The organism is Cardiobacterium sp., assembly GCF_057314735.1.
On sequence record NZ_DBHKZK010000060.1, the window covers coordinates 58,638 to 112,086 of the forward strand.

Sequence of the window (53,449 nt, forward strand, 5' to 3'; positions counted from 1 at the left end):
CGAAGATTTCGTCTTCGCGCAGGTATTCCTGATAACGTGCCCAGTCGGTATTGGTGGGGCTGTTGCTGTAGTTCTTTTCCATCTCCCGCGCGACCGCATCGATGTCATCCGGTACCGCTTCGCGGGTGTTGTAGCGGAGCAGCGGGATGCGCAGCTTGTAGAGGTTGTTGCCGTCGAGCAGGGCGAACGCCTGTCCCTTCGGCAGCTTGGCCAGATCGGAGGTGCGCAGCAGCTCCACCGACTGCGACACTTCACGCGATTGTGTCGAGGCATGGAAACGCACGCTGGAGGTGATGTCCGGGTTGTCGGAGGAGCCGGAGAAGGTGGCAATGTCGCTGACATTGACCTTGTTGGTCTTCTCCACCAGCAGGCGGGCGGTGCTTTCGTTCAACACGCGCAGCATGACCACGGTGTTGAAGTTGCCGAGCATCTGCTCCGCCTTCGATTTGCTGCCGACGCGCGCCTCAATGTCCGGCAGGGTCTGGGTGTAGGCAGTCACCTGCACCCCGGCACCGCCCGCCTTGTTCAGCATCGGCACGAACTCCGGCCCGGCCAGTTCGTTGAACTCGTCCGCGTGCAGGCAGATTTTTGGCTGGTAGCCGGTTTTGGGATAGGCGGGCAGGCCGTGGTCGGCGCCGTGCTTGTAGAGGCGTCCGGCAACCGAGGTAAGGTCGGCGAACATCGAATTGCCGACGGTGGCGGCCACTTCAGCATCCGACAGCGCATCGAGGCCGATATAGACGATGCCGCGCGCCTGGATGATTTGTGACCAGGAAAAGACATCGCGGTTGAGGTCGGTAAAATCCGGGGCAATCAGGCGGGAGACCGCGCCGGTGGTCATTTTTTCGAGGAAGGGATCGAGCGAGGCGACCAGTTTCGCCATGTAGCTGGCATCGGTCTGAAATGCCTTCATCATGGAAAGTGCCACATCGCGCTCGGTCGGTGTCAGCGGCAACTGCTCGCCCACCTCGCGGAAGAGCAGCCAGAACGCCTTGCCGCGCTGACCCCGGTCGTTCATCGCACGCGGGATAACGAAGTTGAAGCCCGCATCACGCCGCTTCTCGGCAGGCATCAGCAGTGCCGCCTCGTACTCGGCAAGACGCGGGCGGTAGTCGTGGTTGTGCCGCTGGTAGAGCAGTTCCATCACGTCAATAAAGAGCGGCTCAACGTCGGCGCTGTACTGCTTCAGCATCGGGTAGCTGGGGGTACGGCCGAGCAGCACCAGTCCCTTGGCAATCTGGTTGACAAATGCCCAGACGAACTCGCGGAATGCCGCCGACTGCCCTTCGCCCGGCATCTGGTTGGCGATGCGGGTTGCCACTTCGGTGACGCGGAGGAAGGAGCCGACCGGGTTGTACTGCGCCGACAGCTCCGGGAAACCCAAATGGAACATATAGAACTGGTCTTCGCGCCCGGCGGCCTTCGCCTCGACGTACATCCGCAGCAGCAGTTCGCGGTCGCCCTTGGGGTCGAAGACGATAACGATGTCGCCGCGATGGATGTCCTGGGTAATCAGCACCTCCGCCATGCGCGTCTTGCCGACGCGGGTGGTGCCGAAAACGATGGTGTGCGAGACCCGCGTCGGGAGCGGCTGGTACACCGGCTGCTCGCCTTCCGGCATACCAACGGTGTGCAGCCAGGTTTTGCCTTCCAGCCCCGGCGCGGGACGCCACGGATTGAGCAGGCTATCGGATTCCAAATAACGGGCGAGCGCACGGGCAAAGAGGCCATGATGCTGGCGGTTGCAGTAGGCGCGGGCACGATAATAACCGTCGCTGAAGCGGGTAAAGCGCTGGTTCTTGTGCAGCTCAATGTCGTAAAGGCGTTGCGCATGGATGGATTCCCAGAGGAAACCCATGCCGAGAAACTGGTTTTTCAGCTGGCGCAGCGCACGGCTCTCCATCCGGTAGGGCGGCAGGCGGGTGAGGTTGCGCTGATAGCTGGCGACGTAATAACCGTGGCAGCCGCGCACCCAGGCGCGGTAGAGAAATACTGCCGAGCCCGCCCAGGCGATGGACGGCACCAGGAGCGCCATTTCGGAGGCGAGAAAGAGGAAGGCGGCGCCGACGAGGTACGCCCAGACGGCGGTGTACTCGTGGATGTCGCGCAACAGTGCCTCTTTCGCATAACGCTTGCGCCCGCCGCGCATATCGGCGACGGTGCGCAGCATCAGACTGCGCAACAGGCGGCGCAGCAGACGAAACGGCAGGGAGAACAACGCACGCATCACGCAACCCTTACGGCGAGACCTGACCCTGGTCGTAGAGTGCCGGGTAGTAGCGGATGCCGATGACGTGCAGCATCAGAATCAGGCGGTTGTCGAGGTCAAAACGCTGTACCTCCAGTGCAGGCCAGGCCTCGCGGAACTGGCGCAGGATGTCGGCGTCGCCGATGAGCAGCACGGTGTAATGCTCCGCCTGCAAACGGTCGTGGTATTTCTTCAGGAACGCGACCGAGAGCGGGTCGGCACCGACCAGTGCCAGCCTGACCGGCACCACCGCCTGCACCCCCGCATCCTTGACGTGATAAGCGTCAAAGACGGCGTTCTGCGGCGCTTTCGCCTGAAGACGCGCCACTTCACCGGCCAGGTCGTCATTGCTCGCCCATTCCTCGGTGGGTACTGTCCCCGGCAGCGGCGCGGGCTGGTCGGCAAACACTGCCCCGGCGACAGCAGCGGCGAACAGGGAAAAAAGCACGGATTTCAGGCTCATTGCAGGCTCCTCAAATAGTTTTTGGCGTACTGGCGCACCGTTTTCACGACGTAGTTGCGCGTCTCGCGGTAGGGCGGGATGCCGCCGTAGCGCTCAACCGCCCTGGGGCCGGCGTTGTAGGCGGCCAGCCCCAAATCCACCCGGCCAAAGGTGCGCAGCTGTATGCCGAGGTAACGGGTACCGGCGTCAATGGCGATCGCCGGTTCAAACATGTCCGCCGGGTCGTAACCCATCGCGCGGGCGGTATCCGGCATCACCTGCATCAGCCCGCGTGCCCCCTTGGGCGACACCGCGCCCTTTTGGCAGGCACTCTCGCTGCCGATGACCGCGCTGATGAGCAGCGGCGAGACGCCGTAACGCGCCGATGCCTGGTTGATGTGTTCGGCATAGCAGGGATGAATGGACGGCCGGGCGACGGCAGCCTTGCCGACGGCGGCAGGTTTGACGGCGGGTGATTGGCGCGCGTGCAGACGGCGCGCGGCGAGCTCCGCCTGTACGCGCGGCAGCGTCGCCTGCGCGAGCGAAAGTTCGCCGGGGAAATCGGCAAGGTGCAGTTGCCACAGGCCGAAAGGAATGGACGGGTCGGCCTGGAGATAGCGGATGAGCGTCTGCTGGTCGCGCAGACGGATGGGCTGGTTGTCGCGCCACACCAGCCACGGCCAGGTATCGCTGCCGTGCCAGAGCGTGGCCGTGTCCAGTTGATAACGGGCGGCCGCTTCGCGGATGTAATTCGGCGTGGTCGCAACGGCGGCGGGTGCGGCAAGTGCGGACGGCAACAGGCAGGCGAGGCAGAGCGGCAACAGGCGGCGCATCAGATCCTCCCCTGCCGGTGGGCGACGGCAGACGGTGCAGGTTCAACCGTTTTGCCAATCAGCTCCGGGTGCTGCTTGTAGGTGAGGTAGTAGCCGAGAACCGAACGGACGTAGTCGAAGGTCTGGCCTTCGCAGTCCGGGGTGGGATGCCAGTTATTGCTGGGACAGCGCGCCCTTTGTTTTGGGGTATAGGCAAAAGAAGCAAGCGGTACACCGTTCGGGGTCTTGATCCCGGAATTTTTCCCTTTGAGGCGTGTCCCGTGCAAATAACTGTCAGCGGTACCTTCGCCTGCGTTGTAACCTGCAGCGATGGTGCGGATATTGCCGTTATAACGGTCAGCCAAAAATCTGAGGTAGCGGTTCCCGGCATTGAGATTGCATTCAGCATCGTAAGGTTGGTAGCACTTCCAGCGGCGCGCGGTATCCGGCATCAGTTGCATCAGTCCCATTGCACCAACGCCATCGGATCTGGCCTTGAGCTTGTAAACAGATTCCTGGGTAATGATGGCGTGCGCCAGCTCCACTTCGACGCCATTGGCATTGGCAACGCGCATGATTTGTCCGGCATAGGACAGGCGTCGCGCTGACATGGCCTTATAAGTGACCGGCTTGAATTTGGGTGGTGGCCAGTTCTCGTCAACCTCCGCCCTGAGCGCCACCGGCGTACTGTCTTGCGGCGGGATCGGCTCATTGCTGCCCATGCCGTCGCCACCCACATCCGCCGCGTCACTGTCATAACTGCTACCCGTCGTGCTTTGTGTCGTGTCGTCATATTTGAGCTTGCCCGACGGTTTGTCGCGGTCGAAACAGCCTGCCAGCAATGCCGACAGGCCGATGAGCAGCAGGGTGTTACGCGCGGCCATCATGGTTGTCCCTTACGGTTTGACCGCCGCTTTGCCGGGAGTAGCCGCTGCCGGGGGCGCGGCTGCGGCATTTTTCGCGTCATCCGCCGCATCCTGGCCGCCGTGTTCGGCGATGTAGGCGTCAATCTTCGCCTGCATCTCGTCGGCTTTGGCCTGTTCCTGTTCGCGTGCAACGGCACGCGCTGCCGCCTGCGCTTCCAGTTCGTTGTAGATTTTGGTTTTTTCTTCAGTGACCATCACCGCGTAGGCGAGTTGCGCCCGTACCGCGCGCATTTCATCGGCGGCTGCCTTTTTCGCGTAGTAGCGCATGGTCTCGTCGTCTGGCGCGCTAATCGCCAGCACTTCCAGCGGCGTCAGCTTCGGGTAGCGGAAGCGGCCCTCGTTCACCATCACTTCCTCGTAGCGTGTCATTTCCTTGTCGCTCAGTTGCCAGTGTTGCTGGAATCCCTGGCGCTGCGCGGTGGTGGTATAGGTGAAGGTGGTCTCGGTGCGGTTTTGCGCCTGGGCGGCAGTCAGAAGCAGGCACAGGGCGGGAAGCAGTAGCGGTTTGCAGATCATTTGCGGTCTCCGGGAATGCACCAGTAGGTGCGCTGGGCGAAATCAACGGTGAGGTCGCGCTCGCGGTAGCGGCAGGCGGTGTCCGCAGAGCGGGTACTGGCGCAGGCGGTGAGCAGGCAGGCGAGGGAAACGAGGGCGAGGAGTCTCATGGTGCGTCCTCCGGGGTGGCAGCAGCGGCAGGGGCGGCAGGCGGGGTCATGCTGGCGGCGGTTTCGCCATGCGCTGCTTTCGCGGCAGGCGGACGCAGGCGCTGTTGCGGCGGCACATGGATGGTGCGTTTGGCAATCAGTGCCGGCGGCGGGCCGGGCAGGTAGCCGGTTTTGACCGGGGTGGTGGCCGGATTTTCAGGCGCGGCGGCGGGTTTTGCCTGCGGCGCAGTGTCCTGCGCTGTGGCAGGTTTGGCGGCAGCTGGTGCCGTACCGTCCGCTTTTGCCGGGTTGGCCAGCACGGGTGCAGGTGCTTCGCTTTTTGCCGGGGCGGGCGCGGCCTTTGCGGGTGCAGCGGGCTGCGTTGCTGCGGGTACCGGTTTTGCCGTGGCGTCTGTGGCAGGCTTTGCCGTGGCGGGGCTGTCCGCCGGGTTGGCTTCCGCCGCCTTTTTGTGCCCGGCTGGTGCAGGCGTTTTTTCTGCTGTTGTGGTCGCGGGCGTGGCAGTTTTGTTGCCCTCCGGGGGCGTCTTGTTCTCTGTCGGGGCAGCAGCCTTTTTGGCCGCCTTGTCCGGTGTGGCAGGGTGTTGCGCCGTTGCGGGGCGTGATCCAAGCGCGGCACCTTTGGCAGCACGTTGTTGCTCGTTTGTCACCTTGTCCGCTGCGGTCGCGCCGGTCTTCGCCGGCGTGGTTTTGGTCGCAGGCGCTGCGGCAGTGGTTGCCGTTTTCTGTGTTGTTGCGACCGCGTGGCGGTTGCTGGCTGCAGTCTGCTGTGGGACTGCGGCGGCAGCGCTGTCATTGCCGGTCGCTGTCACCGCCGGGCGTAATGCCTTGCGTGTTTTGCTGCGGCGCTGCTCACGCGGCGGTTGCGGGGCATGGGCATTGTCGGCGAGGCGCTGCGGCAGGGTGCTTTGCCAGTCCTCACGCACTGGTGCGGGATACGCTGCGGTCGGGGTGCGGTAGGTAGTAGCGCTGTAATCCGGGGCAGTTTGCACCGCCGGGAAACTGCCCTGCGGCGGCAGGTCGGCGTAAACCGGGGTGGCGGCAGGGGCAACATCCGGGGCGTGGCTGGTGGCGGCAGGACGGGAATGGATACCCACGGGCGGACGGCTGTCGTAACGCGCCTCCACCTCAAACGAAACGAGTCGGTTGACGGGATCAACGACGAGCGCCCAGCCGTCACCGGCAATCCAGCCCAGCGCCTGGTCCAGCGGCATCGGGCCAATGCGCAGTTTGTGTTCGGGCAGCGGCTGGTTGTAGAGGCGGTAGATGCGGTCATCGGCGGCATGGCTGTCGGCGAGGCGCCAGCCGGTACCGTCCAGCAACTGCGGCAGCGCCTGCCCGACTGTCCCCGGCGTGAGCTGGCGGTACACGGTTGCCTGCAAATCATCGTTGCCGTGCTCCTGGCTGATGATGGTGTAACCACTACCGTAATACTCGCCCTGCGGCGCGGCTGCGGCAGAGGCAGCCAGCAGCATCAGTGTGGCGGTGAGCAGCCGGTAGCGTCGTCGGGTACGTTGCATATACGGGAGTCCTTTCTGTCCGGGGGTTGCTGCAACGTTAAAACGCCCTGCGTCATAATCCGCCGGGATACGGGAGCTTTTGCGCGGGCATTTGTCCCGTATTCCGCTGGCGCACGGGAGAAAAAAAGGTAAAAGGACAAAGGATGAAAAGGGCCAAGGGGCCTGCCCCGAAAGGAAAAACGCGCCACATGGGGCGCGTTTTCAAGGGGAAAAGGTTCAAGGGCGAATGGTTTTTTAATGGTAAAAGAAAGGATTAAAGGAAATGACCACACCCGCTACGGTGCAATCCCATCCTGTCGAAATCCTGCGGCAACGTTACGCCTGGCACATCCGGCAACTCGATGAAATCTTCTCCGACCCGGCGTTTTTGCAACTGACCCATACCAGCGCAGATGAGCTGCCTGCGGCACAAATCGCGGCGTTTTTTGAAAACGCCGACACCATGCTGCTCAACGCCAACCTCGGCAAATACGAGCGTGCCTTCACCCGCTTCGTCTGCAACCTGTTCTGCTTCAAAATCCAGGTGTTTGACAAGATGCGCCCCACCCGCCTGTGGAATGCGCTGGACGAGCCGTTTACCGCCTTCGCCGCACGGGTGCGACAACCGGCTTTTCAGATCTCGGAAGTGCCGTATCCACCGAGCGAGGTCATTATCAGCTGGCTGGAGTTGCGCGGATGATGGGCAGCGGCCTGCTGCGCAAACTGTTCCAGGGCGGCGCGTCCGCCCCGGCGGCGGCTGCGGATGCGGATGCGGCCAGCGTCTTTCCGGTGCTGGCTGCCGAAGCGCTCTACACCCGCCTCAGCCTGCATAACCGCCTGCGTGGCATCCGGCGCAAGGTCGCCATCGACCCGCAGCGCTTCGAAGCGATGTACGGCAAGCCCATCGCCAAATACTGCGAAACGGTGCAACTGCTGCCTGCCTCGCAGGCGCACCACCACGCCTATCCCGGCGGCCTCATCGTCCACACCCTGAGCGTGATCGAATACGCCATCAACGAGCGGCAAAAATACACGCTGCCGCTGGCCTCCGAGCCGGAGGTGATTGAGGCGCAAAAAAACCTCTGGACCTACGCCGTCTTTGTCGCCGCGCTCCTGCACGACATCGGCAAGGCGCTGACGATGGCCTGGTACATTGACGCGGCGCAGGACAAAATCAGGAACCCCGCCGCCGGCACCCTGCTGCAACAGGGCTGCAAACACTACACCCTCAAATTCCGCCCGACCGCGCATTACCAACTGCACGAACGCCTCGGCCTGCTCTTCCTGCCGCAGCTGCTGGACAGCATCAGCCTCGATTACCTGACGCGCGACCTGGACATCTTCAGCGAAGTACTCGGCTACGTCAGCGCGGACAGGGCATCCTGGGGCAGCATCGGCGCCATTGTCAGCACGGCCGACCAGATGTCGGTCGCCGCCGACCTGCGCATTGCCACACAAACCGGACGGCCGCGCCAGTTCGCCGGTGCCGACATCGAAAACTTCGGCGAGCGCCTGCTGAAAGCATTCCGCCTGCTGATCGAAGAACGCAAACTGGCGGCAAACCGCCCCGGTGCCGTGCTCTACCTCTCCGACGACCAGCGCTACGTCTATGCGGTCGCCAAAACCATCGCGGAAAAACTGCGCGAAAAAATGCAGTCGCTGGGCGCGACCGACGTCCCCGCCGACAACACCCGCATCTTCGACGAACTGCAACAGCACGGGCTGATTGAAGCGACGGCAAACGGACAAGCCGTTTTCACCATCCATGTCTCCATCCCGCACGCCAACTTCGAGCAGGACTTCACCACCCTGAAAATCGACAGCCGCAAACTGTTCACTGTGGCAAGCCTGCCCGCGAAAATGAGCGGCAGCGTCAGCGAAGGCGGCAAAGCTGCAACAGCCAGCGCCCCGGACAATCCCCCTGCAACCGCAGCAGCGGCAGCACAACCCCTGCAACAGCCCGTGCCCACGCCTGCCCTGCAACAGGAAGCGACAGCGCCCGTACTGCCGCAGGGTACGCAGGAAGCAGCCGTACTGGCACAGGAAGCGGTAGCGCCGATCGTGGAAATCCTGCAACAGGACGTCACAGGAGGCCATGCACTGGCGCAGGATGGCCTGCCGCCGGAGCTGCAACTGGCGGCAGCAATAGATGCGCTGCCGGATGACCCGTTCGCTGACCCGCCGGGGGTCGCGTTACCTGTGCCAGCCGTGGCGGATGAAATGACGCCCCCGCCCGTCCTTCCTGTGGCAGATGCGGCCATGCCTGTACCCGCAGACACGCCCGCCCACAAACCGCCGCCGGACCGCGACCCGCAAAGCATCGTGGACGGCTTCTTCGCCTGGCTCTGGCAAAAAATCGCCGCCAAAAACATTATCGTCAACCGCAGCGGCCAACCGGCCTTTGTCCTGGAATACGAAAACCGCAAATGCCTCGCCGTGGTCTCGCCCAAAACCTTCGCCGATTACGCCCGCGATGCCGGCCTGTTTGCCAAAGAAGGGACGATGAGCTTTGACGACATGCGCAAGGCCGCGCAAATCGTGCAATCAGCCATTCACAAACGGCGCAGCAACATTCCCGCAGGCAGCAAACAAATCCATTACCGCCGACCGGTGACCGCACAAGGTGCCAATGCCAAACTCTCCCTGTACTTCTTCGAGGCGGAAAAAATACAGCATCCGCCCGAATTGCAAACATTTCTTGACAAATGCGAGGTGAGCACGATACTAATATAGAAACGTCATAAAAATGTGCCAAAAAATATGACGTTTGGGGGCGATCCTGCTCCACCCGGTCATGGAGACGGGTTTCACGGGTTCTCTGACAATCTGGCTGCTTTTACCGAAAATGCTCTTTATGGAAGAAGCGGATAAAAATTATTGATAAACACCTTTCCCGCCATCCTGTATGTAAAAGGCGCAACCTGCCACGCAATGTCCTAAACTATCCCCAACTCACCACGCCCAACCCAAAGGAATCCACCCCATGCTCTACCTCCTCGCCGACTGGTTCAGCAGCTATTTCACCCCGCTCAACGCCTTTACCTATCTCACCTCGCGCGTCATTTTCGGCGCGCTGACCGCGCTTCTCTTGTCCATCGGCTTTGGCGGGCGGATGATTGCGCTGCTGCGCCGCCTGCAAATGGGGCAGTACGTGCGCGATGACGGCCCGCAGACGCATCTGAAAAAGGCGGGGACGCCGACGATGGGCGGCGCGCTCATCATTTTGAGCGTCTGCACCGCCATGCTCCTCTGGGCGGATTTGCGCGTCAAATACACCTGGATTGCGCTGTTCGTCATGCTCGGTTTCGGTGTGGTCGGCTGGATTGACGATTACCGCAAGCTGATTCTGAAAGACCCGCAGGGGCTGCGCGCCAAGCACAAATACGCGCTGCTGTCGCTCGTCTCGCTCTTTACCTGCATCTGGCTTTATGTGAGCGCCGCTTCGCCGGTGGAAACGACGCTTTATGTGCCGTTTTTCAAGAACCTGTCATGGCAGATGGGCTGGCTGTTCCTGCCGTTTGTCTATTTTGTCCTGACCGGGGCGAGCAACGCGGTCAATCTCACCGACGGCCTTGACGGCCTTGCCATCATGCCCGTCGTTCTCGTCGCGGGCGGGCTCGCGGTGTTCGCCTATATTTCCGGCAGCCCCAATTATGCGAGCTACCTGCACCAGCCGGTGTTGCCCGGCGTGGGCGAAATGGCGGTGTTTTGCGCGGCGATTGCCGGGGCGGGGCTGGGTTTTCTCTGGTACAACGCCCACCCGGCGCTGGTGTTTATGGGCGATGTCGGCGCGCTCTCGCTCGGCGCGGCGCTCGCCACCGTCGCCGTCGCCATCCGTCAGGAACTGGTTTTTGCGCTGATGAGCGGTATTTTTGTCGCCGAAGCGCTTTCCGTGATGATTCAGGTCGTCTCTTACAAAACGCGCGGCAAGCGGGTCTTCCGCATGGCGCCGCTGCACCACCACTTTGAACTCTCCGGCTGGCCGGAATCGCGCGTGACCATCCGCTTCTGGATAATCACCGTGATTTTGGTGCTGATCGGACTCTCTACCCTGAAACTCCGCTGAGGGAACACTATGGATACGCTGACCAGCAAATTGCGGGCGCTTGCGCTCGCCGAACCCGTTTACGTTATCGGCATGGGCGCTTCCGGCCATGTCGCGCTTGACCTGCTGCGCGAGGCGGGCTACGACGCCATCGGCCTCGATGAGCGCCTCGACGAGCGCCGCATCGAAAAGCGCAATTTTGACGACCCGCAGGCGTTCGCCGGTGCGGGCACGCTGGTGGTCAGCCCCGGCGTGGATCGCCGCCGCGCCGCCTTTGCCAACAGCTACGCCTTGCAAATCAACGATGTGGAGCTGTTCGCCCGCTTGAATGACAAGCCGGTGCTGGCCGTCACCGGCAGCAACGGCAAATCCACCGTCGTCACCCTGCTCGCCGCCGCGCTCAACCACGCTGGTTACAAGGCGAAGCTCTGCGGCAACATTGGCCGCCCGGTGCTGGACGCCCTCTTTGACGGCGAAGACGCCGACTGCTACGTCATCGAACTCTCCAGCTACCAGCTTGAGCTCTGCCCGACGCTCTATCCGCGCGTCGCCGCCGTCTTGAACGTCACCCCCGACCATCTCGACCGCTACGACGATTTCGCCGCCTACGCCGCCGCCAAGGCCAATCTGGTGCGCCAGTCCAGCATCTGCATTCTGAACGGCGACGACGAAGCCTGCGTGGCGATGGCCGAGGACGGTCAGAACATCATTTACTACGGCAGCTCCGCCACCCTGCCCAACCGCGTCGAAGGCGGCAAAATCTGGCTGCACGGCCACGCGGTGCTGGACGTGAACCGCCTCCGCCTCGGCGGCGCGCACAACCACGCCAACGTCCTCTGCACCCTGCTCATGCTCGAAGCCTACGGCGTCGCGCCGCAGCAAGTGCTGGCCGCGCTGGAAACCTTCGCCGGACTGCCGCACCGGATGCAGCTTGTTTCCGAAGAAGGCGGGGTGCGCTGGTACGACGATTCCAAGGCGACCAACATCGGCGCTGCCGCAGCCGCCTTGGCCGGGATTGACGGCGCGGTGGTGCTGATAGCGGGCGGGGTCGGCAAAAACCAGGATTTCTCGCTGCTCGCGCGCGAATTACAGACGGCCAACTTGCGCGGCGTGCTGCTGATTGGCGTCGATAACCGCGACATGGCCGCCGCCTTCACCGCCGCCGGTATTGCCTTTGAAGATTGTGGCACGATGGCGAAAGCCGTGGCGCGCGCCCGCGAACTGGCGCAGCCGGGCGACAGCGTGCTGCTCGCGCCCGCCACCGCCAGCTTTGACCAGTACAGCGGCTACGACGCGCGCGGCAACGATTTCGCCTACGAGGTGACGGGCTTATGCCGCTGAAAACGGGGCAACTACTGCCTGCGCCGCGACAAAAACTGATTGCGGCGCAGCACATTGACGCCTTTCACCACAGCCAGAAACAGGCGGACAACCGCTGGCAGGGGCTGGAATTTCCCGACATTTGGCTGCTCTTTGCCTGGCTGGCGCTGATTGCCATCGGCATGGTGATGGTGACTTCGGCTTCCATGAGCGAGGCGGTCGGGCATAACAGCGACCCCTATCACTACACCTTCCGCCAGGGGGCTTATTACGTCATCGGCCTGTTCGGCGGCTGGGTCATCTTCAATATGCCGACGCACCAGCTCTACCAAATCTCCGGCTGGCTGCTGGCGTTCTCCTTCATCCTGCTGCTGATTATCTGCGTGCCGGGAGTCGGTGTTTCCGTCAATGGCGCGCGCCGCTGGCTCAACCTGCCCTTCATCAACCTGCAAGTGGGCGAAATGGTCAAACTGGCGATGACCCTCTACGCCGCCGCCTTCCTCTTTCGCAACACCGCCAAGCTGGACCAGCAGTGGTGGCCGATGGTGCAACTGTTGATTATCACTGGCCTTTTCGCGGTCGTACTGGTGCTCCAGCCGGATTTCGGCACGACGATGGTGATGGTGGCCACCGTCCTCGGCATGATGTTCATGGCGGGGGTAAACCTGTGGCGCTTTGGCATCTTCTTCGCCGTGGTCGCGGCGCTGATGGCGGGCGTGCTCGTCGCCGCGCCGTACCGCGTCAAGCGGCTGCTGACCTTCCTTGACCCGTGGTCGCACCAGTTTGACGAAGGCTACCAGCTGGTGAACTCGCTCATCGCCGTCGGCAGCGGCGGCCTCTTTGGCAGCGGCCTGGGGCAAAGCGTGCAGAAGCACGACTACCTGCCGGAGGCGCATACCGACTTCATCTTTGCCATCATCGCCGAAGAATTTGGCCTCTTCGGCGCGCTGGTGGTGATGGCGCTGTTTGTGCTGCTGGTGTGGCGCGCCTTTCACATCGGCTACCTCGCCGACCGTGTCCGTCGCCGCTTCGCCAGCCTGGTTGCCTATGGCATCGGCCTCATCATCGCCATTCAGGCGCTGGTCAATATCGGCGTCACCACCGGCACCCTGCCGACCAAAGGGCTGACCCTGCCGCTGGTCAGCTACGGCGGCAGCTCGGTGGTGATTGTCTGCATCTCGCTCGGCATCCTCGCCCGCATTGATGCAGAAAGCCGCTATCTGGCGAAACGGGAAGGAATTATCAAATAAAGGAATGCACCATGAGCAAACTACAAGGCAAAACAGTTTTGATGATGGCAGGCGGTACCGGCGGACACGTCTATCCGGCGCTGGCGGTGGCACGCGCGGCAACGGAGGCGGGTGCGACGGTACACTGGCTCGGCAACGCCGCCGGCTTTGAAGGCAAAAAAGTGCCGGAAGCGGGCTACGCCTTCCACGACATCGCCGTCAAGGGCTTGCGCGGCAAGGGGCTCATTGGCTGGCTCAAGGCGCCGTTCATGCTGGCGCGCGCGCTATGGAAGGCAAAAGCGGTGCTGCGCGCGGTCAAGCCGGACGTGGTTATCGGCATGGGCGGTTTTGCCGCCGGGCCGGGCGGGCTGATGGCGGCGCGTACCGGGATTCCGCTGGTCATTCATGAGCAGAATGCGGTCACAGGCCTCACCAACCGCAAGCTGGCAAAACACGCCCGCCGCGTCCTGCTCGCCGACAGTCGTGCCGCCGCCAAAATGGGATTAAGCGAGGGCGAGTACGTTGTCACCGGCAATCCGGTACGCGCCGACATCGCCGCCGTGCCCGCCCCGGCGCAGCGTTTTTTGGGGCGGCTGGATGCCATCCGCCTGCTCGTCCTCGGCGGTTCGCAGGGGGCAAAGGCGCTGAACGAACTCGTGCCGCAGGCGCTGGCGCTGTTGCCGGAAGATACGCGGCCACAGGTAGTACATCAGGTCGGCGAACGCTGGCTGAATGAGACCCGCGCCGCTTATGCGCAGGCGGGTGTTAGCGCCGAAGTCGTCCCCTTTATTGAAGACATGGCGGCCGCCTATGCGCACGCCGACTGGGTGATTGCCCGCTCCGGCGCGCTGACCGTCGCCGAAGTGGCCACCGTTGGCTTGGCCGCGCTGTTCGTGCCGTTCCCCTATGCCGTCGATGACCATCAGACGGCAAACGCGCAGGCGCTGGTTGATGCGGGCGCGGCGACGGTGGTGCAACAGGCGGGTTTGACGCCACAGCGCCTCGCCGAAATCATCGCCGCGCAGCATGAGCGCGGCCTCTTGCTCAAACAGGCGGATCGCGCCCGCAGCCTCTCACACGCGCAGGCGCTCGCCAAAATTATCCAGGAAATTGAGACCTTACTATGAGTGCAGACCTTCATTTTGGCCGCATCGAACGCCGTCAGATGCGGCGGGTGCGCAATGTCTTTTTCGTCGGTATCGGCGGCGTCGGCATGAGCGCGATTGCCGAAGTGCTGATTACGCTGGGCTATACGGTGAGCGGTTCCGACCTGAAACCGTCCGCCAATACCGACCGCCTCGCCGCCAAGGGGGCGAAGCTGTTTTTCGGTCACGCGGCGGAGAATGTGAAAGATGCCTCTGTCGTCGTCACCTCGTCGGCGATTGACCCGGCCAACCCGGAAGTGTTGCGCGCGCGAGAGCTCGGCATTCCGGTCATCCGCCGCGCGGAAATGCTGGCGGAGCTGATGCGCTTCCGTTTCGGCATCGCCGTCGCCGGTACGCATGGCAAAACGACGACCACCAGCCTGATTGCCTCGATTCTCGCCGATGCCGGACTCGACCCGACCTTTGTCATCGGCGGCGTGCTCACCGCCGCAGGCAGCAATGCCCGCCTCGGCGACGGGCAATATCTGGTGGCGGAAGCGGACGAATCCGACGCCTCCTTCCTCCATTTGCAGCCGATGATGTCGGTTGTCACCAATATTGACGCTGACCACCTCGAAAACTACGGCGGCAGCTTCGATAATCTCAAGCAGGGCTTTGTCCGCTTCCTCCACAACCTGCCCTTCTACGGGCTGGCGGTGTTGTGCATCGACGACGAAGGCGTGCAGTCCATTCTCGGTGACGTCGGCCGCCCGGTGCGCACCTACGGCTTTTCCGAGGCGGCGGACGTGCGCGCGGTGAACGTGCGCCAGGTCGGGCTGGAAATGCACTTTGACGTGGTGGACAAACAAAGCGGCGAGACCTTGCCGCTGGCGCTCAGTATGCCGGGCAAGCACAACGTGCTGAACGCACTCGCCGCCTTCATCATCACCAGCGAGCTGGGGCTGACCCGCGCCGAAATCACCGCCGGACTGGCGCAGTTCAAGGGCGTTGGCCGCCGCTTCACCCATCACGGCATCATTGAGCACGAACACGGCCGCGCCGAAGTGTTTGAAGACTACGGCCATCACCCCAACGAAATCCGCGCGGTATTGCAGGCGGCAGCGGAAGGCTTCGCCGGGCGGCGCATCTTCGCCGTGTTCCAGCCGCACCGCTACACCCGTACCCGTGACTGCCTCGACGATTTCGCCGAAGTGCTGTCCAACTGTGAGGCGCTGGTTTTGACCGACGTTTACAGCGCGGGCGAAGCGCCGATAGCCGGGGCGGATTCGCGGGCGCTGGCGCGTGCCATCCGTGCGCACGGCAAGGTGGAACCGGTGCTGATTGCCGACAAGGCGGCGATTAACCAGCAGCTCTACGACAACCTCCTCGCCGATGGCGACGTGGTGATTTACTTCGGCGCGGGCGACATTGGCCGCGTCGCCAAAGACATGGCAACGGAGCATGGCATCCATGAATAACGAATATGGCAAAGTCGCCGTGCTCTACGGCGGCACCTCATCCGAACGCGAAGTATCGCTGGCAAGCGGCGCGGCGGTACACGAAGCATTGGTCACGAGCGGCGTGGACGCGCACCTGCTCGACACGCGCGACCATCAGGCGCTCTTTAACCTGAAAGCGCAAGGTTACGCCCGCGCCTTCATCGTCCTGCACGGCAGGGGCGGCGAAGACGGACAAGTACAGGCGATTCTCGACTGGCAGGGCATCCCCTACACCGGCTCCGGCGTGCTTGCCTGCGCGCTGGCGATGGACAAAGTGCTGACCAAGCGCGTCTGGCAGGCATCCGGCCTGCCGGTACAACCGGACGTGGTCATCGACGTCGCCACCACCTACGACGAACTGGTCTTGACCCTCGGCGCGCGCCAGTTCGCCATCAAACCGGCGCTGGAAGGCTCCAGCGTCGGCGTCAGCCGCGTGACGAACCAGGCGGAGCTGGTCGCCGCCTACCAAAAAGCGGGCGGTATCCGCGAAAAAGTGATGGCAGAGCCGTGGGTGGCCGGACGCGAACTGACCTACCCTGTGGTCGGCGGGCGGGTGCTGTCCGGCATCGAAGTGACGGCGAGCGCGGCGCACCTCTTCTACGATTACGACGCCAAATACCTCGCCGAAGACACGCGCTACCTCTGCCCGCCGCCCATTGACGCGGCGCTGGACGGCAAAATCCGCGAGCTCACCCGCCGTGCCTTTGACGTCATCGGCGCCAAAGGCTGGGCGCGGGTCGATTTCATCCTGGATGGCGACAACCGCCCGTGGCTCTTGGAAATCAACATGGTGCCGGGGATGACCTCGCACTCGCTAGTGCCGCTGGCGGCACGCACCGACGGCATGGATTTCGCCGCGCTCGTGCTGGAAATCCTCGCGCAAACCCGTTGAGAAGCGCATGGCCAGCCCGCCGAACAACCCCTGGCTGCACCGTTCCTCGGTCAGCGTGCCACGCGAACGCCGCACCACCTGGCAGATGGTGCGCCTCGCGTTCGAGTGCGTGCTGATCGCCGGGCTGCTGATCGCCATCGCCGTCACCGCTTACAACATCTACCAGCGCGTGCTGCAACAGAACCTCTTTCCGCTGAAACGGGTCATCATCCGCGAGCCGCTGCGCTACGGCGACATGGGCGAAGTCAGCGAAATCATCCGCAACCACCACCAGCGCGACCTGATGCACATGGACGTCGCCCTGCTCGCCGACGAAATGCAGCGGCTGGACTGGATTGCCAAGGCGAGCGTCTATAAACGCTGGCCGGATGCGGTCGAAGTCGAACTGGAAGAGCGGGTGCCGGTGGTGCGCTGGGGCGGGAGCGCCTACCTTGATGCGGCGGGCGAACCCTTCTCCATCCCGGACAACGACAAACTGCGCCAACTGTTTACCCTGCACGGGCCGGACGGCTACGAAAAACAAGTCTTGCAGTACTACCAGCTCATCGCACCGTGGTTGGCATCACAACACCTTGAAATCAAAGAACTGCTGCTGGATCAGCGCCTCATCTGGCACGCCCGGCTCGACAACGGGCTGGACGTCATCCTCGGTCGCGACCAATTGAACGAGCGCCTGAAAAAACTGGCAGTCGTCAACGCCAAAGTCATCGAACCCTACCAGCGCTACATTGACGCGATTGACCTGCGCTACCACGACGGCTTCTCGGTGCGCTGGAAACCGGGAGTCAAACCCGTCACCGCCGAAAAAAACACCGCACGCAGCGGCGGCCAGCCCAACGTGACCATGATCAGAAACGAAACGGCGGAAGCCCCTGCGGCAGAAAAAGCGCCGGTCAAGGCGGCAGCAAAAGCGGTCGCCAAAAACAAACCCGTCGCCAAAGACAACAAAACGGCGACGAAACCTGCCGTGGCAGACAAAACCCCAGCCAAAGAAAAACCGGCAACCACGGAAAAAACGCCGCCCAAAGAAACCAAAGAAAAAGCCGTCGCCAAAACGGCGCCTGCGGAAAAACCGGCGGCCAAAGAAGGCAAAGAAAAACCCGCCGCTACAGAAAAAACACCCGCCAAAGAAAACAAAGAAAAAACCGCCGCCAAACCGGCTGCGGCAGAAAAAGCACCGGCCAAAGAGAATAAAGAAAAAACCACCGTGAAAACGGCACCTGCCGAAAAAACGCCTGCCAAAGAAGGCAAAGAAAAAACCACCCCCAAAACGGCGCCTGCAGAAAAAACGCCCGCCAAAGAGAACAAAGAAAAAACTGTGGCCAAAACGACGCCTGCCGAAAAAACGCCCGCCAAAGAGAGCAAAGAAAAAACCGCTGCCAAACCGGCACCCGCCGCCAAAACAGCGCCTAAAGAAACCAAAGAAAAAACAGCGGCGAAGCCTGCAAGCGCCAGCAAACCTGCCCCCAAAGAAAAAGAACCCGGAACAGCCAAAAAATGAAAGAAATCCTGAAAGTCGCCCTTGACGTCGGCAGCTCGCGCACCCGCCTTACCGTCGCCAAAATCGGCAACCAAGACAGCGCCTTTGAAATCCTCGGCTGCGGGGTTTCCAATGCGGGTACCCTGAAAGCGGGCATCGTCACCAACATCCCGGCCATCACCACCGCCATTGACCAGGCGCGGGAAGTCGCCGAACAAGAATCCGAATTCAAAATAAACAGCATGGTGCTCAGCATCGGCGGCGAACACATCCTCGGCGTCAACAGCGACGGCCGCACCCCCGTGCGCAACCGCCGCGTCAGCGAAAGCGACATCTCCCGCGCCATGCTGCGCGCGCGCCATCCGGCCAGACGCGAAGCGCTGCACACCCTGCACGTCCTGAAACAACAATTCCTCGTCGATGGCCGCCCCGACATCGTTGACCCGCGCGGCATGGTCGCCGACGAACTCGAAGCGCGGGCGCACATCATCAGCGCGCGCCGCTCGCTCGTCACCAACCTCTGCCAGTGCGTACGCAACGCAGGCATGGAAATCGAAGGCGTCATCTACGCCGGACTCGCCTCCGGCTATGCCGCCAGCAGCCCTGAAGAACGCGACCTCGGCATCTGCACCGTTGACCTCGGCGCGGGCACGGCGGACATCATGCTGTGGTGGCACAACCAGCCGGTACACGCCGCCTCCCTGCCCGTGGGCGGCGAACAAGTATCGAGCACCCTCGCCACCACCCTGCGCGTGCCGCGCCAGACTGCGGAAATGCTCAAACGCAGCTACGGCGCGCTCTACAGCAAATACTACCATCACACCCGCATCTCCCTGCCCAGCACCGGCCACCTGCCCGACCGCTACATCGCCAGCAATGACCTGGTCGAACAAATCGCCGCCAGTTACCAAAAAATCTTTGCCAGCATTGGCAAAGAATTGCAACGCGCCGGATTGCGAAAAATGCTTGATGGCGGCATCGTCTTTACCGGCGGCGCGGCACAAATGCCGGGACTTGCCGAAATGGCGGGCGAATTTTTCAACTGCCCGGTGCGCGTATTCATCCCGCCGCCAATTCCCGGCCTGGACGAATATCTGCAAAACGATGCCGGCATGACCACAACCCTCGGACTGCTCTATATGCACCAGTATCCCGTCGAGGATTACCTTTGGGCGAGAGAAGAAAAAGACGGTATAATCCCGGGCATCAGAAATTTCCTAAAGCGTTATTTATAACGGCGAAATGACACACAAGAGGTAAACACATGGCTTTTACAATCCAGATGGACGAGACCGACAACACATCCCCCGTCATGATCAAAGTCATCGGCATCGGTGGCGGCGGATGCAACGCGCTGAAACAAATGATGGACTTTGACCTGCACGGCGTAGAACTGATTGTGGCCAATACCGACAAACAGGTATTGCAGGAAAACCCCATCCAGAACAAACTGCAACTCGGCGTCAAAACCACGCGCGGCATGGGCGCCGGCTCCAAGCCGGAAGTCGGACGCGCCGCCGCCGAAGAAGACCGCGACAAAATCCGCGACGTGCTGAACGGCGCCGACATGGTCTTCATCGCCGCCGGCATGGGTGGTGGCACCGGCACCGGCGCCGCTCCGGTCATCGCCAACGTCGCGCGCGACATGGGCATCCTCACCGTCGCCATCGTCACCAAGCCGTTTACCTTTGAAGGAATGCCACGGATGCGCAAGGCCGAAGCTGGGCTGGAAGTGCTGAAAAGCGAAGTCGATTGCCTCGTCATCATCCCCAACGACCGCATCTCCGCCGTCATGGGCGAAGACGCGACCCTCATCGGCTCCTTCAAAACCGTTGATAACGTCCTGCGCGACGCGGTGTACAGCATCGCCACCATCATCCAGAAACTGGGCGTCATCAACACCGACCTCGAAGACGTCAAAACCATCATGAGCGAACGCGGCATCGCGATGATGGGCTCCGGCGAAGCCAAAGGTGAAGACCGCGCCCGCGCCGCCACCGAAAAAGCCATCTCCTCGCCGCTTTTGGAAAACATCGAACTCGCCTCGGCACGCGGCCTGCTGGTCAACGTCAGCGCCAGCTCGGACATCAAGACCACCGAATACCAGACCGCCTGCAACGTCATCTACGACATCATCGACCCCGAACAGGTCAACCTCAAAATCGGCCTCATCATTGACGACAACATGGGCGACACCCTGCGCGTCACCGTCGTTGCCACCGGCATCGAAGGCAGCGATGACAGCGGCCTCTTCGGCGGCAGCAGCGGCTACACCAACGCCAACGAACTCTTCGGCATTCGCGCCACCGCCAGCAGCGAGCCGCTCGCCCCGTCGCGCAACCCGGCCGAAGAACGCGATCCTTACCGCGACGACTACACCGACAGCGACAACAGCGGCGGCTTCAGCCTCTCCAGCCTGCTGCGCAAACGCACCCGCTAAACGCGCATGGCCAGACAGCGCAGCATCCGTGACGCCATTGCCGGCTCCGGCATTGGCGTCCACAGTGGCAGACGGGTGGACATCCGCCTCCTGCCCGCCCCCGCTGACAGCGGCATTACCTTCCGCCGCAGCGACCTTGACCCGCCCGTAGAAATCCCGGCACGCGCTGCCCTCGTGCGCGACACCCAGCTCTGCACCGCGCTCGTGGACGAACATGGCGTGCGCGTCGCCACCATCGAACACCTGATGTCGGCACTCGCCGGCGTTGGCATCGACAACCTCATCATCGAGCTGACCGCGCCGGAAGTCCCCATCATGGACGGCAGCGCCGCGCCCTTCGTTTACCTGCTGCAACAGGCGGGCATCCGCGAACAGGACGCCGCCAAGCGCTTCATCCAGATATTGGAACCGGTAGAAGTGCGCGAAGGCGACAAATGGGCGCGCCTCTCGCCCTTTGCCGGCTGCCGCTTCGATTTCTCCATCGAATTTGACCATCCCGTCTTTCGCCACCGCAACAACCAGACCCGGCTTGACTTCTCCAGCCGCCGCTACATCCGCGACATCAGCCGCGCCCGCACCTTCGGCTTTCTGCGCGACATCGAATACCTGCAAAGCCACGGCCTGACACTCGGCGGCGGACTGGACAACGCCATCGTCGTTGACGACTACCGCGTCCTTAACGAACAGGGGCTGCGCTTTGACGACGAATTTGTACGCCACAAACTGCTTGATGCCGTCGGCGACCTCTACCTGCTCGGCGCGCCGCTCATCGGTCACTACGAAGGCCACAAATCCGGGCATGACCTCAACAACAAACTCTGCCTCGCCCTGCAAAACGCGCCGCAAAGCTGGTGCTGGACCGAACTCGACCGTGACAGCGCCATCGAAATCGATTACGGCGAAAACTACCCGCTGCCGCAGGCGGGCTGACCATACACCGACAGGCTCCCTCCCCCTGTGGGGGAGGGCTGGGGTGGGGTTACTTGCAGCCATCCTGATACCGCTTACTTTTAACCATCCGTTTCATCGCACCACCCACAAAACCCATGCCCATCACCATCCTCCGCCTCGGCGCGCCCAGCGCCGAAACCTGCGCCCGCCTTGGCGGTTACGAAGACTGGATCGCCCAAAACCTCACTACCGCGACCCGCAGTATCGACATCATCGGGGGCGAAGCACCGCCCACGCACGCGGACTGCCGCGGCGTCATCCTCACCGGCTCGGTGCACATGGTGGGCGAACGCCTGCCCTGGAGCGAAGCACTGCGCCCGTGGCTACAAGAAGCGGTCGCGCGCGAACTGCCCGTTTTCGCCATCTGCTACGGCCACCAACTGCTTGCCGACGCCTTCGGCGGCACAGTAGGCGCGAACCCCAACGGTGCGGAAATCGGCAACATCACCCTGAACCGCCTGCCCGCCTGCGACGACGACCCGCTCTTTGCACCGCTACCCGCAACCTTTAGCGCCAATGCCTGGCACAGCGAAAGCGTCTTGCAGCTGCCGCCCGGCGCGGTGCCGCTGGTTGCCAACGCGCACGACCCGCACCACGCCTACCGCCTCGGCAAAAACGCCTGGGGCGTCCAATTCCACCCCGAATTTGCCCAAGAAGGCATGCGCGCGGGCATCGCGCAGAACCGTGCGCACATCGCCGATGCCGATGCGCTGATCGCCGCCGTTCCTGCCGCCCAACCGCACGCGACCGCCCTGCTACAACGCTTCGCCCAACTGGCGCTCAACGCCTAACCACCACAAAGGAACCCCCATGTCTCACGCCCAAGGCTTCGTCCTCCTCAAAGAAAACCGCTTCGACAGCGCCGCCTTCCTCCGTACCCTGCAACAAGAATGGGGCATCGCTCCTGACGACGACGGCATGCCGCTCGGCGGCGAAATGCTCACCTTCAACATTGCAGGCAACCTCTGTGCCGTCAGCCTCATGCCCGCGCCCATCCCCAACCATGAAGCCGAACAGGCCGCCGCCTACAACTACTACTGGTCGGAAGCGGTAGAAACCACGCGCCAGCACCAGGCACATCTGCTCGTCGTTGTCATGCCGACCGGCGGTAGCACGGCAGCGGAGTTGATGCAGCTCTACAGCAAAATCATCAGCAGTTGCCTGGCGGATGCGAACGCGCTCGGCGTGTACACCTCCGGCACCGTCTTCGCCCCCGACTTCTACCGCACCTTTTGTGACGCCATGCACCAGGGCGAGCAGCCCGTTCCCGTCTGGGTCTTCATCGGCCTCTATGCGGATGAGGGCGGCAACCACGCCTACACCATCGGCATGACACAATTCGACAAAATGGAGATGGAAATCCGCGCCAGCCAGCACGACATGAACGACATCCACAGCACCCTCACCGGCATCTGCGCCTACCTCATCAGCGGGAACATTACCCTGCACGACGGCGAAACTATCGGCTTCTCCGCCGAACAACAACTCGCCATCAGCCGCTCGCCCGCCATCGCCGGCGGTGCCGAAGAAACCCTGAAAATCGCCTACTGAGCGCGGCATACTCTGAAGCGGTAGGCAACCCGGACAAACGGGAACGGAACGACCTGCGGGTGCTCACGGTTTTCGGCTCGCCAGTCAAACGGCCAGGCGGTGCAATACTGTATTGAGGCTTTAGGTACTATTTATAGCCATCCACCGAAAGCCCCATTACGGTGTTGCGCCGTCTGACCGGGCCTAAAAAATGGCGGAGCCATTTTTTAGGGAAACCCGCGCCGTATCCAGATACTGTCTCAGTGGCGCGCCTTGTATAGAACTTTGTGAGTATCACTATAAGTTCCGGCCTCAACCATCCCTGCCAATCTCCGCCAACCAATCGACAAAACTGCGCACCGTTGGCACCAGTCCGCGATTCTTGTAATAAAGCGCGGAGAGCGACAACGGCTCCGTCGCCCATTCCGGCAGGACGCGCACCAGCCCCGCCGTCAGCACGGGCACATCCGGCAACAGCGCAATGCCCGCGCCTGAAGCCGCGAGGCGCGCCAGCAAAAAAGCATCATTGGCGCTGACCCGCTTCGGCGCGCGCAGCGGGTAGCGCTCATTCCCGCGCCGCAACAGCGCCTCCGCGCTGTCCGCCTTGAACAGCAGCGGCTGCCCTGCCACATCCGCCGGGTGCAACAGCGGCGGTTGCGCCGCCAACCAGTCCGCGCTGGCATAGAGGCCAAAGGCGAACGTGGTCAGCCGCCGCGCCACCACATCATCCAGCGCCGCCGCGCCGATACGCAGCGCGACATCAATCCCGTCCTGAATCAGGCTGATGCGGCGGTTATCCATCACCACTTCCAGCGCCACCTCCGGGAAGCGGCGTAAGTAATCCGGCAAATGCGGCTCCAGAAAACCGCGCTGCACCTCGACCGATACCGACACGCGCAACACGCCCTTCGGCGCATCCAGACACTGGCGTACGCTGCCAACCGCCTGCCCGGCACAATCCAGCATCATCTGCGCGTGGCGGTAAAAGCGCTCACCGAGCGCATTCAGGCGCACGCCGCTACGGGTGCGGTCCATCAATTTGCTGCCGAGCGATTCCTCCAGCGCGGTGAGGCGGCGGCTCAGACGCGACTTTGGCACACCGAGCAATTCCGCCGCGCGGCTCAAATTGCCCGCCTGCACCGTCGCCGCGAACAGCGCAATATCGTTCAAGTCAGTACGTTCCATCAATGCAACCTTTTGTTTGAAAAATCCGTATTGTTCCAAAAATGTGCCACGCATACCATACGCGCATCGCCTGAGAGAGCAGGCATCCCATGGAGAATACGATGAAAACCAAAGAACTTGACCGCATTAACGCCCTCGCCCGCATCGCGCGTGAACGCCCGCTGACCGCTGATGAAAGCGCCGAACGCACCTCCCTGCGCCGTGGCAACGTCAATACCATGCTCGCCACCGCGACGGTCATTGACCCCGAAGGGCGTGATGTGACACCTGGCAAACTGCACGCCGCCCAGGCCGCCGGCATCATGCAATATCTCTAACCCGTTCAAAAACAAGGAGCATTCCATGCTACGCCACATTACACAAATTCATACCGCCCCCGCCCGCCACTGGGTCGGCGACGGCTTCCACGTCTCCCCGCTCTTTAGCCATATGCAGGGCGACAAACACTCCAGCCCCTTCCTCATGCTCGACTACGCCATGCCGCAACACTTCGTACCGAACGAAACGCCCCGCGCGAAAGGCGTCGGCGCGCACCCGCACGCGGGCTTCGAGACCGTCACCCTCGCCCTGCAAGGCGAAGTCGCACACCGCGACAGCAGCGGCAACGGCGGCACCATCGCCCCCGGCGACGTGCAATGGATGACCGCCGGCAGCGGTGTCGTCCACGAAGAATTTCACAGCGAAGCCTTTAGCAAAACGGGCGGCACCTTTGAAATGGTGCAACTCTGGGTGAACCTGCCCGCCGCGCAGAAAAACACCGCGCCCGCCTACCAAAGCCTGCGCGCGGCGGACATCCCGCTGGTCAAACGCGACGACGGCAGCGTCCGCCTCATCGCGGGCAAACTCGGCGACACGAGCGGCGCGGCACACACCCATAGCGAGCTGAACGTCTGGGAAATCAACCTGCCCGCGCACGGCACGATGACCCTGCCGGTGCCGGAAAACCACAACCTGCTGCTGGTCGGCCTGCATGGCGACACCCGCCTCAACGACAGCGACACCCTGCACCCCGGCGAACTCGCCACCTTCGCGGAAAACGGCGACAGCATCCGCCTCACCGCAGACGCAGAAGACGTCAAACTGCTGCTTTTGAGCGGCGTGGCGATTGACGAACCCGTCGCCGCTTACGGCCCGTTCGTAATGAATACCCGCGGAGAAATCCTACAAAAAATCCAGGCGTTCAACAGCGGTAAATTCGGCGGCTTGCACGCCTGAACCGGCAAGAAAAACGCCACGGTCACGTGGCGTTTTTGCTTTCAGTGGTGGTTCTGCAGCTATACGGTTTCAAATACGCGACGGATTTTCACCGGGAGAACCGCAGGCCGTCCGCCGCAAGCAGCGGCAGATTTTTTGTCTGCTTGTTGCTTGTTCTCTCTGAAATTTTTCGCCGAACCGCCTGTAAAAGCGGCGTATAATCAGCAAAATCTTTTTCTCATCCCTCATTCAAGGAATCATCATGAAAAGTCTGGAAAATTTCCTGAAAACGCTCCGCAGTACCACCATTTACGAGAAGCAGGATTTGTTCAGCGGTATCGGCCAGTTGCTCAAGTCCAACGCGGCGCTGATTACGGTGCTGTCGCTAATCAACAAATGTCCGCGCAGCCGCATTATCGCTTACACCGCCGAGTCCCTGCCGCCGAAAGCCTACGCCGAGCTGGTTGAGCACGCCAAGGTTGCGATCAGCCACAGTTCGCCGATACAGCAATCCATCCATCGCGATGTATATATTGCGGAAAAAGGCGATGTGGATTGGCTGATGATTATTCAGGAAGGCGAGGGCGACGACGCGAATTTTCTGGTTTTTTATTGAGTCACCGAAACCAGCGCTGGAAGGCGTTGTACGGGCGATAAAAAACGGCTGCCGGGGCAGCCGTTTTTGTTGGGGTTCAACGGTTATTTTTTGATTTTCCAGTTGTTTTTGCCTTTTCCTTTGGTCAGGCGGATTTTGCCGTCTTTGCTGGCATAGCCGCCCTTGCTGCTGTTCAGGATCACACCGTCCTGCAGATCGGCGGCGAAGACTTCGGCCTGTTTTTTGTCTGCCGAGAGGATGACGTACACGGCGAGGGTGTCGTTTGCCGGGTCTTGCAGGGTGATGTCGGCGATGTCAAAGATTTGTACGCATTCGTTGCGCAGGTTCGACCAGGTTTGTCCGGCAGAAGGCAGGCAGCCGTGCGCATCCTGGTCGCCGCCAACGGCTGGTGCCTGTTCGGCGGCCTGTTGTTGTTCGGCGCTCATTTCCGGCGGTGCCGGTGCCGGGTCGGCGGGCGGGGTTTTTTCGCTGCCACCACAGGCGGCGAGCAGGCTGGCGAGGCTGGTTGCGATCAGCAGTTTTTTCATGTTGTCTCCATGGTTGTGGGTGAATCGGTGGGGTCAGAGTACGGCTTTGACGGCGTCAGCGAGGCGCTGCACGTCGTTTTCGCTTTTCATGCCGGCGATGTTGATGCGGCCTTCGCCGACCATATAGACGGCGTAGTCGTTGCGCAGGCGCTCAACGCGCTCTTTGCCGAGCGGCAGCAGGGTGAACATTCCCCGGTGCGAGCGAGTGATGAAGTTCCAGTCGCCACCGTGGCGGTTCAGGGCGTCGGCCAGTTGTTGGCGGCGCAGGCGGATGTAGGCGCTGACTTCGTCCAGCTCTTTGACCCAGTCGGCGCGGAGGCTGCTGTCACCGAGGATTTCGGCGACGATGGCGGCGCCGTGGTCGGGCGGCATGGAGACCATCGCCCGGCTGGCAACGGCGAGGTGGCTGCGCAGGGCATCGGCGGTGCGGGCATCTTTGGCGATGGTGAGCACGATGCCGACGCGCTCGCGGTAGAGGCCGAAGTTTTTCGAACAGGAGGCGGCGATGAACAGGGTTTCCAGGGTGCTGGCGAGTTTGCGCACGCCGTAGGCGTCCGGCTCAATGCCTTCGCCAAAGCCGAGGTAAGCGAGGTCAACGACGGGGAGGAAGCCGCGACGGGCGGCGATTTCCGCGACTTTGTCCCAGTCGGCCGGGGTGAGGTCGGCGCCGCTGGGGTTGTGGCAGCAGCCGTGCAGCAACACGATGTCGTCCGGCCCCATTTTTTCCAGCGCGGCGAGGAAGGCGTCCACGTTGACGATGCTTTTTTCGCGGTCGTAGTAGGGGTAGCTGTTCACGCCAAAGCCGCAGGCGCCAAAGATGGCGTGGTGGTTGCCCCAGGTGGGGTCGGGCGTCCAGAAGCGTTTGCCGGGGGCGATGGTGCGCAGTACTTCGGCGATGATGCGCAGCGCGCCCGTGCCGGCCACGGCCTGGTTGGCGCGAATGCGGTTCGCGTCGTAACTTTGGCCGAGGATGAGCGCGGTCATGTAGTCGTTGAAGGTGTCGAGGCCATTGACGCCGACGTATTTTTTCGTGGTCTGCCGCTGCCAGATGCGCTCCTCTGCGGCTTTGACGGCGCGCATTACCGGGGTCTCGCCGCTGGTGTCCTGGAAGATGCCGACGCCAACGTCGATTTTTTCCGGGCGCGGGTCGTCGCGGCAGAGTTGGGAGAGTTTGAGGATCGGGTCGTCCGGCAGTTTTTCGACGGTTTCAAACATCTTTCTTTTTCCTTTTTTTCTTGGGGGAAGGGTAAGGGTTGGTCGGCAGCAGGTAGAGCCGTGTGCGCGACAGGCGGTCGTAGAGGGTGCGGCCGTCCTTGTCGAGCGCGCGCCACCATAGCCCGATTCCCGCCGGGGCGCAAGTAATCAGGGCGCAGCACCAGCGCAAGAATGCACGTTTGCCGCCGATGGCATGGCCGTTTTCGTCGGTAACGGCGAGGCGCCAAGCGCGCATACCGAGCGTCTGCCCCTGTTTGCTCCAGAAATAGACGTAGAAGCCGATCCACACCGCGAGCAGGGCAAGGCGCAGCGCCAGCAGCAGCGCGCCGCCGGTAATCGCCTGCCCCTTGCTGATGATGAGGAAGATGAAGCCGACGCCAATCCAGCAGGCGGCGAGGAGGAAGCTGTCGTAAAGCATCGCCGCCAGTTGGCGCATGAGTGGTGCGGGGCGGGCATCGGGAACGGTATGCGGCATGGATTTTTTCCGGGCTGAAAGCCGTATGCTAACACGGCGCGAACGCCGTCCGGCGCGGCAATTTTTTTGCCATGCCCGGCGCGTTTACCGTTAAAATAGCGCGGTTTTTTCTCCCCGTAATCTCTTTTTCAGGAATCGTTCATGACTTCTTTTTTACGGCACCGCATCGCCATGATTATCGGCCTGTGGCTGCTTAACGGCAGCGCTTTCGCGCAGGAACCCGTTGATGAGGCGCTGTTTGACGAGGCGCCGCCTACCATCGCCGACAATCTGCCAACTGACCCCAATGCGGCCGCCGCCGAACTCGCCGAATCCGAATCGGTCGGCATACTGAAACCACTGCCGCCGGAAGAAACACCGGTACGCCAGCCGACCATCCAGCAGGAAATGCGCCCGTTCAACAGCCGCCGCATTGACCTGGTGGAAGCGTTGGTGCAAGAACCGAAAGAAGTCACCTTCAACGGCAAGGTGTACCCGCTGAAAAACCCCGACCGCGTCCGCCTCTTCTACGAAAACGAACAATACCCGACCATCTGGACGCAGGAAAACAAACTGCTCGACAACTTCGCGCCGCTGCAACGCCTCATCGCCGACGCGCCGCAGGACGCCTTGCCGCCCGCGCGCTACCACGACGCCGTCATCAACAGCCTGCAAGCAGGCGCGGAATACGGCGACATCATCGCCGCCGAACTGCTGCTTTCCGACGCCTACCTGACCCTTGCTGGTGACCTCGCCAACGGCCTCGTCAACCCGCGCAAAACCCAGCCCGAATGGAACGCAGAAAAAGTCAGCGACGAAGCCTTGGGCGAAATGCTCGCGAGCGGTATCGTCTCTGGCGACATCGAAACCGCCGTGCGCAGCATCAATAACAACAACCCGCGTTACCTCGCGCTGAAAAACCGCTACAACGCGCTCAGCGGCAACAAAACCGCCGCGCCTGCCGCCGCCAACAGCCAGCCGTTGCCCAAAATCACCCTGCAACAGGGTACAAACGACCCCGCCGTCGCCATCCTGCGCGACAAACTGGGCGTACCCGCCGCTGATGGTGACAACAACTACTTCGACGGCGACCTCAGCGAAGCCGTCATCGCCTACCAGCAAAGCCACGGCCTCAAGGCGGACGGCATCGTCAGCGGCAAAACCCGCAACCTGCTCAACGGTACCCCGAAAAACAGCGGCGGCAACGCCAACGCCGACCGGCTGATGATCAACATGGAACGGCTGCGCTGGATGCCGCAGGACATCGGCGACAGCTACGTCCTCGTCAACATTCCCTCCTACTACGTCAAAATGTACCGCGGCGACAAAGAAATCTACGCCTCCAAAGCCGTGGTTGGCCAGCCCGAACGCCAAACCCCGGCATTCACCGACAAACTGCGCCACATCGTGATGAGCCCGACCTGGACCGTGCCGCCGACCATCATGAAAAAAGACAAAATCAACAAACTGCGCAGCAACCCCGGCGCCTTTGACGGCAACTTTGAAGCCGTCGTTGGCGGGCGCGTGCTGCGACCCAGCGCGGTGGACTGGAGCACCCCCGGCGCCACCGGCTACCGCCTGCGGCAAAAACCCGGCCCGCGCAACGCCTTGGGGCGCGTCAAATTCCTCTTCCCCAACAAACACGCCATCTACCTGCACGACACACCGAGCAAAAGCCTGTTTAACCGCCCCAACCGCGCCTTGAGCTCCGGCTGCGTCCGCCTGCAAAAACCCGAAGAATTTGCCAACGTCCTCCTCAAAAACACCAACTGGTCATCCGAACGCATCAAAAAAGCAATGAACCAGGAAAAAGAACAATGGGTCAACACCCCCGAACAGACCCCAATCTACCTGGTGTACTGGACCACCTGGAGCGACCCGGACGGCAACATCCAGAACGCCGACGACATCTACGGCAAAGACAGCGCCCTGCTGCAACAATACAAAAAAGCGCTGAACTAAGGAGGCAACCATGACCAGCACGCATACCCCGCAAAACAGCTACAGCAAAGAAGAACTGCTCGCCTGCGGACGCGGCGAAATCTTCGGCGCGGGCAACGCCCAACTGCCGCTGCCCAATATGCTGATGATGGACCGCATCGTCTGCATCAACGACAACGGCGGCAAATATGGCAAAGGCGAAATCATCGCCGAACTGGACATCCACCCCGACCTCTGGTTCTTCGCCTGCCACTTCCAGGGCGACCCGGTCATGCCCGGCTGCCTCGGCCTGGACGCGATGTGGCAACTGGTCGGCTTCTTCCTCGCCTGGAAAGGCGGTGCCGGACGCGGCCGCGCGCTCGGCTGCGGCGAAGTCAAATTCACCGGACAAGTGCTGCCCACCCATCACAAAGTCACCTACCGCATCGACATCAAGCGCACCATCATGCGCCAACTGGTACTCGGTATCGCCGACGGCACCATGGAAGTGGATGGCAACCCCATCTACCACGGCACCGACCTCAAAGTCGGCCTCTTTACCAGCACCGACCAATTCTAAACAGAGAACAAGACCATGCACGCCATGCGTTATGCGATCACCCTGCCCAGCGATTACGACATGACGATTATCCGCAACCGGGTCGCAAAATCCGGGCATCTCATGGACGGCTTTCAAGACCTGCTGTTCAAGGCCTACCTCATTTCCGAAAAAGCGACGGGTGCCTTGCAAAACAGCTACAGCCCGCTCTACGTCTGGAAAGCTGCGGCAGGCATGAACAAATTTATCTTCGACGGCTACTTTGACAACATCCTGCGGGATTTCGGCTGGCAACACATCGAAATAGGCGTTACCGCCAGCACCGCGCTGACCGATGCATTCAAAGACAGCAAATACCTCACCGAAGAAATCGCTGCGATTAACCCGGCAACCAGCCTGAAAAACCACAAACTCCAGGCACAACCTCAAAATGACGAAACCGGCAAACTGGTCGTCTATAACCCGGACAAATGGCAACAAGCCGTCTTCACCTTCTATCGGGACAAGCCCGAAACCGAAAAAACGTGCTATGAAATACTGCACCTATCCATGTAACCAGGAGAACCCCCAAACATGAAACGCGTCGTCGTCACCGGCATGGGCATCGTCTCCAGTATCGGCAACAACTGCAAAGAAGTACTGGCGTCGCTGCAACAACTCAAATCCGGCATCAAACACAACCCCGTGTACGCCGAAATGGGGCTGCGCTCCCAGGTCGAAGGCAGCATCACCATCGACACCAAAGTGCACATCGACCGCAAAATCCTGCGCTTCATGGGCAATGCCGCCGCCTACTGCTACATCGCCATGAAAGAAGCGATTGAACAGGCGCGCCTGTTGCCCGAGCACATCTCCAACATCCGCACCGGCATCGTCGTCGGCACCGGCGGCGCCACACCCTCGGCGCAAGTCGAAGCGGCAGACACCCTGCGCACGAGCGGCGTCAAACGCATCGGCCCCTACGCCGTCACCAAAACCATGGCATCGACCACCTCCGCCTGCCTCGCTACCCCCTTCCAAATCAAGGGTGTGAACTACTCCATCAGCTCCGCCTGCTCCACCAGCGCGCACTGCATCGGCCACGCCGCCGAACTCATCCAGATGGGCAAACAGGACATCGTCTTTGCCGGTGGCGGCGAAGAAGTGCACTGGGCGCTGACCAGTATGTTTGACGCAATGGGCGCACTCTCCACCAACTACAACGACACCCCGGCAACCGCCTCGCGCGCCTACGACGCCAACCGCGACGGCTTCGTCATCTCCGGCGGTGGCAGCATCCTCGTCCTCGAAGAATACGAACACGCCAAAGCGCGCGGCGCCACCATCATCGCCGAACTCACTGGTTACGGCGCCACCTCCGACGGCTACGACATGGTGCAACCCTCCGGTGAAGGCGCGGTGCGCTGTATGCAAATGGCGCTGGCCGAACACGGCGGCGACGTGGACTACATCAACGCCCACGGCACCTCAACTCCGGTCGGCGACACCCGCGAGCTGGAAGCCATCAAAACGGCATTTGCCGGCAAAACCGTACCGCCGGTCAGCTCCACCAAATCCCTCACCGGACACGCGCTCGGTGCGGCAGGCGCCAACGAAGCCATCTACTCACTGCTGATGCTGCAAAACGGCTTCCTCACCGCCTCGGCGCATATTGAAACCCTCGACGAAAACGCTGCCGGATTGCCCATCCTGCGCGAAAACCGCAACCAGCCGCTCAACGCCGTGATGAGCAACAGCTTCGGCTTCGGCGGCACCAACGCAACCCTCATCTTCAGCCGTGTCCAGGACTAACCCCGCCTGCCTGCTCGCGCTCGCCGTCCTTCTCGGCGGCAGTGCGCAGGCACAATACGCCAACGGCGAAGAAGCGCCGGTACGTCCCGAACCGCCCGCTGCAGGCAGCATCCACCAGGAACCCGCTGACGATGCGGGGCAAGCCAGCGCTGAACCCGCGACGAAAAAAGGCGACAAAAAAGCGGCGAAACCCGCCGCCACGCCCGCCGAAAACCTGCCCACGGGCGACAACATCGACGCCTACACCGCCGCCCAAATCGTTGCCCAGGCACAAGCGGCCAGCGCCGCCAAAGAAGCCGAAGCCGCAGCGACAACCGCTGCCGCGAACCAAAACGAAGCCCACGGCGACAGCGCGACCGAAGCGGCTGCCGCGCCTGCCGCAGAAAGCGCCACAACCGCCGCCGCAGACGTACCGACTGACGCACAAACCAACGGTGACGACAACGTCGCGCTGCTGCCTGTCGAAAAACTCAGCCCGCCGTCCGAACCGCCGCTGCAAACCGAAACCGTCGTCGTCGAACAGGCCATCTACCGTTGCCCCAAAGGCAAAAGCTACATCTATGTTGATGGCGAAAAACGCAAAGGCTACAGCCGCTGCACACTTTTCCGCGCCGAAAAAACCGAAGAAGTCCCGGTCGGCAGCGCACCGACAACCGCCGCCCCCACGAGCGGCAACCCCAACAACTGTAGCGGCACCCTGCAATACAAAGGTAGCACCTACCTCTTCCAGGAACACCAGCCCTGCCCCATCCCGGACAGCGTCTTCCAGCGCCTCACCCCCGCCGCCACCAGCCACTAGGAGCTGTTTACAATTGAAAAATCTCCCTCCCCTGCAGGGCGAAGCCCGCAGTTGGGGAGGGGGTGAGCGATATTATTGATGAGCCGAAATTCCAATTTTTCAATTGTTTGCTGCCCTCACCTCACCCCCTCTCTCGCTGCGCGAGCTGTCCCAGTCCCAGAGGGAGAGGGGCTTATCCTCCGAATTGTAAATAGTCCACAGTCATGACCACACCCTTCCAACGCCCCAAACTCGTCCCACCAGACGGCCACAAAAAAGTCCTGCTCCACTCCTGCTGCGCGCCCTGCTCCGGCGAAGTGATGGAAGCGCTGCTCGCCTCGGAAATCGACTACACCATCTTCTTCTACAACCCGAACATCCACCCACGGCGCGAATACGAACTGCGCAAAAACGAAAACATCGCCTTCGCCGAAAAAAACGGCATCCCCTTCATCGACTGCGACTACGACACCGACAACTGGTTTGCCCGCGCCAAAGGCATGGAATGGGAACCCGAGCGCGGCAAACGCTGCACCATATGCTTCGATATGCGCTTTGAACGCACCGCACTATACGCACACGAACACGGCTTCCCGGTGATTACCAGCTCGCTGGGCATCAGCCGCTGGAAAAACATGAACCAAATCAACGAAAGCGGCATCCGCGCGGCAGAGCCCTACCCGGACGTGCAGTACTGGACCTTCAACTGGCGCAAGGGCGGCGGCTCGCAGCGGATGATCGAAATCAGCAAGCGCGAACACTTCTATATGCAGGAATACTGCGGCTGCGTCTATTCCCTGCGCGACACCAACGCCTGGCGCCTGAAAAACGGGCGCGGCAAAATCAAACTCGGCGTGATGTACTACGGCGAGAACAACGACGACGAAGCACCGCGCTAATTCGTAAAGCCGCCCGCAGGCGGCTTTTTTGTGCGTGGTACCAGCTTCGTGCAGATAATGGAGCACTACCGCAATATGCGAAAGCACTGCTTGTTTGATCGCGGTCAATCGCACAGTGCGCGGCGAAGGAGCCTCGTAACTGCCTTAGGCGCTGTTTGCAATTCAGCAGAATAAGCCTCTCTCCCTCTGGGACTGGGACAGCTCGCGCAGCGAGAGAGGAGTTGGGGTGGGGGCAGCAATCAATTGAAAAATTGGAATTTCGGCTCATCAATAATATAGCTATCCACCGAAAGCCTCATACTGTGTTGCGTCGCCTCGCCGTACAACTGCGTACTGTCTTCGGCGACGCGCCTTGTCTGAAACTTTCGGTGGATGGCTATATCGCCCACCCCCTCCCCAACCCTCCCCCGGGCCCCACGAAAAATGCATCCGCATTTTGCATGGGTACCCGCCCGCTGTGGGCCTCGCCCTGCAGGGGAGGAGGATTTTTCAATGGTAAACAGCCCATAATCCCTGGCATTTGGCTATCAGGTATGTTTTTTGCCGGTTGGTTTTTTTCGTTGCGGGATTCGACTCATCAGTCGTTTTTGTAATTCCGGGTCTATTTCTGGCGGTTGGAAAGCAGTATCGTCAAGTTGGCAGTGGAACAGTATTCTTATCCATACAAACGCCAATATAAAGAACGGCAGGATGCCTACGTTGCCGACAATCAGGTGGATGAGTCCGAGCAGGAGCAGGTAGATTCCGGTGTATATCAGCGCAAGCGTGAGGATTTTTCGTCTGCTGGGCGGGGTAAATAAGGCGTGGATATGGATGAGCAATGCCGCCGATACCGGGATAAAAAGCACGATGGCGAGTCCGTCGGCGAGGCTCATGTTTTTTCTTCCTGGTTTGTGTTGTCGGGCGGCGTGTCTTGCGGTTTTTTGAAGAGGTATATTTTTTTGTCGCCGTGATGGGCTGTGAGGTGGTAAAAGCCGCAAATGGCAAAGGCAAGAATGCTGGAAATGAGTAATGCCGACCAGCGAATTTTTTGGGTTGCCAGGGATACTGTGCCGAATATCAGCAGTATTAGCAGCAATAGTGCGGGTATTTTTTGTTTGAAGGTTTTGCGCGAGCCGCCGAATGCCATTGCCATCGGGATGATGGTCATGGAAAGGAAGATGCCGAAGTATTCGCCGGGTTCTGTCATGTCATGCTCCTTTGACGGGGTGGGTTAAGGAAAGGGCGGCTTTATTGTAGTTGTTGTATTTGGTCGCGGGCGACACCGTTGATGTTTGGCAGGCGGCTGAAGTGTGCTTCTGCCGCTTCGAGGGTTTTGTTGGCGGGGATGCGGATGGCGAAGCCGTGCAGGTTCGGATAGTGGTAGAGGATTTCTGCACCGTAGGCGGCGATTTCCCGGCGCAGCGCGTCGGTGTGGTCGCCGTGGTAGTAGAGGATGAGGTTGTGCGGGGCGGCTGGCGCGGGGTTTTCGGGTGGCGGGGCGGGTTGGCAGGCGGAGAGGGCCAGCGCGGCGATGAGGGCAGGCAGTGGTTTGTTTTTCATGGTGTTTATGTGGGAGCGGGTAGGGGATTGGGTTTTATAGCCATCCACCGAAAGCCTCATACGGTATTGCGTCGCCTGACCGGGCACCCTAAAAAATGGCGAAGCCATTTTTTAGGGAAACCCGCGCCGTACAACCGCGTACTGTCTTCGGCGACGCGCCTTGTCTGAAACTTTCGGTGGATGGCTATATAACTGTTTGGAATTTGGGAAAATCCGTTTCCTTGCAAATGGGAGCAGGTAGAACCATCGTTATACTCCCTTCTCCCTGTGGGACAAGCATTGCTTGCGAAAGAGAGGGTTGGGGTGAGGCAGCAAATCCATTGAAAAAAGGAATTTCAGTTCATGAGCAATATCGCTCACCCCCCACCCCGACCCTCCCCCGCTGCGAGCTTCGCCCTGCAGGGGAGGGGGATAATTCGGCGCAGCAATTCAAATTTATGTGAATAATCGGGATGTTGAGAACAGGTTCTTAGTCGATGCCCAGTTTTTTCAGTTTGTAGCGCATGGCGCGGAAGCTGATGCCGAGTTTTTCCGCCGCCTTGGTTTTGTTGTAGTTGCAGTCTTCCAGCGCCTTGATGAGCAGGTTGCGCTCCAGTCCCTGCATATAGTTTTCGAGGTCGTTCGGCAGCGGGATGGCGGTGCCGTCTTTTTGCCGCGGCTGGTATTGTTCGAGGGCGGCAATGGCTTCGTCGGGGTAGTCGTCGCTGGCGACGGGATGGCGCGGGCGGGCGATGGTGGCGGGTTCCGGCGGTGGTGCGACGGCGGCGCGCGGCGCGGGTTGTGCCGGGATGCGGTTTTCGCTGAGGTGGATGTCGTCGGCTTCGATGGTGTCGCCTTCGACGAAGGTCAGCGCGCGTTCGAGGATGTTTTCGAGTTCGCGCACGTTGCCGGGGAAGGGGTAGGCTTCGAGTTTGGCCAGCGCTTGCGGTGAGAGGTGGGCTTCGGGGTAGCCCGCGTCGCGTGCCAGTTTGGCGAGCAGGTGCGCGGCGAGGATGGCGATGTCGCCGTCGCGTTCGCGCAGGGGCGGCATGGTGAGGCCGATGACGTTCAGGCGGTAGTAGAGGTCTTCGCGGAATTTGTTTTCGGCGACGCGGCGGGCGAGGTCGTGGTGGGTGGCGGAGATGATGCGCACGTCCACCGCTTCTTCGCGGTCGCCGCCGATGGGGCGCACGGCGCGCTCCTGGATGGCGCGCAGCAGTTTGACTTGCATGGATAGCGGCAGGTCGGCGACTTCGTCGAGGAAGAGGGTACCGCCGTTGGCGGCGACGAAGAGGCCGTCCTGGTCCTGGTTGGCACCGGTGAATGCGCCTTTTTTGTAGCCGAAGAATTCGCTTTCGACGAGGTTTTCGGGGATGGCGCCGCAGTTCACCGCGACGAATGCGCCCTCGGCTCTGTTGCTTTGGTGGTGGATGGAGCGGGCGGCGACTTCTTTACCGGTACCGGATTCGCCGTGGATGAAGACGGGGGCCTGGGAGCGCGCGACTTTGCTGATCATGGCGCGTACTTTTTGCATGACGTCGGCGTCGCCGATGAGTTCGTATTTGCTGCTGGAGCGACCACCGCCTTGTCCGCCTGCCGCTTTTTTGCCGGGAGCGGCAGATGAGCCGCCCGCGTTGCCGCCGCCGAGCTGACCGTGGCCTTCTTTGAGCGCGGCTTTGCAGACGTTGCGCAGTTGTTTGAGGTCGAAGGGTTTGTTGATGAAGTCAAAGGCGCCGAGTTTGAGGGCGCGGATGGCGGTGTCCATGTTGCCGTGGGCGGTGATCATGCACACCGGCAGGCCGGGGTAGTTTTTTTGGATGTGGGCGAGGAAGTCGAGGCCGTCGCCGTCGGGCAGGCGGATGTCGGAGATGACGAAGCTGTAGCGCTCTTCTTTCAGCGCCTTGATGGCGGCGCGGATGGTATAGACGCTGGTGCAGGTGATGTCCTGCCCCATCAGGCTCATTTCGATGAGTTCGCAGATGTCGCGTTCGTCGTCAAGGATGAGTGCTTTGGTCATGGTGGTGTCCTGGTTTTTAGAGAATCTGGATGTTGTCGTGTGGCTCGTTTTCGTGCGGGTCGTCTTCGTTGGCGAGGTAGCGCTCCATCGTCAGGCGGAAGCAGGCACCGATTTCTTTGCGCACATAGACGATTTGTGCCTGGTTGGCGACGCACATTTCGCGCACGAGGTAGAGGCCGAGGCCGGTGCCGTGCCGTTTGCTGAAGAAGGGCTCAAAGATTTTTTCTTCGTCGTCTGCCGCCACGCCACGGCCATTGTCCTGGATGTCGATGTAGAGGAAGCGGCCAACGTCGCCGATGCGGGTGCGCACGGTGATTTCGACGTCGTCGCGCCCGGCGTGTTTGACGGCGTTGAGCATCAGGTTGTGCAGGATTTGTTCGAGGTGGCCGGCGTCGAAGAAGACAGCGTATTCTTTGGTCGCGTCCATGTCGGTGCGGATTTTGGCGCGGCTGGTTTCGTCGTTGGTGCGCGCTTCGTTGATGACGCCGAGGAGGAAGGGGTTGAGCGGGATGAGTTTGGTGTTGCGCGGCTTGTCGGAGAAGAGGTTCAGGATGTCGGAGATGATGTTGTTGATGCGCTGGGTGTTGTTGCGGATTTTGTCGGTGAGGAAGTGGACTTTGTTGTCGTCGCTCATTTCTTCGAGGAGGTCGGCGGCGCTTTGCACGGAGCTCAAGGGATTGCGTATTTCGTGGGCGATGCCTGCGGTCAAGCGGCCCAATGAGGCGAGCCGGGTTTCGCGCACGCGCTGGTAGCTTTCGTCGATGCTTTCCAGCATCAGCAGGGTCAGCGCCATGTCGTCATCGGATTTGAGTGCGCTGAAGGTGAGGCTGTAGCTGCCCTTGCCAATGTCGAGCGTGCGGCTGTCGTTGAAGCGCATATGCTGCCAGCGGCCAAAGCGCCGTGCCAGCTCGGGCAGGAGTTCGCCGAGGGTGCGCGGTACTTTCGCCGTCGCGGGCAGGCCGAAGATGGTGCGCGCCTGGCGGTTCAGGGTGAGGATGATGCTGTCGCCGCTGACCACCAGCAGGCCGTTTTGCATATCTTCGATGATGGAGTCGTTCATCTTGCGCAGCTGGCTGGTGTAGCGGCGGCTGAGTTCGACGTTGATGCGGTTGTCGCGCCCCTGGGTGGAGAGGTAGCTCACCAGCAGCGCCAGAAATGCCATGCCGAGGGCGACCACCGCCGGTTCCAGCCAGGCGATACCGTTGCCGCGAAAGACGGCAATCAGGCGACTGAAACCCTCGGCGGGCGGCACATCGCCCATTTTATGCCACGACACCTGCGGCATCGCCTGCAACAGCGCGGCGGTCGCCAGCCAGACCACCACCAGGGTGATGGCGTAAATCACGCTTTGCCGCAGCGTCAGCGTCATCGCCGACAGCAGCACCGCGTTCAAAATGGAGAGCATCAGCAGATTGGTATAGTTGAGCAGGCCGAAATTGAAAATCAGCAGGCCGAGCAGAAAAATATCCCAGATGGCATTGCTCAAAAACAGCCGCTCCGCCACCGGCGTGCGCAGCGACAGCACCCAATGCAGCGACATCACCAGCACATAGACAATCACCAGCGCCGACAGCCAGCCGGTGCCGCCCAGATCCAGCGGCAGCGCCCGCCCCGTATCCGCACCGATGAGCGAAAAACCGAGCAAAAACAGCATGACCACTACCACGCGCACCACATTGAACACGCGTAACATCGCGGCACGGTAGAGCATACTCTCCTCGCCGGTGATTTTGACAATCCGCCCCGGATCATGCAGCGGAATTTGAATATCGTCCCTTAACAGCACGTCGCCTCCCGCGACAAATCGCCAAAACAACCCTGCGCCCGCGCGAGCGCGACCGTCGCCGCCGTATCGGCGCGCAACACCCGTGGCCCCAGCGACTGCGGCAACCAGCCCGCGTTCACCGCGGCAGAGACCTCATCCGGCGCAAAACCGCCCTCCGGGCCAATCAGTACACTCACCGCCTCTGCCGCCTGCGGACTGGCGGCTGGCGCATCATGCGGCGAAAAAATCCAGCGCAGACCGGGGGCATCGTCCAGCACATCGACAAAATCACAAATACCGTCCACCTGCGGCAAAGTGGCGCGGCCGCACTGCATCGCACTCGCCACCACAATCCCCTGCCAATGCGCGCGTTTGCGTTCCAGCCGCTCATCGGCAGGCAACGCCTCACTGCGCGCGGTACGCAGCGGCACAATCCGCTTTGCGCCCAGCTCCACCGCCTTCTGCACCACCCGGTCCATCGCCTCGCCCTTGAGCAGCGCGGCGAACAGCGTGAGATTCAGCGGCGACTCATTGCCTGCCGCCTCGCGCGCGACAATCCGCACCTGCGACGCGCGGCGATCGCACGCCACCAGCTCCGCCGCATAATCAAAACCGTCGCCATTGAACAACACCAACGGCGCGCCGACGCGCAGCCGCAGCACCTTGCCCACATGACGGTGCGCCGCCTCATCCAGCGGCAGCACATCGCCGACCGCGAGCGGGCGCGACGAAAACAAACGAAATTCGCGCATGGAAAGACCGATAGAAAAAGCCAAAAAACCGTGATTTAATGCGAATATTCTACCCGAACTGACAAAAATTGACACCCGGAAACCTGCCCATGCACATCACCAGCTGGAACGTAAACTCGCTCAACGTCCGCCTGCCGCACGTCCTGCAATACCTGCACGAAACTGCGCCCGACATCCTCGGCCTGCAAGAACTCAAACAGACCGACGCCGCCGTGGACACCACCGCCATCGAAGCCGCCGGCTACCACATCGCCACCCACGGCCAGAAGACCTACAACGGCGTCGCCCTCATCGCGCGCGAGCCGCTGACCGACGTGGTGCGCGGCATCCCCGGTTACGCCGACGAACAGGCGCGCGCCATCGCTGCCAGCATCGGCGACGTGCGCGTCCTCAACCTCTACGTCCCCAACGGCAAAGCGGTAGGAGATGAAAAATACACCTACAAACTGCACTGGCTCGACGCCGCGACGCGCTACATCGACGACCTCAAGCGCGAACACCCGCGCCTTGTCATCACCGGCGACTACAACATCGCCCCCGCCGACCTCGACGTCCACGACCCCGACAAATGGCGCGACCAAATCCTCTGCTCCGCGCCCGAACGGCAGGCATTACAAAACATCCTCGCGCTCGGCTTCAAAGACGCTTACCGCGCGCTGCACCCGGACACCCAACAATTCAGCTGGTGGGACTATCGCATGGGCGGCCTGCGCCGCAACATTGGCCTGCGCATTGACCTGACCCTTGCCAGCGACGCGCTTGCGCTGCTTGATGCCGGCATCGACACCGCCCCGCGCTACTGGGAACGCCCTTCCGACCACGCCCCGGCATGGATCAAGATTGGGACATGAGTCATTAAAAACCAAACGCCCCGCAATGCGGGGCGTTTTTGTAACGTGTGGGATATTTCAGGAATTTGGTATCTTGCCTTTGTTTTGCGCTTCAAATTCCTCCAATGCCTTTTGATAACCTTCATCCCTTAATTCCATATCCAGATTGGTAAACTTCTGCCTGAAAATCAGATGCGGTACATCCGGAACACTAACAGGGGTGCAACCATTGCACCAAACAACAAATTTCCCTATATCTTTATTATAGCCATCATATTCGTATTTACCATATTTCTCTGCTGCCATTTCCAGATAATCATCCCAATTAATGTAATAAGAATAATGCGAGACTATCCATACGGCAAGTTCATCCGGCTTTTCATGAAGCGCATTGGAATTAAACCACACTTCTACCTGCTCATAACCTCTCTTGACCAACAAATGGTCGGGAACCAACTTGCCACTTAATGGCAACCTCGTTTTGGAAGACAGAACAACAATTTCCTTGTCGCCAATCTGCAAATTCTCCTTGAGGGCAGCGCGGGCTTCATCCCAGGTCATGCCGAGTTTGACGCCAAAAATGTCAAAATCATTGACATCCTGCTTGGGCAAAGAAAGCGGATTTTTCGCCGCAGGTTCATTTGTGGGAGCGGTATCCATGACGACGTTTCCGTTTGTCGCAGATTCACCGTTTTCTGTATTTTCCGCAGGTTCGTTGTCACCATAGGCAGGCAGCGTCAATGCCAAAACGAGCGGCAAAATACGGGGGAGGGATAAAAACATCATGTTCTCCGGTTGTGAATGGAGCGGCGACTATAGCACAAGGCGAAAGCGCCTTGCCTTGCGCGCCGCTTCAGACAACAATTGCGCCTTCACCTGCAACCCTCTCACCCCGATGAAACTCTACGGCATCCCCAATTGCGACAGCGTGCGCAAGGCGCGCAACATCCTCGACCAGCGCGGCGTGCGCTACCACTTCATTGACCTGCGACAAGCCCCGCCGGACGAAACCCTGCTGCGCGACTGGCTCGCCCGCTTCGGTACGACGCTCATTAACAAACGTTCCGCGACATACCGCGTGCACAAGGCCGAAGTGCTTGCCGCCGAGGCGGCGGGCGGGGACGCGCTCATCGCGCTGCTGTACGCCTTGCCGACCCTGATCAAGCGCCCGGTCATCGTCAGCGACGCGGACGTCTGGCTCGGACTGGACGCGCGGCCATTGCAGGCACCCCGCTCATGACCGCGCAAACGGTCTTTTTCCGCCGCCGCTGGCTGCGCCTGTTGTGCGTTCTTTGTTACGCGCTCATTACTGCCTGGCTGGCTTATCTTATTGCTCTGGATACAGATGAAAAGCATAAAGACTGGGCAATGGTCTCATTATTTATAGCCGCCTTTTCCCTGCATGGCTGCTATCTGACCTGGCGCTACGCCCGTTTCTTTTTCCGGCGTGAATTTATCCGCTTCGATGCCAAAGGCATTACCGTCTGGCATAACGATGTGGCGCGCCAGAAAACATTCCATGTGCCGTGGGCAAATGTGTTTGACGCCTGGGCGGACGAATACCAGTTACACCGCCATTATGATTGCCTGTGTCTCGTTTGGTGCACGGACGAAGACGGACTGGAACACCTTGCGCTGAAATTGCAGGGTGCGGTTTGGCGGGATGCGCGTGGCAAGACGGTACGCGGCAAGACATTGGCGCCATTGCTGGAGGCATTTGTCCGGCGACATTTGCGCAGCACGCCCGTGCCATCCGGCCTGATTCCCGCCGATGTTGCCGAAGACTGGCGGAAATACTGGAATTTTGGCACCGGTGATAACGGGGACGGCTGTTTGATTGGCGTGGTGATGGTCGTGCTGGCACTGGTCGCACTGACTTTTTTTATCGCTTTTATGGTGAATGCCAAAACAATAAGCGATGTAACAGCGGGCATAGGAGTAACCAGTTTCTTGTTATTGCTGCTTTTGGGCACGATTTATATTCTTTACGACTCACTGATGCACTGGCTTTCCGGGCTATCGGGACGCCGCTTTGTTCGCATTGACCCTGTGGGCGTACATTACTGGCGCTATGGCATGACGCGAAACAGTGAAGCGGATATTCCCTGGGCAAGCATTCATGCCGTCTCGCCGGACAGCTATCGTCTCGATAACGGCAGCTGGGTATGCTCCCTGCATCTGGTTTATTACCCCTATGCGGGTGCGCGTTATTTGCGGCATATCCAGTACGACACCGGCAGCAACAAGCAAAAAACGGAAGAAGCCGCCGCCAACATCCGCCTGCATTGTCCCAACCTGTTCAAATTCAGAGGATTGCCGCAAGTAACCCTGACCAATGCGCAGGGGAATGACAAAGGATAACGCCATGAACCCGCTCACCATCCCCTTCCGCCGCCGCTGGCTGCGCCTGTTGCTCGCCCTCGGCTACGCCGCGACCGCCGCCTGGCTCATTTATGACCTGCCGCCCGCGCGGACGCTTGAAGTCATCTTCGCGCTGCTGCTCTTTACCGCGCTGCTCGCGCACGCCTGCACCCTGTGTTACCGCTACACCGCCTTCATCCTGCGGCGCGAGTTCGTCCGCCTTGACGGGAGCGGCATCACCATCCGCCATAACGCCTTGCCAAAGGGACGCGAGCTGCATCTGCCGTGGAAGCGGGTGCTGGATGCCTGGACGGACGAGGTGCAACGGCGCGCGCACCACGACCGCCTGCTCATCGCTTGGAAAACCGCCGACGCGGTAGTGGCGGCGCACGTCGCGCTGGAGCTCAAATATGCGCACGGCAGCGACAGTCAGGGCAAGCGCCTGCGTGGCGCGGCACTGGGCGCGTATCTGGTCAAACACATCAGCGCGCGCCTTCCGCCCGCGCCGCCACGCGCGGAGAAAAGCGCCAACGTTCCCGCTGGTCTCAAGGAAATCTGGTATTTCCGCGCGCCGGAAGCCGCGTTCAACTTCGTTTTTGGCTGCATCTATGGCCTGCTCGCGCTGGCGTTCGCCATCCTCTTTCTCGTCGGCCTCTACAGCGGCAACTGGCTGCCGCTGCTCTATATCGGCGCCTTTAACCTGCTGCTTTACATGATGGTTTACGTCGCCACCTACGACAGCATCCGCGTCGAAGACGCCGGGGTGAATTACGAAATCTTCGTCGCCCTTGACAGCGACGGCGTGCATTACTGGCGCTACGGCATGAAAGACGGTTACGCCGCCACCATCCCGTGGGAACTGCTGGAAGACGTCTTCCTCATGCGCCACTACCTCCGCCACGGCAACCGGACCAACACGCTGTACCTGACCTTCCGCCCGCACGACCGCGCCGCGTATCTATGGCAAATCCGCTACGAAATCAGCACGCCCGCCTCACGTCGCGCCGATCCGGAACTGCTCGGCGAGGAAATCGTCGAAGCCATCCGCGATAACTGCCCCAATCTCGGCCTGTGCCGCGACCTGCCGCTGCTCTATCTCCCCGACCCCGGCGGGCGCAACGTTCTCAGCGAGGCGGAACGCGCAAAACCGTTTCACCGACCTGACCCGCTGGCGGATGGCAACGTGATGGGCCTCGCGAAGCGGCGCTGATGAAACCCGCCATCCTTGACATCGCGCACGCCGCTCAGACCGGGCGTGCCAGCCGTCGCGCGCCCCATTCCGAGAGGCCAATTCCCGCTGCGACCAGCGCCAGCGCGATTAGCACATGGCCGCCCAAATGCTCGTCGGCAAAAAAGGCGGCGCCGACCAGCGCGCCGAACACCGGCAACATATTCATCGTCAGCGCCGCGCGGTTCGCACCAATCGCAATCACCCCTTCCATATAAAACAGCTTCGACACAATCGAGACAAACAGCACCACATAGCCGAGCAGCAGCCACGCCTGCCACGGCTCACCACCCACACCACGCCAACGAACGACAGCGCCACGCCGCACCATTGCAGCGGATGCGCCCGCCCGCGCAACACGAGTACGTCCACCAGCAGCACCGCCAGCGGAATCAGCGCGGTAATAATCGACACATTGACCACGCTCGCGTCGCGGGCAAAGGCGCTGTAAAGCACAATGTTGAACAGCGCAAAACCGCTGCCGCCGACGACCAACAGCCACCCGGCACGCGCCCGCAGCGCTGGCCCGTCGTGGCGGATGCGGGCGCGAAAGAGGAGCGACAACAGCGCCGTCGCCAGCAGCCAGCGCCAGAAGGTGAACTCATACGGCGACAGCCACGCCTTGCCCAGTTTGCCGGTGACATTGCTGGTCGCCCAAAACAGCGGTGCCAGCAGCAGCATCACATACGGATGCGGCAGCCCGTTGGCTTGCAGGAATTTCATCGCATCGAATCCTCACAAAATCATGGGCGAAAATGGCGCTATTCCTGCCCCAGTCGCTTCAGCAGCGGTTGCAAATCCGCCTCGCAGCGCGCCCGGCGCAGGCGGTCGCACAAAATCAGCGCCTGCAATTCACCGGCGGCACGCTGAAAATCCTCATTGACGATGACGAACTCAAACTCGCGGTAATGGCTGATTTGCTCCTCCGCCTCCGCCATCCGTTGCGCGACAATGGCGGGATTGTCCTGACCGCGGGCGGTGAGGCGCGCGCGCAGCACGTCCAGCGACGGCGGCAGCAAAAACACCGTGCGCGTCTGCGGTCGCCGCTGCATCACCTGCTGCGCCCCCTGCCAGTCAATGCTCAAAATCACGTCCTTGCCCGCCGCGAGCAGCGCATCGACAGACGCCGCCGCGGTGCCATAGGCATTGTGGAAAACCTGCGCGTATTCGAGGAAGCCGTCGGCATCAATCATCGCCTGAAACTGCGCGTGTTCAACGAAAAAATAATGCACGCCCTCGACCTCGCCCGGCCGCGCGGCGCGCGTGGTGTGCGACACACTTTCGACCACATCGTCCAGCACCCGCACCGCCTCGGCGATGAGGCTGGTTTTGCCGCCCCCCGACGGCGCCGCGACAATCCACAACTGACCCTGCATGGTGAACTCCTTGAGTTATCCGCTTGAAAATGGGCGCGTACTTTACCGCCGCCGCTGGTGGCGGGCAATGAAAACCCGTCCTGCCCTGTCGGCATGGCGTCGCCTCGCTGTCCTATGGGCTAAAAAATCTCCCGCTCCCTGCTATATGGCGGCGACAGATTATTTTTATCGCCGCGTAATTGGCTTAACCGTTCACGGATTTGCGCAATATCTTCCGCGCTGAACAGCCGCTCCAGATGGACCCAAATACTATGGTAGCCATATGGCCCTTGCAGCATTTCCCGTTTCGCTTCTGCAACAGGCCAATGCTGGTAAACAATGCGGTACATGGCGACCATCAATCCGGTGCGGTCGGCACCGTGATAGCAATGCACGAGTACCGCGCCGTATTGTTGCTGGCGCTCAATCAGATAAAGCGTCGCCGCAATATCTTTTGGCCGGATGCGCCAAGTGAGCAGCGGCTGGTTGAATAGCGCAATACCGCTGCCCGCCAGCGCTTTTTCATCGCCCCGGCGGTCGAAATAACGCAGGTTGATGACGGTCTTAATGCCCAGCTTTTTAATGAGCGCGGCATCGTCGCGCACCGGCTGTTCACTGCGGTAGAGTTTGTCATCGACGCGATAAAGATTGGCTTCCGCCTTAACCGGCACCGCCCATTCATAGTGGGTCGTTTCGGCACAGGCGGCGGCAAAAATAAAACAGGGCAACAGGGCGTACAGGCGCATGGGATGTTCCAGTATTGAAAACGGGAAAAATAGCATAAAAAAGCTGCGACGGTTGTCGCAGCGGTTGATAAAGGATTTGTTGAGGCAAATCAGCAAATATTTTTCGCATCATGATTCCTTATTTGTGGATGGTGCGGGTTTCGCTGTACATAAAATGGGCGATGCGTTTTTGGATGACCCAGCGCCCGTTGATTTTGGCGTAGCTGTCGTTGTAGCGCACATAATGGGTGAGCATTTCGTCGTGGCTGTCTTTATTGCTGACCAGCGCGACCTGGCAATAGGCGATGCCTTCGGCGCGGTCGCCGTGCAATTCCACTGTTTGCTGGCCGTTCAGATGGTAAACGGTATGGAATTGGGCAAGGTAATTGGCAAAGACTTTTTCGATTTCCGCGCGGCCTTGGGCATGGGCAAACAATTCATCGCCGATATAGGTAATAACTTCCGCGTCTTCGGCGAAGAGCGGGATTTGTTCGGCGACTTTCTTTTCGTCGGCGAGGTTGGAGAAGTGATCGACGAGGTGTTTCAGTTCAAAGCGGTTCTGGATGTCTTGCAGGTTCATGGTTGTTTCCTTTGGGTTGGAGTGAAATCAGTAAAGGGTGGCGACGGATTTTTCGATGAACCAGCTATCGCCGTTTTTTCATGGTTTGCTGATGTTGAGATTGGCGCCGATATATTTTGCCGGGTCGGCGAACAGTTTGCAGACGAAATCGGCGATGCTTTTGCGCGACACGGCATGGCCGCATTCGGGTTCACCTTTCGGCGTGAGCTGGTAGTCCATTTCGTCGGCGTCGGTAAACCAGTCGGGGCGGAGGATGGTGTAATCGAGGCCGGAGTTTTCGATGCAGTCAGCGAGGGCGCGGTAGGGGCGGAGGATGTCGCGCACGGGCGTGTCGTAGATGCCGATGGAGCTGATGGCGATGACGCGGCGCACGCCTGTCGCCTGCATCGCGGCGACGATGTTCGCGCCCATGCGGCCGAGGTCGCCGGCGAGGTTGATGTATAGCCATCCACCGAAAGCCTCATACTGTGTTGCGCCGCTTCGCCGTACAACCGCGTACTGTCTTCAGCGGCGCGCCTTGTCTGAAACTTTCGGTGGATGGCTATAAACGATGTCCTGCCCGCGCATCGCCGCTTGCAGCGCGGCGGGGTCAAGCGCGTCGCCCGCGATGGCGGGGTATTGCGGCGGCAAATTGCGCGGCTGGCGGGCAAAGAGGGTGAGGTGCAGCGCCGGGTTTTCGGCGGCGGTGGCGATAACGGTGCGGGCGAGCGAGCCGGTCGCGCCGATGACGAGGATATTGGGCATGGTGCCTCCGTGGTTGTGATGGCGCGCATTATCGACGGTCGCGCGCGGTTTGATTAGCCCGGCGGCGGCGCATGGGGTTGTGAGGGAAATTCAGCAATGGGGCAGGGCGGATGTATGCAATTCTCACAAAGAGCAAACGTAGGTCGGCCATTTATGCCGACATCGGAAAATGTCGGGCACAAGTACCCGACCTACGACCGGATTATTCATCTGAACCATGCGACCAGCGTAGGTCGGCCATTCATGGTCGACATCGAAAGCGTCGGGTACGTCATCCGACCTGCCGAACAGTCATCAAAAAAACCGCCCCGGAGGGCGGCTTTCCGTAAGCGGGCCAATCAGGAAGCGATTTCTTCCAGCACCGCTTGCAGCAGCGCCACGCGCGGCTCGATGCTGTCGATTTCCAGATATTCTTTTTCGCTGTGGAAGCCCGCGCCGATGGGGCCGAAGCCGTCCAGCGAGGGGATGCCGTGGGCGGAGGTGGTGTTGGCGTCCGAGCCGCCGCCGACCGCCTGCCAGGTAATCGGCAGGCCGATTTTTTTGCCCGCTTTTTCCACGAGTTGCATCAGTTGTTCGGTGCCTGCGTTCATCACCATCGCCGGTTTTTGCGATTTGACACGGATGTCCACGCTGACGCCTTCAACAAACGGCTTGGCGGCGAGTTTGTCCAGCAGGGCGCGGATTTCGTCGTATTTGGCGTTGTCCCAGAAGCGCAGGTCCAGCACGGCTTCGGCGCTGTCCGGGACGACGTTGCTGGCGCTGCCGCCTTTCACCTGCCCGACGTTCAGGCTGGTGCCGTTGGCGTAGTCGTTGTGTTTGGCGAGTTCGACGATCCAGTGCGCCATTTCCAGCACGGCGGAGCGGCCTTTTTCCGGGTCGTTACCGGCGTGCGAGGCGACGCCGTGGTAGGTGATGATGAAGGTGGCGTTGCCTTTGCGGCGGTTCACCAGCGAGCCGTCGGCGCGCGCGGATTCGCATACCAGCACGCGGTCGGCTTTTTTCGCTTCCGCCAGCAGCCACGGGTCGGAGTGAATGGAGCCGATTTCTTCGTCCGGGTTGTGCAGTACGCCGATGGAGAGTTTGTCGCGCACCGCCGGGTCGAGTTCGGCAAGCGCGGCGTAGATGGCGACGACGCCGTTTTTCATGTCGGCAACGCCGGGGCCGTAGGCGCGGTCGCCTTCTACCTTGAACGGGCGCGCGGCGGCGGTGCCTTCGGGGAAGACGGTGTCGATGTGGCCGACGAGCAGCACGTCGTAGTGGTCGGGATTTTCGCGGTTGGTGATGAGCAGGCCGGGGCCGACTTCGTCGTGCAGGTGCTGGCGCTTGATGTACCAGCCGCCGAGCGCGGTGTATTTCTCGGTGAGCATATCGGCGATTTTGCCAACACCGGCGGGCTGGTAGCTGCCGCAGTCGGTGTTGATGAAGGGTTTCAGGTGTTCCAGAAAGGTTTCTTTTTTCATGATTTTGCTCCTAGACGATGAGTTGCATGACGAACAGCGCGAGCAGGGCGTTGATGATGGAGATCAGCACCATGACCGGGATGTGTTTGCCCGGTACGCCGGTGACGCCGAGCAGTCGCCCGATGAATTGCACCTGCGAACCCATGAGGTACATCGCCGGGGCGAGGACGGCAATGTCGTGCAGGCTGAGGGTTCCGGCGGCGAACAGGCTGGAGGCGACGCCAACACCGCCGCCCATCGACAGCCACGCGGCGAGCAGCACCATCAGCGCCTCGCCGGGCAGGCCGAAGACTTTCATCACCGGGCCGCAGAGTGTACCGAGCAGGCCGAGGATGCCGGTGAGGTTCAAAAAATGGATGAGGATAAAGGCCATCAGCACGTTGGGCAGCATACTGCCGGTGGCGATGCCCCAGCCGCGCTTGACGCCGCTGACGAAGACATCGGTAATCATCTGTTTTTCTTGGATATCGCTCATGGCTGCGTTCCTTCCTTGCCGACGGTGAGACGGAGGTAGAGCCGCATCAGGTTCGCGCCGACGAATTTGAAGATGAAGATGACACCGAGGCAGATGCCAACGCTGGCAGGGACTTTCGCCGCATCACCGCCTGCAACCGCTGCGGCAGTCAGGCCGAGCAGCGCCGTGCCGGTGGAGAGGAAATTGGTAATCGGCGCGCCCGCGCTGAACTGGAACATCGCAAAAATATCGCGTTCCTGCGCGGTCAGCTTGCCCTCGTCGTAGAGCGCGCGAGTCAGCGCCGCGCCCGCATCGGTGCTTTGGAAACTGGCAATCATCGCGAGGCCGGTATCGCCGGGGATGCCCATCAGCGGCTTCAAAATACGCTGCAACAGGCGACGCATCGCTTCCAGCGCGCCGTAATACTCCAGCACGGCGATGATGCCCATCGCAAACAGCGTGGTCGGCATCAGGGTCAGGGCAAACATGAAGCCCTGGCGCGCGCCGACACCGCCGTCACCGGAAAAATTGCCCGGATGCTCGCCCGGCTTGTCCGCCTTTTCCGGTAGCAGCACCTTGCCGAACTTGCCGTTTAACGTGTTGAAATCAAAGACGCTGAAGACGTCATGCACCTTTTGTGGCTCAACATTGAGCTTTTCGGCAATCACCGTGCCGAAGTCCTGCACCGGCTTGCTGACGCTGATGCCGGAGAAAAAAATCACCGCAAAAATCAGCGCGATATACGCGCCAATTCCCGCTTTGCGCGGCGCGGCGGCGGAAGGAGACTCTTGCATACACACCTCACTCATGAATTAACGGAAAATCACGGCGAAATTCACATTTTGCCGTGGTGCATTATGGAATGCGGGATGCGGAAAAGTCCAGCAAAAATTAAAGAATTTAGTGTAGTTTCAAAAAGATGGCACAGCAAAACCGCTGCTGTTACGACGCAGCAAAACAGCAGGCGCGCCTCCGTGAGCGGTCGAGAATTATGCGGTTTTCCGGTATGTTAACGCGCCTATGGCGACAAATCCACAAGGTTTGTGTAAAAGTCCACAAAATGATGTGATTTCGTGGTTGCAAAAAGAACGCCGCCCAAGCGGCGGCGTTATAGCCATTCACCGAAAGCCTCATACGGTGGATGGCTATACGCAGGGCAGATGGCCAGCGGTGGGGCAAGCCCCACCCTACGTCCGCATTTTTTGATGCCACACTTCTGCGTGCGTGCCTGCGGCACACACCCGACGAAGTAGTCGCTACGTCCGGTGGTTGTCGGCGGTGGGGCAAGCCCCACCCTACGCTCGCATTTCTTGATGCCACACTTCCGCGTGCGTGCCTGCGGCACACACCCGACGAAGTAGTCGCTACGTCCGCTTTTCCTGATGCCACACCTCCCGCGTGCGGGTTATGCGACAACTTCCGCGAGCGGGCGGCGCAGCGCATAGGGCAGCGGGGCGGCGTAGCCGAGGCGGAGCAGGATTTGCGGGTGTGCGCCGGGGCATTCGTCGGCGAGGCGGGCGCGCAGTGCGGCGACTTCGCAGGGTTGGTTGAGCCAGGCGCTGGCGATGCCGTGTGCGGCCAGTTGTAGCAGCAGCCGTTGCAGGACGCCGCCGGTGGCAATCCACGCCGGGATGTCGTCACCGTCGCTGGCGATGAGCAGCAGGTGCGAGGCGGCGGCGATTTTTTTGTGGTCGCTGTTGTTCTGGCTGCGGGGGTTAAGCATGAGGCGGATGATGAGGGCGGTGAGCCAGCGCGGCAGGTTGGGTGCGCCCATTACCGCGTAGCTGAGCCCGTCGCGCGTGCGTTCGCTGTCTTTGCGGTTGTAGCGAATCCACGTCAGCAGTTCGTGCTTGAAAGCGGGGTCGCGCATTTGCGCGGTGTTGCCCGCCATGACCAGCGCGCCGAGGCGGGCAAAGGCGGGGCTGCCGTTCTCCCAGGCGTGCAGTTGCACACCTGCGCTTTGGCTGGCGGCGAGGATGTCGTCCAGTGCGGACGGCGGGATGCGGCGGCCATCGGCAGTAGCGCGGTTGGTTTGGCGGCGGGGAATTTGCGCAAGGAGCGGGTCGGGGGTGATGCCGGGCTGTTGTTGCAGGGTGATGGTAATCGCGCCGTCGGCGGCGATGGCAGTGGTGGTCGCGTAGCCGTGATGGCTGGCGGCGATGCGCAGGTTTTCCGCCGCGCAACCAAGGCTGATATAGAGTTCGCGGTTGTCGGGATCGACGACTGGCAGACGTTTACTGAAATCGGGAGCGATGGTGATGCAGTCTGCGCCGAGGGTGAAGCGCCACGGCTGGGTGTTGTGGCCGGAGGGGGCGCGGATGGCATGTTCGATAAGGGGCGTGAATGCGGTGTTTTTCATGGGGCGCTCCGGGTTGCGGGGAAGGTTTGGCGGGCGGTCAGGTGTTTTTCAATAAAGCGGGTCGGTGTTCATGCTATCTCTTTGTATGTACAGCATTATATGAAATTAGCCATGTTTTGACTAATTAGTCAAAGCATGGCTAATTTTGGTCAGGACAGTCACGGCGCGTCATGATGATTGCGGGCGGTTTATCCGGTAAACGCCGCCCAGCGTTGTGGCTGGCAGTCGTGTGCCTGCCACAGGGCGGCGAAGGCGTCGCTGGTGAGGAAATGCCATTCGCGCTCGCGCGCGGGTTTGATGTCGTCCTGCCAGTCGTCGCGCGGCACGGCGGGATGGCACATGATGACGGTGCCGTCGGGCGCGGTGGCGAGCCAGTGTTGCCAGTGCCGTTGCAGTGCCGCGGCATCGGGGTTGAAGTTGTAAACGCCGCCAAAGTATGGGTTTTTGCGCCAGCCGTCGCTGTGGTGGTCAAGGTGGTGTCCGCCAAGGGCGTGAATGAGGCGCGCCTTGCGCGCGCGGTCAATCGGGCGGGTGCTGCGCAGCGCCGGGTGGTCGCGGTAGCGTGCGGCGGCTTCGGCCAGCAGGGTTTCGCGGATTTGCGGGAACTGATGGACGTGCTGGTGGCCGTCAATGAAGGCAGGCGCGCGCCCGGTCATGTCTTCAAAGCGGTCAAGCTGGCGGCGGATGAGGTCGCGCAGGGCGACGGGGTCAAAGCGGCGCAGCCAGGCGCGGGCGATGATGCGCTTCAGGCTGCCGCCAATGGCGGGGTATTCGCGCGCGGCGAAGGCGGTGAGGTCAAGGTGCAGGCCGAGTTCGCAGTCGCTGGCGTCAAGGCGGGCGAGGGTTTCGCGCGGCAGTTCACCGAGGCTCATCAGGCTGGCGGAGTGGATGCGCCGCGCTTCGGCGAGGCGGCAGACGGCTTCGTTGACGGCAGGCGAGAGGCCGAGGTCGTCGATGTTAAGGGTGATTTTTTTCATGCGGGGTGGATGTTGTGGTGGGGCGGGCAATGGCGATGTTGGCGGGGTTAGGGGCTGTTTACAATTTGTACCGTCGCTAACGCGGCTTGTTTGCTGCCCCCACCCCGACCCTCCCCCACGGGG

55 protein-coding genes and 1 pseudogene (1 of these 56 running past the window's edge) are annotated in these 53,449 nt (G+C 61.1%); 27 read left to right on the forward strand and 29 right to left on the reverse strand.

All coding sequences use genetic code 11. The annotated features are described in order from the left end of the window. The 7 genes in view from traD to ACO54Z_RS08585 are tightly spaced (at most 10 nt apart) and all read right to left on the reverse strand, a layout consistent with a single transcriptional unit that may run on beyond the window. Window positions 1-2,227, reverse strand: partial view of a type IV conjugative transfer system coupling protein TraD gene (gene traD, locus ACO54Z_RS08555; RefSeq protein WP_485996628.1) — the 5' portion only. 107 nt of this gene lie to the left of the window's left edge; the window shows 2,227 of its 2,334 coding nt (coding positions 1-2,227); its start codon is at window positions 2,225-2,227; the stop codon falls past the left edge of the window. Window positions 2,228-2,237: 10 nt separating this feature from the next. After that, window positions 2,238-2,711: a hypothetical protein gene (locus ACO54Z_RS08560; RefSeq protein WP_485996629.1), complete on the reverse strand. Its 474-nt coding sequence runs from the start codon at window positions 2,709-2,711 to the stop codon at window positions 2,238-2,240. Then, window positions 2,708-3,523 (reverse strand): lytic transglycosylase domain-containing protein, encoded by an 816-nt coding sequence (locus ACO54Z_RS08565; RefSeq protein ID WP_485996630.1) that lies wholly within the window; start codon window positions 3,521-3,523, stop codon window positions 2,708-2,710. The genes ACO54Z_RS08560 and ACO54Z_RS08565 overlap by 4 nt, the downstream gene beginning before the upstream one ends. Further along, on the reverse strand, window positions 3,523-4,389 hold the full coding sequence (locus ACO54Z_RS08570) for a lytic transglycosylase domain-containing protein (RefSeq protein ID WP_485996631.1): 867 nt from the start codon (window positions 4,387-4,389) through the stop codon (window positions 3,523-3,525). Before ACO54Z_RS08570 ends, ACO54Z_RS08565 begins: the two co-directional genes overlap by 1 nt. Before the next feature lie 9 nt (window positions 4,390-4,398). Beyond that, window positions 4,399-4,944 (reverse strand): hypothetical protein, encoded by a 546-nt coding sequence (locus tag ACO54Z_RS08575; RefSeq protein ID WP_485996632.1) that lies wholly within the window; start codon window positions 4,942-4,944, stop codon window positions 4,399-4,401. Then, window positions 4,941-5,093 (reverse strand): hypothetical protein, encoded by a 153-nt coding sequence (locus tag ACO54Z_RS08580; RefSeq protein WP_485996633.1) that lies wholly within the window; start codon window positions 5,091-5,093, stop codon window positions 4,941-4,943. Before ACO54Z_RS08580 ends, ACO54Z_RS08575 begins: the two co-directional genes overlap by 4 nt. After that, complete coding sequence (locus ACO54Z_RS08585) at window positions 5,090-6,610, reverse strand: hypothetical protein (protein ID WP_485996634.1); 1,521 nt, start codon at window positions 6,608-6,610, stop codon at window positions 5,090-5,092. Before ACO54Z_RS08585 ends, ACO54Z_RS08580 begins: the two co-directional genes overlap by 4 nt. 262 nt (window positions 6,611-6,872) lie before the next feature. Here ACO54Z_RS08585 and ACO54Z_RS08590 point away from each other — a divergent pair, with 262 nt between their 5' ends. From ACO54Z_RS08590 to ACO54Z_RS08655, 14 genes are all read left to right on the forward strand, one after another. After that, the gene (locus tag ACO54Z_RS08590) at window positions 6,873-7,289 is read left to right on the forward strand and encodes a hypothetical protein (protein WP_485996635.1); all 417 of its coding nucleotides are present in this window, start codon (window positions 6,873-6,875) and stop codon (window positions 7,287-7,289) included. Then, window positions 7,286-9,322 carry a MobH family relaxase gene (gene mobH, locus ACO54Z_RS08595; protein ID WP_485996636.1) on the forward strand — a complete coding sequence of 679 codons (2,037 nt, stop codon included), beginning with the start codon at window positions 7,286-7,288 and terminating at the stop codon, window positions 9,320-9,322. The genes ACO54Z_RS08590 and mobH overlap by 4 nt, the downstream gene beginning before the upstream one ends. Before the next feature lie 250 nt (window positions 9,323-9,572). Continuing rightward, window positions 9,573-10,655: a phospho-N-acetylmuramoyl-pentapeptide-transferase gene (gene mraY, locus ACO54Z_RS08600; protein ID WP_485996637.1), complete on the forward strand. Its 1,083-nt coding sequence runs from the start codon at window positions 9,573-9,575 to the stop codon at window positions 10,653-10,655. A gap of 9 nt (window positions 10,656-10,664) precedes the next feature. Beyond that, window positions 10,665-11,975 (forward strand): UDP-N-acetylmuramoyl-L-alanine--D-glutamate ligase, encoded by a 1,311-nt coding sequence (gene murD / locus ACO54Z_RS08605; protein ID WP_485996638.1) that lies wholly within the window; start codon window positions 10,665-10,667, stop codon window positions 11,973-11,975. Beyond that, complete coding sequence (ftsW, locus tag ACO54Z_RS08610; RefSeq protein ID WP_485996639.1) at window positions 11,966-13,204, forward strand: putative lipid II flippase FtsW; 1,239 nt, start codon at window positions 11,966-11,968, stop codon at window positions 13,202-13,204. Before murD ends, ftsW begins: the two co-directional genes overlap by 10 nt. Window positions 13,205-13,215: 11 nt before the next feature. Beyond that, the gene (gene murG, locus ACO54Z_RS08615) at window positions 13,216-14,310 is read left to right on the forward strand and encodes an undecaprenyldiphospho-muramoylpentapeptide beta-N-acetylglucosaminyltransferase (protein ID WP_485996640.1); all 1,095 of its coding nucleotides are present in this window, start codon (window positions 13,216-13,218) and stop codon (window positions 14,308-14,310) included. After that, window positions 14,307-15,746, forward strand: a complete 1,440-nt coding sequence (murC, locus tag ACO54Z_RS08620) for a UDP-N-acetylmuramate--L-alanine ligase (RefSeq protein WP_485996641.1) — start codon at window positions 14,307-14,309, stop codon at window positions 15,744-15,746. The genes murG and murC overlap by 4 nt, the downstream gene beginning before the upstream one ends. Further along, a complete protein-coding gene (locus tag ACO54Z_RS08625) occupies window positions 15,739-16,659 on the forward strand; it encodes a D-alanine--D-alanine ligase (protein ID WP_485996642.1) in 921 nt (306 codons plus the stop codon). The genes murC and ACO54Z_RS08625 overlap by 8 nt, the downstream gene beginning before the upstream one ends. A 7-nt stretch (window positions 16,660-16,666) precedes the next feature. Beyond that, the gene (locus ACO54Z_RS08630; protein ID WP_485996643.1) at window positions 16,667-18,160 is read left to right on the forward strand and encodes a cell division protein FtsQ/DivIB; all 1,494 of its coding nucleotides are present in this window, start codon (window positions 16,667-16,669) and stop codon (window positions 18,158-18,160) included. Continuing rightward, a complete protein-coding gene (ftsA, locus tag ACO54Z_RS08635; protein ID WP_485996644.1) occupies window positions 18,157-19,374 on the forward strand; it encodes a cell division protein FtsA in 1,218 nt (405 codons plus the stop codon). Before ACO54Z_RS08630 ends, ftsA begins: the two co-directional genes overlap by 4 nt. A 29-nt stretch (window positions 19,375-19,403) precedes the next feature. Then, a complete protein-coding gene (gene ftsZ / locus ACO54Z_RS08640; RefSeq protein ID WP_485996645.1) occupies window positions 19,404-20,579 on the forward strand; it encodes a cell division protein FtsZ in 1,176 nt (391 codons plus the stop codon). A 6-nt stretch (window positions 20,580-20,585) separates the two neighbouring features. Next, window positions 20,586-21,509: a UDP-3-O-acyl-N-acetylglucosamine deacetylase gene (gene lpxC / locus ACO54Z_RS08645; RefSeq protein WP_485996646.1), complete on the forward strand. Its 924-nt coding sequence runs from the start codon at window positions 20,586-20,588 to the stop codon at window positions 21,507-21,509. A 116-nt stretch (window positions 21,510-21,625) separates the two neighbouring features. Next, window positions 21,626-22,321 carry a glutamine amidotransferase gene (locus ACO54Z_RS08650; protein WP_485996647.1) on the forward strand — a complete coding sequence of 232 codons (696 nt, stop codon included), beginning with the start codon at window positions 21,626-21,628 and terminating at the stop codon, window positions 22,319-22,321. 19 nt (window positions 22,322-22,340) lie between these two features. After that, window positions 22,341-23,081, forward strand: coding sequence for a DUF4261 domain-containing protein (locus ACO54Z_RS08655; protein WP_485996648.1), 741 nt, complete (start codon window positions 22,341-22,343; stop codon window positions 23,079-23,081). Between the two features lie 291 nt (window positions 23,082-23,372). On the opposite strand, the gene ACO54Z_RS08660 is transcribed toward ACO54Z_RS08655, so the two are convergent. Beyond that, window positions 23,373-24,245 (reverse strand): LysR family transcriptional regulator, encoded by an 873-nt coding sequence (locus ACO54Z_RS08660; RefSeq protein ID WP_485996649.1) that lies wholly within the window; start codon window positions 24,243-24,245, stop codon window positions 23,373-23,375. Between the two features lie 101 nt (window positions 24,246-24,346). Between ACO54Z_RS08660 and ACO54Z_RS08665 the strand changes: the two genes are divergently transcribed. The 3 genes from ACO54Z_RS08665 (at window position 24,347) to ACO54Z_RS08675 (ending at window position 26,055) form a co-directional block, all read left to right on the forward strand. Then, window positions 24,347-24,562: a DUF896 domain-containing protein gene (locus ACO54Z_RS08665; RefSeq protein WP_485996650.1), complete on the forward strand. Its 216-nt coding sequence runs from the start codon at window positions 24,347-24,349 to the stop codon at window positions 24,560-24,562. Between the two features lie 25 nt (window positions 24,563-24,587). Next, on the forward strand, window positions 24,588-25,460 hold the full coding sequence (locus tag ACO54Z_RS08670) for a pirin family protein (RefSeq protein WP_485996651.1): 873 nt from the start codon (window positions 24,588-24,590) through the stop codon (window positions 25,458-25,460). 241 nt (window positions 25,461-25,701) lie between these two features. Beyond that, entirely contained in the window at window positions 25,702-26,055 is a 354-nt protein-coding gene (locus tag ACO54Z_RS08675) for a hypothetical protein (protein ID WP_298080566.1), read from the forward strand. Window positions 26,056-26,138: 83 nt separating this feature from the next. Here ACO54Z_RS08675 and ACO54Z_RS08680 read toward each other — a convergent pair whose 3' ends face one another. The 3 genes from ACO54Z_RS08680 to ACO54Z_RS08690 are packed head-to-tail and all read right to left on the reverse strand — an operon-like array spanning window position 26,139 to window position 28,272. Further along, complete coding sequence (locus ACO54Z_RS08680) at window positions 26,139-26,582, reverse strand: hypothetical protein (RefSeq protein WP_485996652.1); 444 nt, start codon at window positions 26,580-26,582, stop codon at window positions 26,139-26,141. Between the two features lie 33 nt (window positions 26,583-26,615). After that, entirely contained in the window at window positions 26,616-27,797 is a 1,182-nt protein-coding gene (locus ACO54Z_RS08685; protein WP_298080564.1) for an amino acid aminotransferase, read from the reverse strand. Then, window positions 27,790-28,272: an RDD family protein gene (locus ACO54Z_RS08690; RefSeq protein WP_485996653.1), complete on the reverse strand. Its 483-nt coding sequence runs from the start codon at window positions 28,270-28,272 to the stop codon at window positions 27,790-27,792. The genes ACO54Z_RS08685 and ACO54Z_RS08690 overlap by 8 nt, the downstream gene beginning before the upstream one ends. 141 nt (window positions 28,273-28,413) lie before the next feature. On the opposite strand from ACO54Z_RS08690, the gene ACO54Z_RS08695 reads away from it, so the two are divergent. The 6 genes from ACO54Z_RS08695 (at window position 28,414) to ACO54Z_RS08720 (ending at window position 34,198) form a co-directional block, all read left to right on the forward strand. Beyond that, window positions 28,414-30,213, forward strand: a complete 1,800-nt coding sequence (locus ACO54Z_RS08695) for a L,D-transpeptidase family protein (protein ID WP_485996654.1) — start codon at window positions 28,414-28,416, stop codon at window positions 30,211-30,213. A gap of 10 nt (window positions 30,214-30,223) precedes the next feature. Further along, a complete protein-coding gene (gene fabA, locus ACO54Z_RS08700) occupies window positions 30,224-30,751 on the forward strand; it encodes a 3-hydroxyacyl-[acyl-carrier-protein] dehydratase FabA (RefSeq protein ID WP_485996655.1) in 528 nt (175 codons plus the stop codon). A 15-nt stretch (window positions 30,752-30,766) separates the two neighbouring features. Then, window positions 30,767-31,285: a DUF4865 family protein gene (locus tag ACO54Z_RS08705; RefSeq protein WP_485996656.1), complete on the forward strand. Its 519-nt coding sequence runs from the start codon at window positions 30,767-30,769 to the stop codon at window positions 31,283-31,285. An 18-nt stretch (window positions 31,286-31,303) separates the two neighbouring features. Further along, window positions 31,304-32,521, forward strand: coding sequence for a beta-ketoacyl-ACP synthase I (gene fabB / locus ACO54Z_RS08710; RefSeq protein WP_485996657.1), 1,218 nt, complete (start codon window positions 31,304-31,306; stop codon window positions 32,519-32,521). Further along, the gene (locus ACO54Z_RS08715; RefSeq protein WP_485996658.1) at window positions 32,508-33,320 is read left to right on the forward strand and encodes a hypothetical protein; all 813 of its coding nucleotides are present in this window, start codon (window positions 32,508-32,510) and stop codon (window positions 33,318-33,320) included. The genes fabB and ACO54Z_RS08715 overlap by 14 nt, the downstream gene beginning before the upstream one ends. Window positions 33,321-33,523: 203 nt before the next feature. After that, window positions 33,524-34,198, forward strand: coding sequence for an epoxyqueuosine reductase QueH (locus ACO54Z_RS08720; RefSeq protein WP_485996659.1), 675 nt, complete (start codon window positions 33,524-33,526; stop codon window positions 34,196-34,198). 527 nt (window positions 34,199-34,725) lie between these two features. On the opposite strand, the gene ACO54Z_RS08725 is transcribed toward ACO54Z_RS08720, so the two are convergent. The 6 genes from ACO54Z_RS08725 to ACO54Z_RS08750 form a co-directional block, all read right to left on the reverse strand. Further along, the gene (locus ACO54Z_RS08725; protein WP_485996660.1) at window positions 34,726-35,073 is read right to left on the reverse strand and encodes a hypothetical protein; all 348 of its coding nucleotides are present in this window, start codon (window positions 35,071-35,073) and stop codon (window positions 34,726-34,728) included. After that, complete coding sequence (locus ACO54Z_RS08730; protein WP_298079034.1) at window positions 35,070-35,387, reverse strand: hypothetical protein; 318 nt, start codon at window positions 35,385-35,387, stop codon at window positions 35,070-35,072. Before ACO54Z_RS08730 ends, ACO54Z_RS08725 begins: the two co-directional genes overlap by 4 nt. A 41-nt stretch (window positions 35,388-35,428) precedes the next feature. Next, complete coding sequence (locus ACO54Z_RS08735; RefSeq protein ID WP_298079032.1) at window positions 35,429-35,740, reverse strand: hypothetical protein; 312 nt, start codon at window positions 35,738-35,740, stop codon at window positions 35,429-35,431. A 469-nt stretch (window positions 35,741-36,209) separates the two neighbouring features. After that, the gene (locus ACO54Z_RS08740; RefSeq protein ID WP_485996661.1) at window positions 36,210-37,736 is read right to left on the reverse strand and encodes a sigma-54-dependent transcriptional regulator; all 1,527 of its coding nucleotides are present in this window, start codon (window positions 37,734-37,736) and stop codon (window positions 36,210-36,212) included. Between the two features lie 16 nt (window positions 37,737-37,752). Beyond that, window positions 37,753-39,522 (reverse strand): sensor histidine kinase, encoded by a 1,770-nt coding sequence (locus ACO54Z_RS08745; RefSeq protein ID WP_298078794.1) that lies wholly within the window; start codon window positions 39,520-39,522, stop codon window positions 37,753-37,755. Next, window positions 39,513-40,253 carry a 16S rRNA (uracil(1498)-N(3))-methyltransferase gene (locus ACO54Z_RS08750; protein WP_485996662.1) on the reverse strand — a complete coding sequence of 247 codons (741 nt, stop codon included), beginning with the start codon at window positions 40,251-40,253 and terminating at the stop codon, window positions 39,513-39,515. Before ACO54Z_RS08750 ends, ACO54Z_RS08745 begins: the two co-directional genes overlap by 10 nt. An 89-nt stretch (window positions 40,254-40,342) precedes the next feature. On the opposite strand from ACO54Z_RS08750, the gene xth reads away from it, so the two are divergent. Next, a complete protein-coding gene (gene xth, locus ACO54Z_RS08755; RefSeq protein WP_485996663.1) occupies window positions 40,343-41,104 on the forward strand; it encodes an exodeoxyribonuclease III in 762 nt (253 codons plus the stop codon). A 57-nt stretch (window positions 41,105-41,161) separates the two neighbouring features. Here the strand turns inward: xth and ACO54Z_RS08760 are convergent, their stop codons facing one another. Next, on the reverse strand, window positions 41,162-41,866 hold the full coding sequence (locus tag ACO54Z_RS08760; protein ID WP_485996664.1) for a hypothetical protein: 705 nt from the start codon (window positions 41,864-41,866) through the stop codon (window positions 41,162-41,164). Window position 41,867: 1 nt separating this feature from the next. Between ACO54Z_RS08760 and ACO54Z_RS08765 the strand changes: the two genes are divergently transcribed. From ACO54Z_RS08765 to ACO54Z_RS08775, 3 genes are read left to right on the forward strand one after another with little or no spacing between them, the layout of a single operon-like run. Then, entirely contained in the window at window positions 41,868-42,323 is a 456-nt protein-coding gene (locus tag ACO54Z_RS08765) for an ArsC/Spx/MgsR family protein (RefSeq protein ID WP_485996665.1), read from the forward strand. Beyond that, entirely contained in the window at window positions 42,320-43,444 is a 1,125-nt protein-coding gene (locus tag ACO54Z_RS08770) for a hypothetical protein (protein ID WP_485996666.1), read from the forward strand. The genes ACO54Z_RS08765 and ACO54Z_RS08770 overlap by 4 nt, the downstream gene beginning before the upstream one ends. 4 nt (window positions 43,445-43,448) lie before the next feature. Beyond that, window positions 43,449-44,654, forward strand: coding sequence for a hypothetical protein (locus ACO54Z_RS08775; RefSeq protein WP_485996667.1), 1,206 nt, complete (start codon window positions 43,449-43,451; stop codon window positions 44,652-44,654). A 34-nt stretch (window positions 44,655-44,688) separates the two neighbouring features. Here the strand turns inward: ACO54Z_RS08775 and ACO54Z_RS08780 are convergent, their stop codons facing one another. The 11 genes and pseudogenes from ACO54Z_RS08780 to ACO54Z_RS08830 all read right to left on the reverse strand — a co-directional run bounded on the left by ACO54Z_RS08780 (window position 44,689) and on the right by ACO54Z_RS08830 (window position 53,326). Then, complete coding sequence (locus ACO54Z_RS08780) at window positions 44,689-44,967, reverse strand: EamA family transporter (protein ID WP_485996668.1); 279 nt, start codon at window positions 44,965-44,967, stop codon at window positions 44,689-44,691. Beyond that, window positions 44,874-45,395 carry a DMT family transporter gene (locus tag ACO54Z_RS08785; protein ID WP_485996669.1) on the reverse strand — a complete coding sequence of 174 codons (522 nt, stop codon included), beginning with the start codon at window positions 45,393-45,395 and terminating at the stop codon, window positions 44,874-44,876. The genes ACO54Z_RS08780 and ACO54Z_RS08785 overlap by 94 nt, the downstream gene beginning before the upstream one ends. 38 nt (window positions 45,396-45,433) lie before the next feature. After that, window positions 45,434-46,048: a guanylate kinase gene (gene gmk, locus ACO54Z_RS08790; RefSeq protein WP_298078779.1), complete on the reverse strand. Its 615-nt coding sequence runs from the start codon at window positions 46,046-46,048 to the stop codon at window positions 45,434-45,436. 119 nt (window positions 46,049-46,167) lie between these two features. Continuing rightward, window positions 46,168-46,773, reverse strand: a complete 606-nt coding sequence (locus ACO54Z_RS08795; RefSeq protein ID WP_485996670.1) for a tyrosine-protein phosphatase — start codon at window positions 46,771-46,773, stop codon at window positions 46,168-46,170. Window positions 46,774-46,891: 118 nt separating this feature from the next. Further along, window positions 46,892-47,332, reverse strand: coding sequence for a nuclear transport factor 2 family protein (locus tag ACO54Z_RS08800; protein WP_485996671.1), 441 nt, complete (start codon window positions 47,330-47,332; stop codon window positions 46,892-46,894). A 78-nt stretch (window positions 47,333-47,410) separates the two neighbouring features. Then, a pseudogene (locus ACO54Z_RS08805) lies at window positions 47,411-48,076 on the reverse strand (NAD(P)H-binding protein). 338 nt (window positions 48,077-48,414) lie between these two features. Then, window positions 48,415-49,536, reverse strand: coding sequence for a M20 family metallopeptidase (locus tag ACO54Z_RS08810; RefSeq protein WP_485996672.1), 1,122 nt, complete (start codon window positions 49,534-49,536; stop codon window positions 48,415-48,417). A 10-nt stretch (window positions 49,537-49,546) separates the two neighbouring features. Then, on the reverse strand, window positions 49,547-50,011 hold the full coding sequence (locus ACO54Z_RS08815; protein WP_485996673.1) for a YjiG family protein: 465 nt from the start codon (window positions 50,009-50,011) through the stop codon (window positions 49,547-49,549). After that, window positions 50,008-50,784, reverse strand: coding sequence for a nucleoside recognition domain-containing protein (locus ACO54Z_RS08820; protein WP_485996674.1), 777 nt, complete (start codon window positions 50,782-50,784; stop codon window positions 50,008-50,010). The genes ACO54Z_RS08815 and ACO54Z_RS08820 overlap by 4 nt, the downstream gene beginning before the upstream one ends. Before the next feature lie 611 nt (window positions 50,785-51,395). Next, the gene (locus ACO54Z_RS08825) at window positions 51,396-52,349 is read right to left on the reverse strand and encodes an Acg family FMN-binding oxidoreductase (RefSeq protein WP_485996675.1); all 954 of its coding nucleotides are present in this window, start codon (window positions 52,347-52,349) and stop codon (window positions 51,396-51,398) included. 188 nt (window positions 52,350-52,537) lie between these two features. Next, window positions 52,538-53,326 carry a ChbG/HpnK family deacetylase gene (locus tag ACO54Z_RS08830; protein ID WP_485996676.1) on the reverse strand — a complete coding sequence of 263 codons (789 nt, stop codon included), beginning with the start codon at window positions 53,324-53,326 and terminating at the stop codon, window positions 52,538-52,540. Window positions 53,327-53,449 lie beyond the last annotated feature (123 nt).

Excerpts from the sequence above, each read along its gene's own strand:
- ftsW (WP_485996639.1), top strand. The coding sequence starts at position 11,966 with ATGCCGCTGAAAACGGGGCAACTACTGCCTGCGCCGCGACAAAAACTG.
- murD (WP_485996638.1), top strand. The coding sequence starts at position 10,665 with ATGGATACGCTGACCAGCAAATTGCGGGCGCTTGCGCTCGCCGAACCC.
- ACO54Z_RS08580 (WP_485996633.1), bottom strand. The coding sequence starts at position 5,093 with ATGAGACTCCTCGCCCTCGTTTCCCTCGCCTGCCTGCTCACCGCCTGC.
- ACO54Z_RS08695 (WP_485996654.1), top strand. The coding sequence starts at position 28,414 with ATGACTTCTTTTTTACGGCACCGCATCGCCATGATTATCGGCCTGTGG.
- murG (WP_485996640.1), top strand. The coding sequence starts at position 13,216 with ATGAGCAAACTACAAGGCAAAACAGTTTTGATGATGGCAGGCGGTACC.
- ACO54Z_RS08750 (WP_485996662.1), bottom strand. The coding sequence starts at position 40,253 with ATGCGCGAATTTCGTTTGTTTTCGTCGCGCCCGCTCGCGGTCGGCGAT.
- ACO54Z_RS08820 (WP_485996674.1), bottom strand. The coding sequence starts at position 50,784 with ATGCAAGAGTCTCCTTCCGCCGCCGCGCCGCGCAAAGCGGGAATTGGC.
- ACO54Z_RS08770 (WP_485996666.1), top strand. The coding sequence starts at position 42,320 with ATGACCGCGCAAACGGTCTTTTTCCGCCGCCGCTGGCTGCGCCTGTTG.
- ACO54Z_RS08565 (WP_485996630.1), bottom strand. The coding sequence starts at position 3,523 with ATGCGCCGCCTGTTGCCGCTCTGCCTCGCCTGCCTGTTGCCGTCCGCA.
- ftsA (WP_485996644.1), top strand. The coding sequence starts at position 18,157 with ATGAAAGAAATCCTGAAAGTCGCCCTTGACGTCGGCAGCTCGCGCACC.
- ACO54Z_RS08630 (WP_485996643.1), top strand. The coding sequence starts at position 16,667 with ATGGCCAGCCCGCCGAACAACCCCTGGCTGCACCGTTCCTCGGTCAGC.
- ACO54Z_RS08690 (WP_485996653.1), bottom strand. The coding sequence starts at position 28,272 with ATGCCGCATACCGTTCCCGATGCCCGCCCCGCACCACTCATGCGCCAA.
- lpxC (WP_485996646.1), top strand. The coding sequence starts at position 20,586 with ATGGCCAGACAGCGCAGCATCCGTGACGCCATTGCCGGCTCCGGCATT.
- fabB (WP_485996657.1), top strand. The coding sequence starts at position 31,304 with ATGAAACGCGTCGTCGTCACCGGCATGGGCATCGTCTCCAGTATCGGC.
- ACO54Z_RS08570 (WP_485996631.1), bottom strand. The coding sequence starts at position 4,389 with ATGATGGCCGCGCGTAACACCCTGCTGCTCATCGGCCTGTCGGCATTG.
- ACO54Z_RS08735 (WP_298079032.1), bottom strand. The coding sequence starts at position 35,740 with ATGAAAAACAAACCACTGCCTGCCCTCATCGCCGCGCTGGCCCTCTCC.
- ACO54Z_RS08650 (WP_485996647.1), top strand. The coding sequence starts at position 21,626 with ATGCCCATCACCATCCTCCGCCTCGGCGCGCCCAGCGCCGAAACCTGC.
- ACO54Z_RS08740 (WP_485996661.1), bottom strand. The coding sequence starts at position 37,736 with ATGACCAAAGCACTCATCCTTGACGACGAACGCGACATCTGCGAACTC.
- ftsZ (WP_485996645.1), top strand. The coding sequence starts at position 19,404 with ATGGCTTTTACAATCCAGATGGACGAGACCGACAACACATCCCCCGTC.
- ACO54Z_RS08680 (WP_485996652.1), bottom strand. The coding sequence starts at position 26,582 with ATGAAAAAACTGCTGATCGCAACCAGCCTCGCCAGCCTGCTCGCCGCC.
- ACO54Z_RS08725 (WP_485996660.1), bottom strand. The coding sequence starts at position 35,073 with ATGAGCCTCGCCGACGGACTCGCCATCGTGCTTTTTATCCCGGTATCG.
- ACO54Z_RS08585 (WP_485996634.1), bottom strand. The coding sequence starts at position 6,610 with ATGCAACGTACCCGACGACGCTACCGGCTGCTCACCGCCACACTGATG.
- ACO54Z_RS08590 (WP_485996635.1), top strand. The coding sequence starts at position 6,873 with ATGACCACACCCGCTACGGTGCAATCCCATCCTGTCGAAATCCTGCGG.
- ACO54Z_RS08660 (WP_485996649.1), bottom strand. The coding sequence starts at position 24,245 with ATGGAACGTACTGACTTGAACGATATTGCGCTGTTCGCGGCGACGGTG.
- gmk (WP_298078779.1), bottom strand. The coding sequence starts at position 46,048 with ATGCAGGGTCAGTTGTGGATTGTCGCGGCGCCGTCGGGGGGCGGCAAA.
- ACO54Z_RS08670 (WP_485996651.1), top strand. The coding sequence starts at position 24,588 with ATGCTACGCCACATTACACAAATTCATACCGCCCCCGCCCGCCACTGG.
- ACO54Z_RS08685 (WP_298080564.1), bottom strand. The coding sequence starts at position 27,797 with ATGTTTGAAACCGTCGAAAAACTGCCGGACGACCCGATCCTCAAACTC.
- xth (WP_485996663.1), top strand. The coding sequence starts at position 40,343 with ATGCACATCACCAGCTGGAACGTAAACTCGCTCAACGTCCGCCTGCCG.
- ACO54Z_RS08795 (WP_485996670.1), bottom strand. The coding sequence starts at position 46,773 with ATGCGCCTGTACGCCCTGTTGCCCTGTTTTATTTTTGCCGCCGCCTGT.
- ACO54Z_RS08765 (WP_485996665.1), top strand. The coding sequence starts at position 41,868 with ATGTTCTCCGGTTGTGAATGGAGCGGCGACTATAGCACAAGGCGAAAG.
- murC (WP_485996641.1), top strand. The coding sequence starts at position 14,307 with ATGAGTGCAGACCTTCATTTTGGCCGCATCGAACGCCGTCAGATGCGG.
- ACO54Z_RS08665 (WP_485996650.1), top strand. The coding sequence starts at position 24,347 with ATGAAAACCAAAGAACTTGACCGCATTAACGCCCTCGCCCGCATCGCG.
- ACO54Z_RS08575 (WP_485996632.1), bottom strand. The coding sequence starts at position 4,944 with ATGATCTGCAAACCGCTACTGCTTCCCGCCCTGTGCCTGCTTCTGACT.
- ACO54Z_RS08655 (WP_485996648.1), top strand. The coding sequence starts at position 22,341 with ATGTCTCACGCCCAAGGCTTCGTCCTCCTCAAAGAAAACCGCTTCGAC.
- ACO54Z_RS08760 (WP_485996664.1), bottom strand. The coding sequence starts at position 41,866 with ATGTTTTTATCCCTCCCCCGTATTTTGCCGCTCGTTTTGGCATTGACG.
- ACO54Z_RS08675 (WP_298080566.1), top strand. The coding sequence starts at position 25,702 with ATGAAAAGTCTGGAAAATTTCCTGAAAACGCTCCGCAGTACCACCATT.
- ACO54Z_RS08830 (WP_485996676.1), bottom strand. The coding sequence starts at position 53,326 with ATGAAAAAAATCACCCTTAACATCGACGACCTCGGCCTCTCGCCTGCC.
- ACO54Z_RS08560 (WP_485996629.1), bottom strand. The coding sequence starts at position 2,711 with ATGAGCCTGAAATCCGTGCTTTTTTCCCTGTTCGCCGCTGCTGTCGCC.
- ACO54Z_RS08730 (WP_298079034.1), bottom strand. The coding sequence starts at position 35,387 with ATGACAGAACCCGGCGAATACTTCGGCATCTTCCTTTCCATGACCATC.
- mobH (WP_485996636.1), top strand. The coding sequence starts at position 7,286 with ATGATGGGCAGCGGCCTGCTGCGCAAACTGTTCCAGGGCGGCGCGTCC.
- ACO54Z_RS08800 (WP_485996671.1), bottom strand. The coding sequence starts at position 47,332 with ATGAACCTGCAAGACATCCAGAACCGCTTTGAACTGAAACACCTCGTC.
- ACO54Z_RS08775 (WP_485996667.1), top strand. The coding sequence starts at position 43,449 with ATGAACCCGCTCACCATCCCCTTCCGCCGCCGCTGGCTGCGCCTGTTG.
- ACO54Z_RS08815 (WP_485996673.1), bottom strand. The coding sequence starts at position 50,011 with ATGAGCGATATCCAAGAAAAACAGATGATTACCGATGTCTTCGTCAGC.
- ACO54Z_RS08720 (WP_485996659.1), top strand. The coding sequence starts at position 33,524 with ATGACCACACCCTTCCAACGCCCCAAACTCGTCCCACCAGACGGCCAC.
- fabA (WP_485996655.1), top strand. The coding sequence starts at position 30,224 with ATGACCAGCACGCATACCCCGCAAAACAGCTACAGCAAAGAAGAACTG.
- ACO54Z_RS08705 (WP_485996656.1), top strand. The coding sequence starts at position 30,767 with ATGCACGCCATGCGTTATGCGATCACCCTGCCCAGCGATTACGACATG.
- ACO54Z_RS08825 (WP_485996675.1), bottom strand. The coding sequence starts at position 52,349 with ATGAAAAACACCGCATTCACGCCCCTTATCGAACATGCCATCCGCGCC.
- ACO54Z_RS08625 (WP_485996642.1), top strand. The coding sequence starts at position 15,739 with ATGAATAACGAATATGGCAAAGTCGCCGTGCTCTACGGCGGCACCTCA.
- ACO54Z_RS08785 (WP_485996669.1), bottom strand. The coding sequence starts at position 45,395 with ATGAAATTCCTGCAAGCCAACGGGCTGCCGCATCCGTATGTGATGCTG.
- ACO54Z_RS08810 (WP_485996672.1), bottom strand. The coding sequence starts at position 49,536 with ATGAAAAAAGAAACCTTTCTGGAACACCTGAAACCCTTCATCAACACC.
- mraY (WP_485996637.1), top strand. The coding sequence starts at position 9,573 with ATGCTCTACCTCCTCGCCGACTGGTTCAGCAGCTATTTCACCCCGCTC.